Below are 55641 nucleotides of genomic sequence, written 5' to 3' on the forward strand. Positions count from 1 at the left end.
TGGATCGGCAACGGGTCGATCGCCGACCTCGTGCTCATCTGGGCCCGCGACGAGGGCGGGGACGTCGGCGGGTACGTCGTCGAGAAGGGGACGCCGGGGTTCTCGGCGCGGGTGATGACCGGCAAGACGGCGCTGCGCGCGGTGTGGCAGGCCGAGATCACGCTGGACGGCGTCCGGGTGCCGGCGGAGAACAGGCTGGCGGGCTGCCGGTCGTTCAAGGACGTCTCCCGCGTGCTCGACCGCACCCGCTACACCGTCGCCTGGCGGGCGCTGGGACTGGCGACGGCCTCCTACGAGCTGGCGCTGGCGCACGCGCTGCGCCGGGAGCAGTTCGGGCAGCCGATCGCCGGCTACCAGCTGGTGCAGGACAAGCTGGCCCGGATGCTCGCCGAGATCACGGCGATGCAGCTGATGTGCTGGCGGCTGTCGAAGCTGGCCGACGAGGGCCGGATGACCGCGGCCATGGCGTCGCTGGCGAAGATGAACCACGCCGCGAAGGCGCGGGCGATCGTCGCCGACGCCCGGGACATCCTCGGCGGGGACGGCATCCTGCTCGACTCGCACGTGGCGAGGCACCACGCCGACATGGAGGCGGTGTCCACCTTCGAGGGCACCGACTCGGTGCAGGCCCTCATCGTCGGCCGGGAGATCACCGGCCTGTCGGCGATCAGCGGACGGCGCCCCGCCCGCTGACCGCCGGACGGTCAGCCGGTGGGGGTCAGCGGCCGGCTGGCCGCGGTGACGCGGGCGCACTCCTCGCACGCCGTGCGCCCGGCGCCCACGCGCTCCCACTTCTGCGAGCCCCACACCTGCACGATGGCCCCGCAGACGGCGAGCTCCACCTCCCCGTCCAGCTCGGCGGGCGGCCGGTGGGCCTCCACGGCGTGCCAGGGGCGGGCTGCTTCCGCCGGTCTCCCCCGGGACCAGCGGTCGGGTCGGGCGAAGCCGACGGCGTAGGTCTCCACGATCATGCGTGTGCCCCGCGCCGAGAACGGTCAACCGCCCTCGACCAGGGGATCCGGACGACGCCGGGCCGTGGGCGGGGGGTCCGGAGGCGGGTGTGCCCGGCGCCCGCCCGGGGAAGGCAGGGGGCGCACCGGCCCGCCCCCTCCAGGAGTCGCCATGACCGACACCGTGCAGCGCGACGTCGTCGACCTGCTCACCGCCGACCACCGCGAGTTCGACCGGATCTTCACCCAGCTCGAGGCGCTCCTGGGGCGGACCGGCGCGGACGACCTGCGGCGCAAGCGGGAACTGGTCGACGAGGTGACCATCGGCCTGGTCAAGCACTCCGTCGCCGAGGAGACCCAGGTGTACCCGGCGGTGGAGGCGCAGATCGACGGCGACGAGGCCGAGCACAGCAAGCACGAGCACGCCGAGGCCGAGGAGACCATGAAGCGGCTCGAGCGGATGGACCCCGAGGACCCGCGGTTCGACACCGAGGTGCAGACGCTGATCCGCGAGATCCGGCACCACGTCGAGCACGAGGAGAGCCGGATGTTCGCCGAGCTGCGCAACACGTTCAGCCAGGCCGAGCTGATCCAGATGGCGGGGCGCGTCGAGGACGTCAAGAAGATGGCGCCCACCCGCCCGCACCCGATGACGCCGAACGACAGCGCCGTGCGCACCGTGGCCGGACCGGTCGCCGGCCTGCTCGACCACCTCCGCGATGCGGTGAGCGGCCGGGGGAGGACGACCGGCTGACCGCCCCCGCCGCGCGCTACCGTCGAAGGGCGACGCGACGGGAGGAGCACCGGTGGACCCGATCAGCCTGGTGGTGGGTGGCGCCCTGCTGGCGGTGGGCTTCGTCGCCGGCCGGCTGCGGCGGCGGCCGGCTCCCCCGCCCAAGCCCGTGACGCCGCTGTGCGGCTGCGGCCACCCGCTCAGCCAGCACGACCGCGAGACCTCCACCTGCTACGCCGAGCTGCGCCGGGAGACCTACGACAAGCGCGGCCGGTTCACCGGCCACACCTGGGTCCCGTGCACCTGCCGGCAGTACATCGGCCCGCGGCCGATCGACGAGGTGTTCCAGCCCCGCCTGCTGCCGCCGATCGCCGAGTGACCTCCGCGGGACGACGGCGCCGCGTCCTCGCCGCCAGCGAACCCGCCCGGGCCGCGGTCAGCGCCGGCGCCCTGGCCGCGACGCTGCCGCTGCTGGCGCTGGCCCCGCGCGGCGACGGCCACCCGGTGCTGGTGCTGCCGGGGCTCGGCGCCTCCGACCGGTCCACCGCCACGCTGCGCCGCTGGCTGCGCACGCTCGGCCACCCCGTCGTCGGCTGGGCGCTCGGGCGCAACCGGGGACCGACCCAGGAGGTCGTCGACGAGCTCCCGCGGCTGCTGGCGCGGCTGCACGCCCGGCACGGGTCGCCGGTCAGCATCGTCGGGCAGAGCCTCGGCGGCATCTTCGCCCGGCGGCTGGCGCTGCGGGCGCCGGAGCAGGTGCGCCAGGTGACCACCCTCGGCTCCCCGTTCGCGCTGGTCGGGCCCGGGGGCGACGGCAGCGCCGGCGCCCGCGCCTACGAGCGGTTCCGGCACCTGCACGCCACCGAGCGCCTCTCCTCGTCGCGCGCCGGGCTGCGCCGGCCGCTGCCGGTACCGAGCACGTCGGTGTACTCGCGGTGGGACGGCGTCGTCGACTGGCGGGCGTGCCTGCAGGACGAGGGGCCGACGAGCGAGAACGTCGCCGTCCGCGCCGCCCATCTCGGGATGGGCCTGGACCCGGCCGTGCTCTGGGTGGTCGCCGACCGGCTCGCCCAGCCCGCCGACGCCTGGCAGCCGTTCCGCCGGCCCACCCGCCTCGGCCTGGCCGCGCTCTTCCCGCCGGAGCCCTGACCCGGCGCCGTCCCCTTGACGGCGGGTGGGTGCCGCAGGAGGGTCGGCCTCCTCCCCTCGTCCGGGGAAGGGGGTGCGTCCTCGTGCACCGACGGACCACCGGCCGCCGGACCGCGGCCGTCGTCGCCCTCGGCGCGTTCGTGTGGTGCCTCGCCGTGGCGGTGACCGCCGCCGTCGACGACTTCCCCCGGGGCGTGCTGTTCCTGGGTTGCGCCCTGGTGGCCGCCGCCGGCACGTGGGAGGCCGTGCTGCGGCGCGGCTGGGGCCGGGTCGCCGCGGTGGTGGTCGCCGTCGCCGCCCTGGGCGGGCTGTGCGCGGCGCTGGCCGACGACGGCTTCCTGCGGCTGCTGCTGCTCCTCGCCCTGGGGCTGCTGGTCTGGCACGTCGCGGCCCGGATCGCCTTCGACACCCGCGTCGTGCTGCCCCCGGCCGACCCGCCGCGGCGCCCCGTCCTGTTCGTCAACCCCCGCTCCGGCGACGGCAGGGCGGCCCGGGTCGGGCTGCTCGACGCGGCCCGCGCCCGGGGCATCGAGACCGTGGAGCTGCGGCCCGGCGAGGACCTCGCCGCGCTGGCGCGCACCGCCGTGGCCCAGGGTGCCGACGCGCTGGCCATGGCCGGTGGCGACGGCTCGCAGGCGGTCGTGGCCGCGGTGGCATCCGAGCGCGGGCTGCCCTACGCGTGCATCCCGTCGGGCACCCGCAACCACTTCGCCCTCGACCTCGGCGTCGACCGCGACGACCCGGTGGGCGCGCTCGACGCCCTGGTGGACGGCGGCGAGCGGGTGGTCGACCTGGGGCAGGTCAACGACCGGGTGTTCGTGAACAACGTGTCGCTGGGCGTGTACGCCGAGGCGGTCCAGCACGGCGGCTACCGGGGCGCGAAGGTCCGCACGCTGCTGGCGACCGTGCCGGAGGTCGTCGGCCCGGGGCGCGACCGGCCCGCGCTGCGCTGGACGACGCCCGGCGGCCGCCCCCGCCAGGGGCCCGCCGTCGTGCTGGTCGCCAACAACCAGTACCGGCTCGGCGGGGCCGCCGGCGCCGGCACCCGGCCGGCGCTGGACGACGGCGTCCTCGGCATCACCGTGGTCGACCCGCGCAGCTCGGTCTCCCCGGGACCGGGCGGGCAGCTGCCGTGGCGGCAGTTCACCGCCCGGGAGTTCGTCGTCGACTCCGACGGCCCGGTGCCGGCCGGCCTCGACGGGGAGGCGGCGGTGCTCGACCCGCCGGTGCGCTTCACCTGCCGGCCGGGCGCCCTGCGGGTGCGCGTCGCGGCGGCGCACCCGGGCGCCTCGCCGTCGGCGATCGAGCCGGTGGGCGCGCTGGCCGCGTTCCGCGCGCTCGCCGTCATCGCCGCCGGTGGCGACCCGCGGGCCGGGCGGCGGCGGACGGCCGCCCCGGTCGGCGTGGCCTGAGCGCCCCGCGCCTCAGGTGCGCTCCACGCGGACGGGGAGGCGGTCCCCGGCGCGCAGCGTGTTGTCGTGGTGCCGCCGGGTCGGGCCGGCGAGCTCGATCGACCGCACCCGGCGCGCCGGCGCGGTGAGCACCGCCTCGGCCTCGGGCCAGCAGGCCGTGGCCGGTGAGCTCGGCGGTCAGCCGCGAGGCGGTGGCGACGTGCAGCCGCGCGCCCGGCGGGCGATCTCGGTGACCGGCAGCGCCGGCTCCTCCGGCGAGAACACCTCGAGGATGCGCACGGCGCGGGTGAGCACCGACTCCCCACTGCTCCCCCGGGCCACGCGGCGGAGTCCGGCACGGGCGGCGGGATGACACGGACGGGTGACACCAGGCATGGCCCGGCGCCGACGGGACACAGACCGTTGCGCCCACGGGGTCGACGACGCATGCGCTCAAAGGAGGGCGAACGTGATCATCCTCGGACTCATCCTGCTCCTGCTCGGCCTGCTGCTGGACGTCTCCGTCCTGTGGACCATCGGCATCATCGTGGTCGTGGTCGGGCTGGTCCTGCTGCTGCTCGGCTCCACCGGCCGGGCGGTCGGCGGGAGGAGGCACTGGTTCTGACGGTCCGGGCACGCCAGCGGCCCCCGGTCCCGCGGCCGGGGGCCGCTCGCGCGTTCAGTCCCGCGCCGCCTCCGGCAGCGGGCGCAGCGCCGAGGCGATCAGGGCCGACAGCCCGAGCAGGACGGCGACGACGGTCAGCGCGCGCAGCACGGTGACGCTCTCGCCGAGGAAGCCGATGAGCGGCGGACCGCCGAGGAAGGCGCAGTAGCCGATCGAGGCAACGACGCTGACCCGGGCCGCGGCGCGCACCGGGTCGTCGGCGGCCGCGCTCATCCCCACGGGGAACCCGAGCGACGTGCCGATCCCCCACAGCAGCGCGCCGACCAAGGCCAGCGGCACCGCCGGGGCGAACACGAACAGCAGCAGCCCGACCGTCGCCACGGCGGCGGTCGACCGGACGACGGGCACCCGGCCGTACCGGTCGAGCAGCGCGGGTCCGAACCAGCGGGCGACGGTCATCGCGGAGAGGAAGACGGCGAAGCCCAGCGCGCCGGTGGCCTCGTGGGTGTCGTACCCGTCGATGAGCGCGACGCTGATCCAGTCGTTGGCCGCGCCCTCCGCGAACGCGAACGCCAGCACGCACAGCCCCACCAGCAGGGTGCGCCCCTCGCGCCAGGCGGCCAGCGCCGAGCGCGCGCCCCCCGCCGGCCGCTCCTCGTCGTGGTGCCCGGTGTCGGGCAGGAAGCGCCGGGCCGCCAGCGGGACGGCGACGCCGACCACCGCCGCGACGACGACGAGGTGCACCGCCACCGGCAGGTCGAGCACCACCGCCCCGGCCCCGGTGAGCGCGCCCGCGACGGTGCCGAGGCTCCAGCCGGCGTGGAAGCGGGACATGATCGAGCGGCCCAGCTCCTGCTCCACGCGGGCGCCCTGGACGTTCATCGCGACGTCCCAGGCGCCGTTGCCGAGCCCGAACAGGAACAGCCCGACCACCAGCGGCACGACCCCGGCCTGGTGGCCGACCGCGGCGAGCGCGAGCGCGGCGGCGAGCAGCACGGCCATGGCCGCCGTCGTGCGGCCCGCGCCGAACCGGGTCACCAGGGGCCCGGCGAGCGGGAGGGCCACCACCGAGCCGGCCGCGATGGCCAGCAGCACCAGCCCCAGCGCCGACGGGCTCAGCTCGAGCGCGTCGCGGACCTGCGGGATGCGCGCCGCCCAGTTGGCGAAGGCGAAGCCGGACCCGATGAACGCCGCGTACGTGGCGCGGGTGGCCGTCCGGACCGGGAGGGGTGGTGCGTCCGCCGTGACCTCGCTCAGTGTCCCGATCCTCTCCTCGTGGGCCCGTACGGACCCTAGACTCCGGCCGGTCGGATCCCCGGAGGCAGGCGATGCGCGTCCACGTCCGGCTGCTGGGCGGGTTCGGCGTCGAGGTCGACGGCCGGCCGGTGCCCGAGCAGGCCTGGCAGCGGCGCTCGGCCTCGGCGCTGGTCAAGCTGCTGGCGCTGCAGCCCGCGCGCCGGATGCCGCGCGACCGGGTCGTCGACGCGCTCTGGCCCGACCTGCTCCTCGACGAGGCCGCGCCGCGGCTGCACACCGCCGCGCACTACGCCCGCGCCGCGCTCGGCAGCCGCGACGGCATCGTGCTGGCCGCCGGCGCGGTCGCGCTCTTCCCCGCCGCCGAGGTCACGGTCGACGCGGTCGAGTTCGAGCGCGCGGGCGATCCGGACGCCTACGCCGGCGACCTGCTGCCCGACGACCTGTACGAGCCGTGGACCGAGCAGCCGCGGGAACGCCTGCGGCTGCGCCGCCTGGAGCTGCTGCGGGCGGCCGGGCGGTTCGCCGAGCTGGTCGAGGCGGACCCGCTGGACGAGGAGGCGCAGCTCGCGCTCGCGCGCGAGCACCTGCGCGCCGGCCGGCGGACGGCCGCACTGCGCAGCCTCGACCGCATGGCCGAGGCATTCCGCGCGGAGCTGGGCACCGGGCCGGGGCCGGCGGCGGCCGCCCTGCGGCGCGCCGCCGAGGCGGCCCCGCCCGAGCGCGCCGGGGCCCGGACCCGCCTGCCGCCCGCCCGGACCCGGCTGATCGGCCGCGACGACGACCTCGCCGAGGTCGAGGCGCGGCTGCGCACCGCCCGCGTCGTGACGCTCTGCGGGCCCGGCGGCGCCGGCAAGTCGTCCCTGGCGCTGGCCGTCGCCCGCCGGGTCGCCGCGTCCGCCGACCCCGCGCCCGACGTCGTCCTCGCCGAGCTGGCGCCGGTCCGCGACCGGGTCGGGCTGGTCCGGGCGGTGGCCGAGGCGGCCGGCGTCCAGGGCGCCGGGGCGGTCGAGCCGGGACGCCTCGCGGCGCTGCTCGGCGCCCGGCCCGCGCTGCTCCTCCTCGACAACTGCGAGCACCTGCTCGACCCGTGCGCCGAGCTCGTCGACGCCGTCCTCGACGCGGGACCGCGGGTGCGCGTCCTGGCCACCAGCCGGGAGGCGCTCCGAGTCGACGGCGAGGCCGTGCACCGGCTCGGGCCGCTCGGCGCCGAGGCCGCCGAGCTGTTCGCCGAGCGGGCCGCGGCCGCGGCCGGCCCCGGCGCTGCCGACGCCGCCGACCCGCGCGTCGCCGAGCTGTGCCGGCGGCTGGACGGGCTGCCGCTTGCCATCGAGCTGGCCGCCGCGCAGCTGACCTCGCTGGGGATCGACGAGCTGCTCGACCGGCTCGACGACCGGCTCACCCTGCTCGCCGGCGCGCGACCGCGTGCCGGCGACCGGCACTCGGCGCTGGCGGCCACCGTCGAGTGGAGCCACCAGCTGCTGGCGCCCGAGGCGCGGAACCTGTTCGCGCGGCTCGGCGTGTTCCCCGCCGACTTCCCGCTGGCCGCGGTGCCGGCGGTCGCCGGCGACGTCGCCCCCGCCACGGCCACCCGGCTGCTGGCCGACCTGGTGGCCAAGAGCCTCGTCGTCCACGACCCCGCCACGCGGCGGTACCGGCTGCTGGAGACCCTCCGGCTGTTCGCCGCCCGCGAGCTGGACGCCGCCGGGCTGCGGCCGGAGGTCACCGAGCGGCTGCGCGCCTTCGTCGTGGCGCGGGCGCGGGAGCTGCCGCGGCCGCGGCGCTGGCTGTCGGCGGCGTCGGCCGCGCGCGGCCGGGACGACCGGGAGACCGTGCGGCTGGCGTTCGAGGCCAGCCTCGCGGCCGGTGACACCGCGGCGGCGGTCGACCTCGCCCTGGGCCTGGCCACGCTGTGGCGCAACGCCGTGTCCTACGCGGAGGGCCGCCGGTGGGTGGAGGCGCTGCTGGAGCGCGACCTGGCACCGGCGGACCGGCTCTGGGCGCTGGTGCTGCGGGCCGACGTGGCCGTCGGGGCCGGGGAACCCCGGCGCCTGGCCGACGCGGCGGCCGAGGCGGCCGCCGCCGCCGGGGAGGCCGACGACCCGGCCGGGGCGGCGGTGGCGGCGCACTACGCCGCGATCGTGCAGTCGGCCCGGCCGGCGGTGGCGCTGGCCCGGCTGGCCGACGCGCGCGCCCGGGCGGAGGCGGTCGGCGAGCCGCAGCTGGTGCGGGTGGACGACGCCTACCGGGTGGTGACCCGGTTGCTGCTCGGCGACACCGAGGGGCTGGCGGCCGACGCCGCGGCGCTGGTGCGGGAGGGCGGCACCGACTACGACACCTACATCGCGGTCTGGGCCGCCTGGCTGGTGGCCCTGGCCGACCGGGACGCCGGTCGGATGCGCCGGCTGATGGACGCGCAGCACGCGCAGCTGCAGGACAGCGGCCTGGACGAGAACTGGCTGACCACGTACTCCGAGGCGCTGACGCTGATCGCCGCCGGCGAGCCGCACCTGCCCCAGCTGCGGCGGGCCCGGCAGCGCGCCGAGCAGGAGGGCCGGCGGGCCGACGCCGACGTCGTGCTGGCGCTCGGGTACGCCGCCGCCTGCCGCGACGACTGGACGGCGGCCGCGGAGCTGGTCAGCGCCGCCGGCGGCTCGCTGTTCTCCGACACGGCCGGCTTCTTCCACCACGTGGTGCTGCGGGACCGGCTGGTGCGGCCGCGGCTGACCGCCCAGGACTTCGCCGCGGCGAGCGCCCGCGGGGCGGGGCTCGACCTGGCCGACGTGCTGGCGGCGCACGAGGTCTGAGCCGGCCGGCAGCGCCCGTCCAGGGAACCCACAGGATCGCGCCCCACACTGGGCGCGTGACCGGGACCCAGCCGCTGCTGCTCGCCGCGGTGGCCGGGCTGGCCCTGGACGCCGCCGCCGGCTCGGTCGCCGGTCCGCGCCCGGACAACCAGGACGCCGGCCTGGCCGCGCCCCGCCTGGTGGCGGTGGCCGACGGCGTGGGCGGCTCCGTCGGCGGGGCGACCGCCGCCGCGCTCGTCGTCGACCGGCTGCGCCGCGGCGCCGAGTTCGCCGGCCGGGCCGCGCCCGACCTGGTGGGCGCGGTCGACGCGGCCAACGCCGACCTCGCCGCCGCCGTCGTCCGCGACCCCGCGCTCGCCGGCATGGCGACCACGCTCACCGCCGTGGCGCTGACGCCGGAGGGGCGGCTGGTGGTGGCGCACGTCGGCGACGGCCGCGCCCTCCTGCTGCGCCGCGGCGAGCTGACCCGGCTGACCAGCGACCAGACGCTGGTGCAGAGCCTGCTCGACGGCGGCGTCCTCACCGAGGAGCAGGCGCGGCGGCACCCGCTGCGCAGCGTCGTCCTCTCCGTGCTGCACGGCCGCCCGGACGACCCCGCCGCCGTGGTGCTCAGCGCGCTGCCGGCCGAGCCCGGCGACCGCCTGCTGCTGTGCACCGACGGGCTCTCGGGCGCGGTGCCGCCGGAGGTCCTGGCCGCCGTGCTGGCCGACGAACCGTCCCCGGACGGCGCCGTCCGGCGGCTGCTGGAGGCCGCGCTCGCCGCCGGCACGCCGGACAACGTGACCGCGGTCGTGGCCGACGTCCGGATCGCCGACCCCGCCGCGCTGCACCCCCCCGCGCTGGTCGGCGCGGTCCGGGAGCTGCCCCGCCTGCCCTGATCGCCCGATCGCGGGAGCCCCTTCCCAGGAACGGGCCGTTCGTGGTCGACTGCGCCTCGTCGCACTGTGGTCGGCCTCACACCCCGCTGGGAGGCGTCGATGGCGCTGGAGCAGGACCCGGATCCGGATCGGCCGGCGGTCGCCGACGACCGCCGCGCGCCATGACCACCACCGCGCCCCGCGGGACGCGACCCACGACCCGGGACGGCGGCCGTCGCCGGCTGGGCCCGTGGCTCGCGGCGGCGTCGGTCGCCGGGCTGGCCGGGCTGCTGGGCCGCCGGCGCGGCAACGGCGCCGCGCCGCCGCGGGCACCGCTGCCCGTCCCCCGCCGCGGCAGGGCCCGCCGGCCCATCTGGTCGGCGGCCACCGCCCGCGCCGCCATCCCCGGGCGGACGCTGCGCACGGACCGCTGGTGGGTCCAGCCGGCGGTCACCGCCGCCGTCCTGCTGGCGTTCGTCGCCTACGCGACGTTCCGGGCGTTCCAGAACGCCCACTACTTCGCCGAGCCCTACATCTCGCCGTTCTACTCGCCGTGCCTGACCACCCGGTGCGAGGGCGACACCTTCCCGGAGCTGTTCACCGGGCCCACCTGGATCTCGCCGGCGATCTACATCCTGATCTTCCCGCTGGGCATCCGGCTGACCTGCTACTACTACCGCAAGGCCTACTACCGGTCCTTCTGGCTGTCGCCCCCGGCCTGCGCGGTGGCCGAGCCGCACGGGAAGTACACCGGCGAGACCCGCTTCCCGCTGGTGTTCCAGAACGTGCACCGGTACTTCCTCTACGCGGCGCTGGTCATCAACGTCATCCTCTTCTACGACGCCGTGCTCGCCTTCCGCGACGAGACCGGCGAGTGGGGGCACATGGGCCTCGGCACGCTGGTGCTGCTGGTCAACGCGGTGCTGCTGTTCCTGTACTCGCTGTCCTGCCACTCCTGCCGGCACATCGTCGGCGGGCGGCTCACCCACTTCTCGAGGCACCCGGTGCGCTACCGGTTCTGGACGGTCGTGTCGAAGCTCAACGCCCGGCACATGCAGTACGCCTGGGCCTCGCTGGTCAGCGTCGCGCTCGCCGACCTCTACGTGTTCCTGCTGGCCGCCGACGTGATCTCGGACGTGAGGTTCTTCTGATGGTCGATCTCGAGGAGCACGCGTACGACGTGGTCGTGGTCGGCGCCGGCGGCGCCGGGTTGCGGGCGGCGATCGCGGCGCACGAGGCCGGAGCCCGCACCGCCGTCGTCTGCAAGTCGTTGCTGGGCAAGGCGCACACGGTCATGGCCGAGGGCGGCATCGCCGCGGCGATGGGCAACCTGTGGCCCGACGACAACTGGCGGGTGCACTTCCGCGACACCATGCGCGGCGGGAAGATGCTCAACCACTGGCGCATGGCCCAGCTGCACGCGCAGGAGGCGCCCGACCGGGTCCGCGAGCTCGAGGACTGGGGTGCGCTGTTCGACCGCACCGACGACGGGCTGATCAGCCAGCGCGACTTCGGCGGCCACCGCTACGCCCGGCTGGCGCACGTCGGCGACCGCACCGGCCTGGAGCTGATCCGCACGCTGCAGCAGCGCACCGTGGCCCTCGGCATCGACGTCTTCATGGAGTGCACGGTCACCCGGCTGCTGCGCGACGAGGACGGCATCACCGGCGCCTTCGGCTACTGGCGCGAGTCGGGACGGTTCATCGCCTGGCAGGCGCCGTCGGTGGTGCTCGCCACCGGCGGCATCGGCAAGGCCTACAAGGTCACCTCGAACTCGTGGGAGTACACCGGCGACGGCCACTCGCTGGCGCTGCGCGCGGGCGCGGGGCTGGTGAACATGGAGTTCGTCCAGTTCCACCCGACCGGCATGGTCTGGCCGCCGTCGGTGCGCGGGATCCTGGTCACCGAGAGCGTCCGCGGCGACGGCGGCGTGCTGCGCAACTCGGCCGGCAACCGGTTCATGTTCGACTACATCCCGGACTTCTTCCGCAAGGAGACGGCGGAGACCGAGGAGGAGGCCGACCGCTGGTACACGGACAAGAAGAACAACCGGCGGCCCCCGGAGCTGCTGCCGCGTGACGAGGTGGCCCGCGCCATCAACAGCGAGGTCAAGGCCGGCCGCGGCTCCCCGCACGGCGGCGTCTTCCTCGACATCGCCTCCCGCCGGTCGGCCGACTACGTGCGCAAGCGGCTGCCGTCGATGTACCACCAGTTCAAGGAGCTGGCCGACGTCGACATCACCAAGGAGCCGATGGAGGTCGGGCCCACCTGCCACTACGTGATGGGCGGGGTGGAGGTCGACCCCGACACCGCCGAGTCGCGGGTGCCGGGGCTGTTCGCCGCCGGGGAGGTGGCCGGCGGCATGCACGGCTCCAACCGGCTCGGCGGCAACTCCCTGTCGGACCTGCTGGTGTTCGGCCGCCGGGCGGGGGTCGCGGCGGCCGAGCAGGCCCGGGCGCGCGGGGCGCGGGCGCTGCGCGACGAGGCGCTGGCCGACGCCGCGCGGGCCGCGCTGGCGCCGTTCGAGCGGGAGGGCGGCGAGAACCCGTACGCCGTCCAGCACGACCTGCAGCAGACGATGCACGACCTGGTCGGGATCATCCGCACCGAGCCGGAGATGAAGGAGGCGCTGGAGCGGATCCGCTCGCTGGAGGAGCGGATCGCGGCGCTCTCCGTCGAGGGGCACCGGCAGTACAACCCCGGCTGGCACCTCGCCCTGGACCTCCCGCACATGCTCGTGGTCAGCGAGTGCGTCGCGAAGGCGGCGCTCGAGCGGCAGGAGAGCCGCGGCGGGCACACCCGCGACGACTTCCCCGCGGCCGACGCCGGGTGGGCGAGGACCAACCTGGTCTGCACCCTCGCCCCCGGCGGCGGCGTCACCGTGACGCGGCAGCCGCTGCCGCAGATGCCGCCCGAGCTGGCCGAGATCTTCGAGGAGTGAGGTCGTGGCGTACGACGCGACGTTCCGGGTGTGGCGCGGCGACGCCAGCGGCGGCGAGCTGCGCGACTACACCGTGCAGGTGAACGAGGGCGAGGTCGTCCTCGACATCATCCACCGGCTGCAGGCCACCCAGGCCGGCGACCTCGCCGTCCGCTGGAACTGCAAGGCCGGCAAGTGCGGCTCGTGCAGCGCCGAGATCAACGGCCGCCCGCGGCTGATGTGCCTGACCCGGATGAGCACCTTCCGCGAGGACGAGACGATCACCGTCACTCCGCTGCGCACCTTCCCGGTGATCCGCGACCTGGTCACCGACGTCTCCTACAACTACGCCAAGGCCGCGCAGATCCCGCCGTTCGCGCCCCAGCCGCGCGACCCCGACGGCAACCACCGGATGGCGCAGGTCGACGTCGAGCGCTCGCAGGAGTTCCGCAAGTGCATCGAGTGCTGGCTCTGCCAGAACACCTGCCACGTCGTGCGCGACCACGAGGAGAACAAGCAGGCCTTCGCCGGGCCGCGCTTCCTCATCCGGCTGGCCGAGCTCGACATGCACCCGCTCGACACCGAGGACCGCCGCGACGCCGCCCAGGAGGACTTCGGCCTGGGCATGTGCAACATCACCAAGTGCTGCACCGAGGTCTGCCCCGAGGGCATCCACCTCACCGACAACGGGATCATCCCGATGAAGGAGCGGGTGGTGGACCGCAAGTTCGACCCGCTCACCTGGCTGGGGTCGAGGATCGGCCGCCGCCGCCCCGACTGAGGCGGTCCGCGGCGACGGCGGTCACCCGCGCCGCGTGGTCGCGCCCCGCGCCGTGCGCCGCGTGGGTGACGACCGAGGGTCGGCGCCGGGACGACGATGATCAGGTGACCTGATCGCAGCAGGTCCTCCCCTCCGGTGCAGCAGGAGGGAGGAGCTGCTGCGGTGAGGGAGGACGGCGGTCACCCGCGCTGCGTGGTCGCGCCCCGCGCCGTGCGCCGCGTGGGTGACGACCGAGGGTCGGCGCCGGGACGACGCTCAGCCGGCGGCGCGGCGCAGCAGGTCGTGGGCGTCCTCGGCGGCCGCCCGGGCCCCGGCGGCGAAGAAGGACTGCTGCAGCACCTCGTCCAACCGCGCGCGCGACATCATGTCGTCGCCCATGGCCGCCTGCTCGGGCTGACCGGGCGTGAACACGACGGTCTGCACGCCGGCGCGCTCCAGGGCGCGCACCTCCCGCCGGAGCAGCCGGGCGGAGTACCGCCGGGTGGCCGCGTACAGGTCCGGGCGCAGCCCCGGCGGCCCGCTCATCGGCGACACCACGATCGCCAGGTCGAGCCCGCACCCGCGCAGCAGCGCCGCGTTGGTCGGCGAGTGCACCCCGCCGTCGACGTACGCGTGCCCGCCGATCGGCACCGGCGCGAAGTACCCCGGTACCGCGCACGAGGCGGCCACGGCCAGGTGCAGCGGCGCCGTCGGCGAGCCCGGCCGGCCGAAGACCACCCGGCGGCCGTCCCGCCGGCGCACCGCGGTGATCCACAGCGCGTCGGGCCAGGAGCCGTCCTCCAGCTCGCGCAGCGCGGCCAGCTGCTCCACGATGTCGTGCCGTCCCGGGGCGAGCAGCGCCAGCCCCGCGGCCAGCGGGCGGAACCGCCACGGCCGGGTCACCGCCCGGTGGACCATCTCCCACCGGGGCAGCTGGGCCGGCCGCCGGATCAGCTCGAGCGGCCGGAACGGCGCCAGCTCGGGGGGCTCGCTCCCGGCCAGCTGCTCGAGGACGTCGGCGTCGCTGGACAGCGGCGCCTTCACCGTCCACGCGGCGAGGTCCTCCGGCGAGACCCCGAGCCGCAGCAGGGTGCCGGTGATCGAGCCGGCGGAGGTGCCGACGATGACGTCCGCCCGGCGGGCGTCGAACCCGAAGTCGTGCTGGAGGACGGCGAGGACGCCGGAGTGGTAGGCCTGGCCGACCACCCCGCCCCCGCCGAGGACGAGGCCGACCCTCATCCCTGCTCGGCCTCGCGACGCTCGGCCCCCGTCTCCCCCGCGTACCCGACGTCCTGACCGGCGGTCCGGCCGACGAACTCCCCGGAGTCGCCGGTGCCGGTGGTGGCGCCGGCGTCCGGCTCGTCGCTCGGCCCCCCGCCCGTGGCGCGCGACAGCGCCTGCTCGTCATCGCGGGCGACGTCGTCCTCGCCCGGTCGCGGATCGTGCTGCATGCGACGGGGACTACCCCGCCCGGCGGGCGTCCTCACCGGTGTCGGTGGTCACGACCCGCTGCAGCAGCCCGCGCAGCGTCTCCTGCTCCGCGGGCGACAGGCCGCCCAGCTGCTCCTGCCGCCCGGCCGCGGCCCGCTGGTCGGCCCGCCGCCGCAGCCGGACCCCCTGGGCCGTGGCCGCGACCAGCCGCTGCCGGCGGTCGGTCGGCGACGGGCGGCGCTCGACCAGTCCGGCGGCCGCCAGCTCGTCGACCAGCGCCACGACCTGGCTGGGGTCGAGGCCGAGCACCTCGGCGAGGTCGCGCTGCGAGATCCCGGCCTCGGCGTCGTCGGCCAGCACCAGCACCGAGTACTGCCGGACCCGCAGGCCGACGTCGGCCAGCGCGGCGTTGGTGGCGCGGACGACGAGCCCGCTGGCCCGCGTCAGCAGGAAGCCGACGTCGTCGGTCAGCGCCGTCATATCGGTGAACTCCTCAATCGTTGACAACCTCCACGATATCGGCCTAGCGTCCGGGACGGCAACGATGCCCGCCCGGGCATCCCCTGTGGTTCCCCCGAGGAGTTCCCGTGGACCTGACCGGCAAGGTCGCCGTCGTCACCGGCAGCGGACGGGGCCTCGGCCTCGCCTACGCCACCGAGCTGTCCCGCGCCGGCGCCGCCGTGGTCGTCAACGACGTCGACGAGGCGGTCGCGGAGGCGGCGGTCAAGTCGATCGCCGACGCCGGCGGCACCGCCGTCGCCGAGGTCGCCGCCGTCGGCACCAGCGAGGCCGCGCAGGCGCTCGTCGACCGCGCGGTGACGGAGTTCGGCCGGCTCGACGTGCTGGTCAACAACGCCGGCATCCTGCGCGACACGACGCTGTGGAAGATGACCGACGAGCAGTTCGACGCCGTCGTCACCACGCACCTGCGCGGCACCTTCACCTGCACCCGCGCCGCGGCGATCCGCATGCGCGAGCAGGGCGAGGGCGGCCGGATCATCTGCGTCGGCTCCCCCACCGGCCAGGTCGGCAACTTCGGCCAGACCAACTACGCCGCGGCGAAGGCCGGCATCGTCGGCATGGTCCGCACCTGGGCGATGGAGCTGGCCCGCGCCGGCATCACCGTCAACGCCGTCGTCCCCGTCGCCGCCACCGCGATGACCGAGACGGTGCCCTTCCTCAAGCCGTACATCGACGCCCTGCAGGCCGGCGAGCCGCTGCCGCCCTTCGCCCGCCGGGAGCTCGGCTTCGGCACCCCGGAGGACGCCGCCGGGCTGGTCGCCTTCCTCGCCTCCGACGCCGCCGCCGGCATCACCGGCCAGGCGATCGGCATCGGCGGCGACCGGCTGGCGCTGTGGAGCCACCCCGCAGAGGTCGTGGTCGAGTTCGCCGACGGCACCGGCTGGTCGGCCGACGCCATCGCCGGCGTCTGGCCGGACAAGTTCGCCGGTTCGCAGCAGACCGTCGGCCAGCAGCTGCCGGAGCCCCCGAAGTGACGATCGACCTCGACGCGGTCACCGCGATCGACGTGCACGTGCACGTCGAGCAGGACCAGCACGGCCACCTGTCCCTGGACGACGAGCTGCTGGCCGCCGCCTCCAAGTACTTCAAGGGCGACCCGTACCACCCGACGGTGCCGCAGATCGCCGAGGACTACCGGTCGCAGAACATGGCGGCGGTGATCTTCACCGTCGACAGCGAGCTGGCCATCGGGCACCCGACCCTGTCGAACGAGGAGATCGCCGAGGCGGCGGCGCAGCACCCCGACGTGCTCATCCCGTTCGGCTCGATCGACCCCGCGCGCGGCGCCTCGGGCGTGCGCGCGGCCCGGCGGCTGGTCGAGCAGCACGGCGTCCGCGGGTTCAAGTTCCACCCGTCGATCCAGGCGTTCGAGCCCAACGACCGGCGGCACTACCCGCTCTACGAGGAGTTGCAGAGCCTGGGCGTGCCGGCGCTGTTCCACACCGGCCAGACCGGCATCGGCTCCGGCCTGCCCGGCGGGCGCGGCATCAAGCTGCGCTACTCCGACCCGATGCTGCTCGACGACGTCGCCGCAGACTTCCCCGGCCTGACGATCATCATGGCCCACCCCTCGGTGCCGTGGCAGGACGCCGCGATCGCCGTCGCCCAGCACAAGGCGAACGTCTACATCGACCTGTCGGGCTGGTCGCCGAAGTACTTCCCGCCGCAGCTGGTGCGGGCGGCCAACACCATGCTCAAGACCAAGGTGCTCTTCGGCAGCGACTACCCGCTGCTGCGGCCCGAGCGGTGGATCAAGGACTTCGAGGCGCTCGAGATCCGCGACGAGGTCAAGCCGCTGATCATGAAGGAGAACGCCATCCGAGCCCTCGGGCTGCGCGGTGCGTAACGCGGGCCTGGGCTCCTGGCCGGAGCGCCGGCTGCGCATCTCGCCCGAGCGCGACGCCATCTGGTTCGAGGGCCGGACGACGTCGCACGCGCAGTTCGCCGAGCGGGTCCGGCGCACCGCCGGCGCCCTGGCCGGTCTCGGCGTGCGCCGCGGCGATCGCGTCGCCTGGACCGGTGGCAACCACCCCTCGGCGCTGGAGACCCTCTACGCCTGCGGCCAGCTCGGCGCGATCTGGGTGCCGGTCAACGCGCGGCTCACCGCGCCCGAGGCCCGCTACGTCCTCGAGCACTCCGGGGCGGGCGTCGTCGTCCACGGCCGTGACCACGGGTGGCTGGCCGACGCGCTGCGCGACGTCGTCCCCACGTGGGTCGCGTCCGAGCCGCCGGCCGACGGCGGGACGGCGTCGCTGCCCTACGAGGAGCTGCTCGCCGCCGCTGCCCCCGAGCCGCGCGACGAGCCGGTCTCGCTCGACGACCCCTGCCTGGTCATGTACACGTCGGGCACGACGGGCAGGCCGAAGGGCGCGGTGCTCACCCACGGCAACATGACGTGGAACGCCACCAACCAGCTGCTCGGCTTCGACTTCACGCAGACCGAGCGCACCCTCGCCCTCGCGCCGCTGTTCCACATCGGCGGGCTCAACGGCACGGTCAACCCGACCCTGCTGCGCGGCGGCTGCGCGGTGGTCGTGCGCCGGTTCGACCCGGCCGAGACGCTGCGGGTGATCGAGGAGCAGCGGGTCAACTCGTTCTTCGCCGTCCCGACGATGCTCGACGCGATGGCGCGGCTGCCGGAGTTCCGCACCCGCGACCTCTCGGCGCTGCGCACCATCGGCGCCGCCGGCGCCCCGCTCCCCCTGCCCACGCTGCGCACCTGGCTCGACCGCGGGGTGACGATGCAGCAGGCCTACGGGATGACCGAGGCGGCGCCGGGCTGCACGGTGCTCGACTCGGCCGACGCCGAGCGCAAGGTCGGCTCGGCCGGCAAGCCGGTGTTCTTCACCGACGTCCGGGTGGTCCGGCCCGACGGCACCGACGTCGACGTCGACGAGGTCGGCGAGGTGGTCGTGCAGGGCCCGAACGTCATGGCCGGCTACTGGCAGGAGCCGGAGAGGACCGCCGAGGTGTTCGTCGACGGCTGGTACCGCACCGGCGACGCCGGCTCGTTCGACGACGAGGGCTTCCTCTACATCCGCGACCGCTACAAGGACATGATCATCTCGGGCGGCGAGAACATCTACCCGGCCGAGGTGGAGTCGGCGCTGCTGGAGCTGCCCGGGGTCGTCGAGGCCGCGGTGATCGGCGTCCCCGACGAGAAGTGGGGCGAGGTCGGCCTCGCCGTCCTCGTCGTCACCCCCGACCACGAGCGCGACCCCGAGGCGGTCCGGACGGCGCTGCGCGAGCGGCTCGCCGGCTTCAAGGTGCCCCGGCTGGTCGAGTTCGCCGACGAGCTGCCCAAGACCGCCACCGGCAAGATCCGCAAACCCGACCTGCGCTCGCAGTACCTGGAGGAGACCCCCGCATGACGACGACCACGACCACCCTCGCCGAGCTGCCCTCGTACAAGGGGCTGGAGGTCGGCACGAGCGACTGGTTCGAGGTGACCCAGGAGTCGGTGAACCTCTTCGCCGACGCCACGAGCGACCACCAGTGGATCCACGTCGACGTCGAGCGGGCGAACCGCGAGAGCCCCTTCGGCGGGCCGATCGCGCACGGCTACCTGACGCTGTCGCTGCTCATCCCGATGTGGTCGCAGGTGCTCACCGTGACCGACACGAAGATGGCCGTGAACTACGGCCTCAACAAGGTGCGCTTCCCCGCCCCCGTGCCGGTGGGGTCGAAGGTGCGGCTGACCGCGACGCTCACCGACGTCGAGGAGATCAAGGGCGGCTACCAGCTCACCGTCGCCGCGGTGATCGAGCGCGAGGGCGGCGACAAGCCGGTCTGCATCGCCGAGCCGGTGTTCCGCTTCCTCGGCTGAGCCGCCCGCGCGGAGGGCTCCGGCGGGACGTGCCCGTCGGGCCCCTCCGCGGCGAGCACGTCCGCGGTCGGTCACACCCGGTCGCGCGCGACCTCGGACGTCTGCGCGTGCCCGGCGGTCGCCGCCCAGCTGGCCAGGAGCTTGAGGGCGTCCTCCGACGGTGTGCCGGGTTCGGCGGTGTAGATGGTCAGAGCCAGCCTCCCGTGGTCCGGGGTGGGCAGGTCCAGGGTGTGGTACACCAGCTCGAGGTCGCCGACGGCGGGGTGGCGGAACTGCTTGGCGCCGGCGTGGTGGATGCGCACGTCGTGCGCGGCCCAGCGGGTGCGGAACTCCTCGCTCACCGTCGACAGCTCCCCGACCAGCTCGCGCAGGTCCTTGTCGTGGGGATCGCGGCCGGCCTCGGTGCGCAGCAGCGCCACGGTGATGCCGGCCGCGCTCTCCCAGTCCTGGTAGTAGTCGCGCGCTCGGGGGTCGAGGAACTGGAAGCGCGCGAAGTTCGCCGGCCGTCGCGGGTCGTCGAACACCGGTGAGTGCAGCGCCCACCCCAGGGTGTTGGTCGCGAGGATGTCCAGGCGGCCGTTGGCGACGAACGCGGCGGACCCGGTCATCGAGTCCAGCATCCACTGCACGCGCGGCTGGATCCGCGCCTTGCCGCGCCGCTGCGGCGCGCGGGTCGGCCGGGCAGCTCGAGCCAGGTTGAACAGGTGGAGCCGCTCGGCCTCGTCCAGCTGGAGCGCCCGGGCGACGGCCTCCAGGACGTCTTCGGAGACGCCGGCGATGTGGCCCTTCTCCAGGCGCGTGTACCAGTCGGTGCTCACCCCGGCCAGGACGGCGACCTCCTCGCGCCGCAGGCCCGGCACCCGCCGCCGTCCGCCCCCGGGCAGCAGCCCGGCCTGCTCCGGCGTGATCCGGGCGCGGCGGCTGGCGAGGAAGTCGCGGATGTCGGAGCGGTTGTCCACCGCACCGACGCTACGTCGCCGCGCGGGTCGAGGGGGGTCGCGTCTCCACCCCCCACAAACCCGACCCCCCGCGCCCGCGTCGGACGGGGTTTCGTGGAGGCGTCACCACGAGCCCACCGAAGGAGCACCGTCTTGCGAGTAGCCGTCCTCCACGCCCCCGGCGACGTCCGCGTCGAGGAGCGCCCGCGACCGCAGGTCGAGAAGCGCACCGACGCCGTGATCAGCCTGGTCGCCGCCTGCGTGTGCGGCTCGGACCTGTGGCCCTACCGCGGCATCGAGCCGGTCGACGAGCCGCGCCCGATGGGCCACGAGTACGTCGGCGTCGTCGAGGAGGTCGGTGACGAGGTCACCGGCGTGCGGCCCGGCCAGTTCGTCGTCGGCTCGTTCTTCGCCTCCGACAACACGTGCGAGTTCTGCCGGGCCGGCTACCAGACCCACTGCGTCCACCGCGAGTTCGCCACCCCCACCGGCGCCCAGGCCGAGTACGCGCGCATCCCGCTGGCCGACGGCACCCTCGTCGCCACCCCGGGCATGCCGTCCGACGACCTGGTCCCGTCGCTGCTGGCCGCCTCCGACGTGCTCGGCACCGGCTGGTTCGCCGCGGTCGCGGCCGAGGCCGGGCCCGGCAAGACCGTCGCCGTCGTCGGCGACGGCGCGGTCGGCCTGCTCGGCGTCCTGGCCGCGAAGCAGCTCGGCGCGGAGCGGATCATCGCGATGAGCCGCCACGGGTCCCGCCAGGAGCTGGCGCTGGAGTTCGGCGCGACCGACATCGTGACCGAACGCGGGGACGAGGGCGTGGCCCGGATCAAGGAGCTCACCGGCGGGCTCGGCGCGCACTCGACCGTCGAGGCAGTCGGCACCCAGGAGTCGATGCTGCAGGCCGTCCGCGCCACCCGCGCCGGGGGGCACGTGGGCTACGTCGGCGTCACCCACGACGTCTCGCTGCCCGGAGAGGAGCTGTTCTTCTCCGGCGTCCACCTGCACGGCGGGCCTGCGCCGGTGCGCCGGTTCCTGCCGGAGCTGATCGACCTCATCTGGAACCGCACCATCGACCCCGGCAAGGTCTTCGATCTCGAGCTGCCGCTCGAGCAGGCCCCCGAGGCCTACCGCGCGATGGACGAGCGCCGCGCGATCAAGGCCCTGCTGCGTCCCTGACCGAGGAGCCCCCGTGCAGATCACCCGCAGCTCGATCGACACCGCCGAGGGGCCGGCCGACCGGTCGGTCACCGACGAGGAGTAGGCGGCCGCCCCGGCCGTCCACTGACACCCACCTGCACCACCGGACGAGGAGCACGACCCCTTTGCGCGTCAACGCCTACGCCGCCCCTGCCGCCGGCCGGCCGCTGGCCCCCACCACCATCGACCGCCGGGACGTCGGCCCGGACGACGTCCTCGTCGAGATCGAGTACGCCGGCATCTGCCACTCAGACATCCACACCGTCAACGGCGACTGGGGCCCGCAGCCGTTCCCCGTCGTCCCCGGCCACGAGATCGTCGGCGTCGTCACCGAGGTCGGGTCGGCGGTCACCCGGCACCGGGTCGGCGACCGGGTCGGCGTCGGCTGCATGGTGAACTCCTGCCGGGAGTGCGCCAACTGCCGGGGCGGCGACGAGCAGTACTGCCTGCAGGGCATGGTCGCGACCTACGCCGGCACCGACCGCGACGGCACCACCACCCAGGGCGGCTACTCCACCCACGTGGTCGTGGACGCCGACTTCGCGCTCCGGGTGCCGGAGGGCATCGAGCCCGCGGCCGCCGCGCCGCTGCTCTGCGCCGGTATCACCACCTACAGCCCGCTGCGCCGCTGGGGCGCCGGGCCGGGCGAGCGGGTCGCCGTCGTCGGCCTCGGCGGGCTGGGGCACATGGCCGTCAAGCTCGCGCACGCCATGGGCGCCGAGGTCACCGTGCTCTCGCAGTCGCTGAAGAAGCAGGAGGACGGCGTGCGGCTCGGTGCCGGCCACTACTTCGCGACCAGCGACCGGGACACGTTCGCGCAGCTGGCCGGCCGCTTCGACCTGGTCGTCAACACCGTCAGCGCGTCGATCGACGTCGACGCGCACCTGTCGCTGCTGGCCGTGGACGGCGCGCTGGTCAACGTGGGCGCACCGGCCGACCCGTTGAGCGTCAACGCGATGTCGCTGGTCGGCGGTCGCCGCGCCTTCGCCGGCTCGATGATCGGCGGCATCGCCGAGACCCAGGAGATGCTCGACTTCTGCGCCGCGCACGGCATCGGCGCGGAGGTCGAGGTCATCCCCGCCGACCGGGTCAACGAGGCCTACGAGCGCGTGCTGGCCTCCGACGTCCGCTACCGGTTCGTCATCGACGCCGCCACCCTGCGGTGACCTCGGACCAGCTGACCCGGCCGACCGGGTCGGCGGGGGCGTCCGCCGGTCCGGCCGGGCGGCTGCCGTTCGGCGTGCACGTGCTGCCGGTCGGCACGTCCCTCGTGCTCACCACCGAGTTCGTCGTCGGGGGCCTGCTGCCCCTCGGGGCTCGACCGGGGAGCCGGGTGGGAGGTGGGACGTGGCACGCGTGCTGATCACGGGTTCCGCGGGCGGGCTCGGCCGGCTGGCGGCGGAGACGCTGCTGGACGGGGGCACGACGTGGTCGTCCACGCGCGCGACCACGACCGGGTGACCACCGCGCGGGACCTGGTCGCCCGCGGGGCGGCGGCCGTCGTCGGGGACCTGGCGGGCCTGGACCAGACGCGCGACGTCGCCCGGCAGGTGGCACAGCTGGGTCCGGTCGACGCGGTGATCCACAACGCCGGGGTCTACGCCGGGCCGGACGTGCTCGCCGTCAACGTCGTCGCCCCCTACCTGCTCACCGCCCTGATCCCGCGGCCCGAGCGTCTGGTCTACCTCAGCAGCGGCATGCACCGGGGCGGTCGGGCACGGCCGGCGGGGCTGGACCGGACGGGGCGGGACGGGTCGGCGATGTACTCGGACAGCAAGCTCCTGGTCACGGTGCTCGCCTTCGCGGTCGCCCGCCGCTGGCCGGAGGTGTTCAGCAACGCGGTCGATCCGGGATGGGTGCCCACGCGGATGGGCGGCCGTGGGGCACCCGACGACCTGACGCTCGGGCACCGCACCCAGGAATGGCTGGCGGTCAGCGACGATCCGGGAGCGCGCACCACGAGCGGCTACTGGTACCACCAGGAGCGGCGGGAACCGCATCCTGCGTGCCGCGACACGGGGGTGCAGGACGACCTGCTCGCCGAGCTGGCGCGCCACACCGGCACGCCGCTGGCCTGAGCCGACCGCCGGCTACGCCTCCGTACCGGTGCCCTCCGACGCCGGGATCGTGTCGAGGACCTCGGCCGCAGCGGCGCGGGCCCGGACCTCGATCTCGGCGTGCAGCCGGTGGAACAGCTCCTGGGCGCGCTCGGCCGGCCACGGCTGGGGCAGCAGCTCGACCGGCAGCTGCGGCTCCTGGCGCAGCGCCAGCCGCCACTCCTCCTGCAGCGCCAGCTGGCGGCCGAGCGGATCGGTGTGGGTCCGGTCGGCGGCGCCGCCGTCCCAGCGCTCGAGGAAGCGCTCGTACCGGTGGGCCAGTGCCGGGATGTCCCAGACGTCGGTGAGCATGGCGGCGGCGTCGACGCCGGCGTGCGGCTGCGCCACGAAGGCGCGCACGTGCTCGGCGGCCTCCAGCCCCGCGAGGATCCGGTCCAGGTCGGGCACGGACGGCGCGATCCACAGCCCGCCCTGCAGCGGCCCGAACCCGGCCCAGAGCAGCCGGGTGCGCAGCTCGTGCCGCTGCCGCTGCCAGGACTCGGGCAGCTTGAAGCTCAGCAGCGTCCACCGGCCGTCCCAGTGCCGGTTGACCGCGCCGGTGCGCCAGATGCGCACGTAGCCGTCGTTGAGCACCTCGACCGACCGCGGCGTGAGGCCGTAGTAGACCTGCCGGCCGCTCCGCCGGCTCACCAGCCGCCCCCGCGTGACCATCCGCGCGATCGCCGAGCGGGTGGCGTGCGGCGAGACGCCCACCCGCTCCATCACCTCGATGAGGCTCGGCGTGGCCACCATCACCGGCCGGCCGAGGACGTGCGCGCCGTAGAAGGTGAGCAGCAGGCTCTCGGGCCGGAGGACGACGTCGTCCGCCGGCTGCTGCTCGTCGCCCCCCGTCCCCATCCGGCTCATCTTCACCCACCCGCGACGCCTGCGGGGGCGCCGCCCGTGGCGACGCCCCCGCAGGGGTGATCAGGGCTGCCCGGGGCACTCCTCCCCCGCGTTGCACGGCCGCAGCAGCCGCGCCGGCGCAGCGTCCACGAACCGCGCCGGGCCCGCGACACCGCTGCTCTCCGCGACCCGGTTCATCGCGTGCGGTGTCGCCGCACCGCCCCAGCGGCCGGTGTCGAGCCGGTGCTCCATCGTGCGCAGGGCCGAGAGGTGCTCGGCCGGGGTGAAGGTGCAGTGTCCGGGGCCGTCCACGTAGGTGGTGCGCAGCAGCTGCGCGTTCCCGGCCCGGCGGACGACGTCCTCGTAGGTGCGGCTGTGCGCCGGCAGCGCCGAGGCGTCACCGGTCGTGTTCATCGTCAGCACGGGAACGGAGATCTCGCCACTGGGCGCCATGTTCTCCTTCGCGTAGGCGACCGCACCCGGGTCGGCCGCGATCCGCGGCGCCGCGGCCAGCCGGTCGAGGTCGGCCTGCAGGTCCAGGCCGGCCGCGCGGTAGACCTCCTCGACGAGGTGCCGGTGCCCCGACCGCTGCAGCTGCTCCCGGTAGTCGACGCCGACGTTCCACGAGAAGTTGCCCCCGGCGCGGAACTCCAGCTCCTGCCGCGGGACGCCCATGCCCAGGCGGACGGCGTTGCGCAGGGCGTCGTACATCTGCGCCTGCTGCGCGGCTGCGTCGTGCCGGTCCGGCCGCGGGTCGGCGGGGTCCACCCACAGCGGCGAGTTGTTCATCGCCGCGGCGAGCGCGATGCGGGCCTTGCCCTCCGGGGTGCCCTGCGCCTGCTCCAGCAGCTGGGTAGCCGCCGCCGCGTCCGCAGGTGCCGGACCGGGGAACGCGGGGAGGTCGACCAGGGCGAGCTGCCGGTCGGTGGCGATCAGCTGGTCGACGACGAAGGTGGCGTCGAGCAGCTGGTTCCACTGCGCCACCGTCCCGCCCAGACCGTGGCAGAGCGGGATGGCGCCGTCGATGCGGTCGGGGAAGCGCTCGACGATCGCACCGGTGATGACGCCGCCGAGCGAGCCGCCCCAGGCGATCGTGCGCTCGGGCCCACCCACCTCGGCCTCGAACACGTCGAGCGCCGCCATCTGGTCGGCGGGGCCCTCCTCCACGGCCCACCCGAAGTGCGAGTAGGTCGACGCGAGGAGCGCGTACCCCTGGTCGAGCAGGGTCTCGCGGAGGTTCTCCGGACCCGGCATCGGCGGCTCCTGCACCGGACCGCCGCGGCTCCAGATGAGCAGCGTGCCGTTCCAGTCGGCCGGCACCTCGTACCGGAACGGGGCCTGGGCACCGTCGTCGCCCGTCGTCGCACCGGTGCAGACGGACGTCCCGTCGGGACCGGTCTGGCAGGTGACGTCGGCGGCAGCGGCCGACGGCGCCAGGGCGATCCCCCCGGCGGCGGTGAGCGTGACGGTGGCCAGCAGGCTTCGTCGTCGGAGCATGCAGCATCCCTCGTTCGGACCCCGGAGGGTCGGTGGAGCCCGCCGGCAGGCACCGGCGGGCGGCCGCCCCGACCGACGTCGGCGGCGGACGCATGGGGAACCGGCGTGCCGCCGGGAGGAACCGGTGGGTGCGCCGGCGCGGAGCCGGCGCAGCCACCGTCGATCAGGGCGCGCCGAGCAGCTGGGCGATCTCCGCGGCCTCGGCCTCGGGGACCGGGGTCGGACGGACGAAGTCCTGCGCGTCCTCGCCGAACGGCGAGATCGCGTCGGACACCTCGTTGAAGTAGGTGTTGCCCTCCTCCGAGAGCAGGTAGTTGGCGAAGAGCTTCCCGGCGTTCGGGCAGGGGCTCTCGGCGGCGAGGCCCAGGCCGATCTCCGGGCCGGTGGTCGGGGTCAGCACCGCCGACTCCACCGGGGCGTTGGTCTCCTGCAGGCCCGCCACGATCGCGGCGACGCCGGGGAAGCCGAGCGCGCCCTCACCCGCCGCGACGCCCTGGGTGGCGGGAACGGCGGAGTTGTACCAGCGCGGCTCGTTGGCGGCGACGGCCTCGAGGAAGTCGTCGCCGTACTCCTCGCGCATCAGCGCCCAGAAGGACAGGTTGGCCGGCGAGGAGGCGGGCTCGGCGAAGAGCAGCTCGCCCTTGTTGGCGGGGTCGGCGTAGAACTCCCACGAGTCCGGCGCCTCGCTCACCAGGTCCGTGTTGTAGACCATCGTCGTCGGCACCAGCTGCACGATGGGCGTCGCGCCGTCGTCGGCCGTGTACTCCTCGGGGAACTCGCCGGGGAACGCCGGCAGCCCGGCCTCGTTCACGGGCTGCAGCCAGCCGTTGCCCAGCGCCTCGCCGTAGAACGGCGACGAGGTCAGCAGGATCGCGTCGGCGACGGTCGCGCCGGCCTGCGCCTCGGTGGAGAAGCGCTGGCTGAGGTCGGCCGACACCAGCCGGACGAACGACACGGGGATGTCGTACTGCTCGGTGAACGCATCGGTGACCGACTGCAGGATCGTCTCGTCGACGGTCCCGTAGACGGTGAGGCAGTTCTCCTCCTGCGCGGCGGAGATGAGCTCCTCCAGCTCCGCCGAGTTCTCCAGCGTCGGCGCGGCGACCTCCTCGGTGCCGCCGCCGTCGTCGTCCCCTCCCCCGCAGGCGGTGAGGGCCATGGTGAGGGCGAGCCCTGCACCGAGAGCTCCGATGCTCTTCAGCCTGGTGCGCATTGACCTGTGTCCTTTCTGCTCCCGCGTCGGCGCGGGGTGTGGCGAGGGGTGGTGGTGCGGGTCGTCATCGGGCGCGGACGTCGGCCTGCAGGGGCGACCTCCCTCCGGGGTCGGCGAGCCGGCGCTCGATGAAGTCGCCGACCGCCGCGTCGACGCGCTCGGGGCCACCGGTGCGCGGGTCGGCGTTGCTGGCGTGGATCTCGAGGACCGGGATGCCGGCGTCCTCGAGGGCCTTCGTGGTGAACCAGCTGCCCGGGACGTCGTCGGCGACCAGGTGGACGACGCCGGCGACGCCGTGCGCCTGCGCCTCCTTCACGTACCAGTCGGTGCTCCACGGCGGGGTGTAGAGCTGGTCGGTCAACCCGGCGAACCGGGCGGCCAGCGCGCGCACCGGGTCGGGGCCGTAGCGCAGGTAGCCGTCGGCGGCGATCCCCAGGTACATCGACCAGACGAAGACCGCGCCGTAGCGCTCCTCGAAGCGGCGGTAGAGGCCGAGGTCGTACCAGAGACCGCGGCCCAACCACATGAGCCGCAACCGCTCGTCGGGCACCACCGCGGTGCCGGCGTCGACGAGCCCGGCCACCTCCTCGTACAGGCGGCGCGCGGCGTCGCGGCCCCACGCGGTGCCGCGGTGCCACTGCGGCACCATGACGGCCGGGATCGTGTCGCCGACGCGCACCGGCGTCGGGCGGGCGGCGGCGATCAGGTCGCGGGTGCGGCGGTTCCACTCGGCCTGCTCGTTCACCAGGTCCATCACCGCCCCCAGCCGGTCGGGGTCGAGCACCCGGCCGGTGCGCTCGGTCAGCCAGGTGGCGAGGTCGGTGATCTCCCCGGCCAGCAGGTCGATTCGCTCGGTCCCGAACGCCTCCTCCCACCGGTGCGGCACCAGCTCCCACCACCGCGGCGGCGCCTCGACGGCCGAGGAGCGCTCCAGCGGGTAGAAGTCGGTGCCGGGCAGCTCGGCCCACAGGTCGAAGACCTTGCGCGCCGCGTCGCCGCTGTTCTCGGCGATGACGACGGCGGGTTGCGGCAGCCCGCCCCAGGGCGGGTCGTGGAGGAACGACGAACCGAGGGAGATCGCGTCGTACTGGCGGCTGTAGTCGGGGTAGCCGCGGTCGCGCAGCACCTGCAGGGCGTCGTCGGCCCGCTGCTTGGCCGCCACCACCGACGCCCACCACTGGTTGACCACGTACGGGATGTCCATCGCCCGCAGCAGCTCCTGCGGGGCGTCGGCGTTGACCAGGGCGAGCGGCTCGCCGGCGGCGACCCGCGCCCGGATCCCGGCGAACCACTCCTTCTGGTACGCCGTGGCGGCCGCCGCCGCGCCGAGCCGGGTCACGACGCGCTCCCGGCGGGCACGGCGACGGCGGCCCGCAGCGCGTCGGCGTCCACCCGGTACGGCTGCCGGGCGAGCAGCACGGCGGGGACGTCGACCGCCGCGGCCTGGGCCGGGAAGTCCCAGGCGGGCGCCTCGTCGTGCTCCCGGACGACGGCGAGCAGCAGGTCGGCGCGGGCGGTGCGGACCCGCTCGGCGGTCGCCGCGGCCCGTGCGGGGATCGACGCCGTCGGCGCGGCCGGTCCGCGGTCGCGGTAGGCGAGGGCGAGGGCCGCGAGGTCCGGAGCCGCCGGGGCGGCGGGCAGGGCGGCGACGCCCCAGTCGTGGTCCTCCCCCACCACCAGGCAGCCGAGCTCCTCCTCCAGGGCCCGGTACAGCTCGTCGGTGTCCTGGCCGCTGCCGGTGAGGAAGACCCGGCGCGCGGCCGGGGCCTCCGCCGGCTCGGTGAGCACCTGCTCGAGCAGCGGGGCGACGTCGGCGGCCGGCAGCGCGGCGGCGGCGCCGACGGCGTGCAGCGCCGTCGTGCCGGTCGCACGGGGCCGCAGGTCGCGCAGCAGGCCGCGGACGCGCGCTGCGGCGGGGACGGCGGCGGCCAGCCGCTCCGCCGTCGGGGCGGTTCCCGTCCAGCCGGCCAGCGTGCCGGCCAGCTGCCGCAGCCGCGCCTCGTCGTAGCGGGCGGTGTGCGGCGTGGGCAGGTGCAGCAGGTCGAGCAGCACGACCGGCGGGAGCCGCCGGGCCGGCTCCAGCCGGCGCAGCTCGCGCAGCGCGTAGAACAGCTGCAGCGACGACTGCGAGTCGCGGGAGACCACCAGCCCGGTGAGGAACGCCAGCGAGCCGTCGAGCAGGCGGGTGAGCAACGAGTGCGCGACCGGGTCCTGGGCCCCGCCGAGGATCGCCCGCGCCTCCTCGGACAGCACGTCCGGCGAGCCGTGCAGCCGGTAGGCGACCGCCCCGGCGGCCTCGACCAGCTCGGCCGGCACGTCGGCGCCGACGACGCCGATCACCGGGCGGCCGTCGGCGGCCAGGGCCCGCACGTGGTCCGGCCGGGCGGCGTAGAGCTCGGCGAGGCGCTCGACCGCGGCCACCTCAGAGCACCCCCGCCGCGACCAGGGCGTCGATGCGCTCCTCGGCGTAGCCGCACAGCTCGCGCAGCACCGGCCGGGTGTGCTCGCCCAGCTGCGGCGCCGGCCCGTCGAGGGTCGTCGGGGTGCCGGAGAAGACGATCGGGACGCCGGCGCCGTACAGGTCGGCGCCACCCTCCAGCCGGACCACCTCGCCGCGCGCCAGCACGAGGGGGTCGCGGACCGCGGCGCTGGGGTCGCGCACCTCGGCGGCCGGGGCGCCGTGCGCGTCGAGGACGGCGACCGCCTCGGCCACCGGGCGCCCGGCCGCCCACTCGGAGATCAGCGCGTGCAGCTCGTCGGCGTGCGCCACCCGGCCGTCGCGGCCGGCGAACCGCTCGTCGTCCACCAGGTCGGGTCGGCCGATCGCGCGCAGCACGCCGTGCGCGAACGGGTCGACCGGCGCGCACAGCGCGAACCAGCCGTCCGCCGCCTGGAACGTGCCGAAGGGCGCGAGCCGCGGCACGGTGGCGCCGGTGCGCAGCGGCAGGCCGATCTGCTCGAAGGCGTCGAACGGCTCGCAGGCGACCAGCGAGGTCAGGGCGCCGAGCATCGAGACGTCGACGTGCTGCCCCGCGCCGGTGCGCTGCGCCTGCAGCACGGCCGAGACCGTGCCGATCACCGCGTACAGCGGCGCCAGCAGGTCGGCGATGGGCAGGCCGAGGCGGACGGGCGGCTCCCCCGGTGCGCCCGACGTCATCATCACGCCCGACAGCGCCTGGACGATCGTGTCCATCGCCTTGCCGGTGCCGGGGCCGCCCTCGGCGCCGAAGCCGCTGATCGACGTGTAGACCAGCCGCGGGTTGAGCGCGTGCGCCCAGGCGGCGTCGATGCCGAGCCGCGCGGTGACCCCGGCGCTGTAGTTCTCGACCAGGATGTCGGCCCGGCGCACGAGGTCGGCGAGCACCTCGCGGCCGCGCGGGTCGCGCAGGTCGAGCGTGATGCTCTCCTTGCCGCGGCCGCGCACCAGCATCGAGACCGACATGTCCTCCGCCGCGCCGCGGCGGACGGCGAGCCCCTCGCCGGTGACGTAGGGCGAGTTGTTCCGCGCCGGGTCGCCGCCGCGGTGCGGGTTCTCCACCTTGACCACCCGCGCGCCGAGCCCGGCGAGCAGGAGCGTGGCGTACGGGCCGGCCAGGGCGTTGGTCAGGTCGACCACGACCATGCCGGCCAGCGGCCGCTCGCCGGTCACGCCGCCGTCCCCGTGAGCCGCAGGGGCACCGACACGTAGCCGATCTCGGGCATCCGGGCACCCTCCAGGGGTCCGTCGACCTCGAAGCCGGCGGTGGCCGCCAGCAGCTCCTGCAGGGCGATCAGCACCATCAGCCGGGCCAGCGGCATGCCGGCGCAGCGGTGCCGGCCGCGGCCGAAGGCGAGGTGGGTGGCGATGTTGGGCCGGTCGAGCACGAACGCGTCCGGGTCGGGGAACTGCTCGGCGTCCCGGTTGGCCGAGGCGTAGACCAGGGTCACCGGCTCGGCCGGGCGGATCCGCCGGCCGTGCAGCTCGACGTCGTGCGCGACGGTGCGGGCGAAGCCGCGGTACGGGGTGTAGAGGCGCAGGAACTCCTCGACCGCGGCCGGCAGCAGCTCCGGGTGCGCGCGCAGCCGGTCCTGCAGCTCCCGGTCGCGCGAGAGGTGCACGCAGATCGACCCGAGCAGGATCGGCGGCGCCACCATGCCGACGACCAGGCTCTGCCGCAGGGCGCCGACCAGGTGCTCCTCGTCGAGGGGCTCGCCGTCGATCCGCTCGGCGAGCAGGGAGCTGGCCGGGTCGTCCTCCACCGGCAGCGGCGACTCCCGCCGGGCGCGGACCAGGTCGCGGGCGATGCCGTACATCCGCTCGCTCATCTCGTTGACGACCGGGCCGTCCATCCGCCGCCAGGCGCGCACCCACGCGGTCGCCGTGCCGGCCAGCTGCGGCGCGGTCTCCTCGGGCAGGTTCAGCCACTCGGTGGTCACCCACGCCGGGAAGCGCGCCCCGAACTCCTGGGCGACGTCGCCGGAGCCCCGCGCGACCAGGGGCGCCAGCTCGCGGGCGGCGTGCGCGCGGAGCCGCGGCTCGAGCTTCGCGATGCGCGCCCGCTGCAGGGTGCGGTCCAGCGCCTTGCGGTAGGGGGTGTGCGCGGGGGCGTCGAAGTTCAGCGGCGGACGGCGCAGGCCCCGGGGGTCGCTCGGGACGACGGCGCGCACGCTCGAGATGAAGGTGCGCGAGTCCGACGCGGCGGCGGCGACGTCGGCGTAGCGGGTGAGCGCCCAGAAGCCGCCGTAGGCGTCGGTGTGCGCCACCGGGCACTCCGCCCGCAGCCGCGCGTAGGTGCCCAGGGCGTCGTCGGGCGCGTCGGACGCCAGCGGGTCGAAGTCGCTCATCGGGCCGGCACCGGGATGGTGTGCAGCAGCGCGGACGCGGTCGCCCGGGCCTGCACCTCGACCGCGGCGTGCAGCCGGTGGAACAGCTCCTGCGCCCGCTCGGCCGGCCACGGGGCGGGGAGCAGCTCCACCGGCAGCCGGGGGTCGGTCCGGATCGCGCGCAGCCACTCGGCCTGCAGCGCGAGCTGGCGGGCGAGCGGGTCGGTGTGCGTGCGGTCGGCGGGGCCGCCGTCCCACCGCTCGATGAACGTCTCGTAGCGCTCGGCCAGCTGGGGCAGGTCCCAGGCGTCGGCGACCATCGCCGCCACGTCGGTGCCGGTGGCCGGGGAGGCGAGGAAGGCCCGCACGTGCCGGGCCGCCTCGAGCCCGTCGAGCAGGCGCTCGACGTCGACCGTGGCCGGCGCGACCCACAGGCCGCCCTGCAGGGGGCCGAACCCGGCCCACAGCAGCCGCGAGCGCAGGTCGTGCCGCTGCCGCTGCCACGACTCGGGCAGCGAGAAGCTCAGCAGCGTCCACCGGCCGTCCCAGTGCCGGTTGACCGCGCCGCTGCGCCAGATGCGCACGGCGCCGTCGTTGAGCACCTCCGCCGACCGCGGGGTCAGCCCGAAGTAGACGGGGCGGCCCTGCCGCTCGCTGACCAGCAGGCCCTTCTTCACCATCCGGGCGAGCGCCGAGCGGGTGGCGTGCGGCGAGACGCCGACGCGGTCCATGACGTCCAGGACGCTCGCCGAGGCGACCATCAGCGGCCGGCCCAGCACGTGCGCGCCGAAGAAGGTGAGCAGGAGGCTCTCCGGCCGCAGGCCGGGATCGGCGGCGAGGAGGTCGGCCTCGTCGGCCAGCGCCGGGCCGGCCATCACACCCCTCCGACGCGGGCGCTGACGCCCAGCTTGGACTTGCGCCGGGTGTAGGCCAGGACGACGACGAGCACGGTGGCCGTGATGAGGACCAGCACCGTCGACAGCGAGGCGAGCAGGGCGAACGAGCCGCTGGTGAACACCTCGAGGATGCGGAACCCGACCACCGGGTTGGCGGTGCCGGCCAGGATCGCCGAGGCGGTGAGGTCGCCGACGATGCGGATGAACAGCAGCGCCCACCCGGCGACCAGGCCCGGGATCATCAGCGGCACGTACACCTTGCGGAAGGTGCGGAATGGCCGCGCCCCCGAGATGGCGGAGGCCTCCGGCAGCTCCTTGCCGACGCCGCTGACCGCGGCGTCCGCGGCGATCGAGGCCTGCGGCAGGTAGAGGGCGAGGTAGCCGATCAGCAGGATCGCGAGCGTGCCGGTGAGGTGGAACGGCGCGCCGGCGAGCAGCAGCAGGATGCCGACGGCGATGACCATGTTGGAGATCGCGGCCGGCAGCTTGACCGCCACGTCGATGCCCTTGGCCAGCGCGGTGCGCTTGCGGGAGACGTAGAGGGCGATCATCGCCGCGCCGACCATGCCGATCAGGCCGCCGACCAGCCCCAGCCCGAGGCTGTTGCCCAGCGCCTTGAGCGTGGTGGCGTCCTCGAACACCGCCTCGGAGACGGCGGCGAAGCTGAGGTTGTCCCACGCGATGTTCGGGGTCCAGAAGCCGTTGAGCGAGACCAGCACCAGCGCGACGATCGGCAGGATCGTCGAGACGAGGACGTAGCCGAGCACCAGCAGCCGGGCCGGCCACTTCCAGGCACCGAGGTCGATCGTCTTCGCGCGGGCGCCCTTGCCGGCCACGGTGGCGTACCGGCCGCGCCGCAGGATGCGCAGCTGCAGCCAGTAGGCCAGGCCGACGAAGAGGACGACGAACCCGGACAGGCCGATCGCGACGTCGGTCTGCGGCGGGAAGGTGAAGGTCAGCAGCTCGACGATGCGCACGGAGATGACGTCGATGTCGGCCGGCGTGCCGATGATCGCCGGGATCGAGAACATGCCGACGCCGAACCAGATCGCCAGCAGGAAGCCGGCGCCGAGGCTCGGCGCGACCGCCGGCAGGGTCACCTTGCGCAGGGTCCGGAAGGTGCTCGCGCCGGACAGCCGCGAGGCCTCCTCCAGCGCGGGGTCGAGGTTGCGCAGCCCGGCCGAGGCGTTCATGAAGACGAACGGGACGGCGTAGAACGCCATCACCATGATCAGCCCGTACCAGGAGTTGATGTCCAGCGGGCCCTCGCGCATGTCCACGCCGAAGATCGCGAGGAAGTCGCGGATCCAGCTGTTGAGCAGCCCGGCCCGGGGCGAGAGCAGCATCGTCCAGCCCACCGCGCCGGCCACCGGCGGCAGCAGGAACGGCAGCAGCGGCAGCGCGTCGGTGAGCAGCCCCATGCGGGCGTTGGTGCGCTCGTTGAGCCAGGCCAGGGCCACGCCGATCACGAAGGCGAGCAGCGCGCTGGCGAGGACCAGGATCAGCGTGTCGAGCAGCAGCTTGCCGAGGTCGGGGACGGCCAGGGTGCGGCGGATCGGGTCGAGGGTGAGCGAGCCGTCGACCCAGAACATGCGGATCAGCACCCGGCCCAGCGGGACGACCACGATGCCGATCAGCACGGCGGCGATGAGCAGGGTGACGGCGTCGAACGGGCCCGGCAGCCGGCGGGCGCGACGGGCGCGGGCGGGCGCGGGGCTCTCCGGACGGGGACGGTCGAGGAGCGCGGTGCTCACGACGCCGGCACCATCGCGGGGGCGGACGGCGCCGACGCGGTCGCGGGAGCCGGCGGGGCGGGCTCGTCGTCGACCGGGAGCACCAGGACGTCGTCGGCGTCCACCGACACCCACGCCGCCGACCCGGCCGCGACCAGGTCCGACCGCGGGCTCCACAGGCGGACGTCGGTCCCGGACTTGCCGACGCTGACCACGTACTCGGTGTGCGACCCCACGAACAGCGGCGCCTTGACCGTGCCGGGCCACCTGTTCACGGTCTGCGGTTCCTCACGGGTCAGCAGCCCCCGCTCGGGCCGCCACATGGCGGCCACCCGGTCGCCGGTGGAGAACCGCCGGTCGGGCGCCCTCCCCACGAACCGCCCGTAGGGCGAGTCGACGACCACGGCGTCGCCGTCGACGGCGGCGACCGTGCCGACGACCTCGTTGATCGCGCCGATGAACTTGGCGACGTAGCGGGTGGCCGGGCGGTGGTAGATCTCCTGCGGCGTGCCGAACTGGGCGATGCGGCCGGAGTCGAGCACCGCGATCCGGTGCGCCAGCTCCATGGCCTCGGTCTGGTCGTGCGTGACGAACAGGGCGGAGAAGCCGAGCTCGCGCTGCATCGACACCAGCTCGAAGCGCAGCTGCTCGCGCACCTTGGCGTCGACGTTGGACAGCGGCTCGTCGAACAGCACCAGCTCGTCGTTGCTGACCAGCGCGCGGGCGAGGGCGATCCGCTGCTGCTGGCCGCCGCTCATCTGCCCGGGGTACTGCCGCTCCAGGTCGCCGACCCCGACCAGCTCCAGCGCGTGCCGCACCCGGCGGGCGATCTCGTCCTTGGCCGGCTTGCGGCCGCGCCGGCTCTGCAGCGGGTAGGCGACGTTCTTGAACGCCGTCATGTGCGGCCACAGCGCGTAGGACTGGAAGATCATGCTGATGTCGCGGCGCTCCGGCGGCACGTCCACCCGCTCGGCCGACGAGTAGACCGCCCGCCCGCCGATGCGGACGGCGCCGGCGTCGGGCGTCTCGAGACCGGCGATCGCCCGCAGCAGCGTCGTCTTGCCGCAGCCGCTGGGGCCCAGCAGGACCACGAAGTCACCCGCCGCGACCTCGAAGGAGACGTCGTCGATGGCGTTCACCACCGCCCCGCTCTCGCGGCGGAAGCGCTTGACGAGATTGGTCACCTCCACGACCGGCGTCGGGGAAGCGGTGGGCGTGTCGGGCGTCATCGCGTCGACCTGTCTCTCTGTGCGCGCCGTGCGAGCTGGACGTTGCTGCGGGGTTCGATCAGCCGGCGTTCCGCATCGGTGACGGCGGTCACCTCCCCGGACTGCGCCACATGTTTGCCGAATCGCTGACTGCCGTCAACAGGCTGGCGAAATTGTCGGGGATCCGGTTCACTGCTCGGCATGACCGCGGACGACGCCCGCCGGGCGGCCCACGACTTCGACCCGGTTCGCCCGGGCGAGACGTTCACCAGCGCCCACGAGGAGTTCGCCGAGCTGCGCCCCCGCTGCCCGGTCGCCCGCAGCCAGGAGTACGGCGGCTTCTGGGCGGCCCTCGGCTACGACGAGGTGCTGGAGGTCATCACCGACATCGAGCACTTCACGACGTCGAAGCAGAACGCGATCCCCAAGTTCGCCTTCACCGGCGTCCGCCCGCCGCTGCACCTCGACCCGCCCGAGCACATGGCCTACCGGCGGGTCATCAACTCGTTCTTCACCCCGCCGAAGATGCGGGCGATGGAGCCGAAGGTCCGCGCGGTCGCCGTCGACCTGCTCGAGCCGCTCATCGACGCCCGCTGGGTCGACGTCTGCAAGCAGTACGCGCACAAGTTCCCCGCGCACGTCTTCGCGCACTTCTTCAACCTCTCGGTCGAGACGTCCGAGGAGATCAAGAAGGTCAGCGGCACCTACGTCGACGCGATCCAGGTGCTCGACCACGAGGTGGTGAAGAAGCTCAGCCGGCGGCTGTACGAGATCGCGCAGGACATCATCGACGAGCGCAGGGGCGGCGGCTACGACCCGGCCGACGACCTCACCGCGGCCCTGCTCGCCGCGGAGTACGAGGGTGCGCCGCTGCCGGCCGACATGGTGCTCGGCTGCGTCCGCCAGCTGATCGTCACCGGCATGGTGGCGCCGAGCGTGTTCACCGGGAACATGTTCGTCCACCTCTCCCGCGACCCGCGGCTGCAGGACCGGCTGCGCGAGGACCCGCACCTGATCCCCGCCGCGGTCGAGGAGTTCCTCCGCCTCTACTCGCCCTACCGCGGCATGGCCCGCACGGCCCGGGAGGACGTCGTCCTCTCCGGCCAGCTCATCCGCAAGGACGACCCGATCGCGCTGGTCTACACCTCGGCGAACCGCGACGAGCGCGTGTTCCCCGACGGGGACACGTTCGTGCTCAACCGGCCCAACATCGCCCAGCACATCTCCTTCGGCCGGGGCACGCACAGCTGCCCCGGCGCCCCGCTGGCCCGCATGATGATGACGATCACGCTGGAGGAGGCGCTGGCCCGCAGCGCGAGCTTCCGCCTGGCCGGCGAGCCGGAGATGGCGATCTGGGCCGAGTGGGGCACGAGGTCGGTGCCGCTGGACTTCGTGCGGGCCTGACGTCCCGGGCACCATGTGCCCCCATGAGCCGCACGTTCAGCTACACCGCGCTGCCCATGCGGGTGCGCTTCGGCGCCGGCTGCCTGGCCGCCCTGCCCGACGAGGTCGCCGAGCTCGGCCTGACCCGGGTGCTGGTGCTGTGCTCGCCGGAGCAGGAGGCCACCGGGCAGCAGGTCGCCGAGGTGCTCGGCGACCGTGCCGCCGGGGTGCTCGCCGAGGCGCGCATGCACGTCCCGGTCGAGGTGGCGCACCGCGCCCGCGACCTGGCCGCGTCGCTCGGGGCCGACGGCTGCGTCGCCGTCGGGGGCGGCTCGGCGATCGGGCTGGGCAAGGCGATCGCGCTGGAGCACGGCCTGCCGGTGGTCGCCGTCCCGACCACGTACGCCGGGTCGGAGATGACGCCGATCTGGGGGCTGACCGAGGGCGGGGCCAAGCGCACCGGCCGCGACCGGCGGGTGCTGCCGGTCAGCGTGCTCTACGACCCCGAGCTGACCCTCACCCTGCCGGCGCAGCTGTCGGCCACCAGCGGCATCAACGCGATCGCGCACGCCGTCGAGGGGCTCTACGCCCCCGACGCCTCGCCGATCGTCTCGCTCATGGCCGAGGAGGGCACCCGGGCGCTGGCCGCGGCGCTGCCGGTGGTGGTGGCCGACGGCGCCGACCTCGACGCCCGGGCCGAGGCGCAGTACGGCGCCTGGCTCTGCGGCGCCGTCCTCGGCGCGACCACCATGTCGCTGCACCACAAGCTGTGCCACACCCTCGGCGGCACGCTCGACCTGCCGCACGCGCAGACCCACACCGTCGTGCTGCCGCACGCCCTGGCGTACAACGCGCCGGCGGCACCGCCGGCGGTGGCCGCGCTCTCCCGCGCGCTCGGGGGCGCGGCGGACCCGGCCCGCGAGCTGTGGGAGCTGGCCGGCCGGCTCGGGGCGCCGCGGTCGCTGCGCGAGCTCGGCATGGCCGAGGCCGACGTCGACCGCATCGCCGACCTGGCCGTCGCCGGGGGGGCCGGGTCGAGCTACCGCAACCCGCGCCCGGTCACCCGGGACGGCGTCGAGCGGCTCCTGCGCGCCGCGTGGGCGGGCGCGCCGCCGTCCGCGGACCTGGCTCTCTAGATTCGCCCCGTGCCCGACGCCCCCCGCCTGACCCACACCCTGCACCTGGAGGTCGAGGTGGCCGCGCCGCTGGAGGTGGGACCGACGCCGGCCGGCCTGCGGCGGGTCGTCCCGATCACCGGCGGCACGGTCTCGGGCCTGTTCACCGGCCGGGTGCTGCCCGGCGGCGCCGACTTCCAGCTGATCCGCACCGAGACCGAGACGGAGGTCGAGGCCCGCTACCTGCTGGAGAGCGACGAGGGCGAGCTGGTCGCCGTCGACAACCGCGGGCTGCGCACCGGCTCGGCCGAGGACATCGCGCGGCTGCGGCGCGACGAGCCGGTCGACCCGGCCCGGATCTACTTCCGCAGCACGCCGCGGTTCGAGACGGCCTCCCCCCGGCTGGCCCGGCTGACCACCCGGGTGTTCGTCGGCGTCGGCACGCGGCAGCCGCGGTCGGTCACCTTCGACTTCTTCGAGGTGGGGTAGGCCGGTTCAGGCCCGGACGGAGACCTCGTCCCACGCTCGGCGACGCGCGGCGGCGGGGTCGTGGCGGACGCGCGTCACGGCGTCGAACAGCGCCGTGCACCGGTCGGCGAGGTCGTAGGGCGCCCAGCCGGCCAGCACCCCGGTCGCCGGGGTGCCACCGGCGACGGTGGCCAGCACCGAGGCGTGCAGCGCGTCGGTGACGGCGAGGTCGGCCGGCGTCATGCCGCTCCCCGGGCGGCGCAGCAGCGGCCGCTCGACGGACCCCGGCGGGTGCGCCCACAGGCAGGCGTTGTCCGCCCCGTGCGAGGGGCCGAGGACGTCGAACGGCGGCAGGCTCGGCGCGTGGTCGAACCGGCTCAGCCAGGCCCGCCCGCCCGCGGTGGCCTGGGCCTCGGCCAGCGAGACCGCCGGGCGGACCCACATCTCGTCGGTGAGCAGGGCCTGCAGCGGGTCCTCCCCGGCGCCGGCCGTCCCCGTGTACACCGCCAGCAGCCGGTCGAAGGCCGCGCCGCCCACCCGCCGGCGGGCCACGGCCGTCGCGGGCCCGGCGCCGCCGGCGAGGAAGCCGGCCATCTCGTCGCGGCACGAGCCCAGCCACAGCACGGTGTCCCGGCGGGCACCGGAGGCGACGACGTCGAGGGGGTGTGCCCGGACGAGCCCGCCGTCCAGGACGGGGGCGAAGACCGCGCCGCCGAGCGCGTCGGAGGCCCGGGACACCCGGCGGGTGGCACCCAGGACGGCGTCGGCCGGCACGTCGGCGAGGGCGGACCGCGGCACGCCGAGCTCGGCGAGCACCCGGCCGGACACGTCGGCGCTCTCCGCCGGCTCGACCGGCCACCCGCCGATCGAGAAGGCGATCGCCGCCCGGGCCCGGCTCCCGGCGTCGGTGGCCAGCAGCGCGCACACCAGGCTGGCGCCGGCCGACTGGCCCACCAGGGTGAGGCGGTCGGGATCGCCGCCGAAGCCGGCGATCTCCCGCCGCACCCAGTCCAGCGCGGCCACCAGGTCGGTCACCGCCGGGCTCGGTGCGGGCTCGTCGGCGGTGCCGAGCTGCAGGAAGCCGAACGCCCCCAGGCGGTAGGAGACGGCGACGACGACCGCCGGCCCGCGTGCGGCGAGCACCGAGCCGTCGTAGTCGGCCGCGGCGCCGGTGAGGAAGGCGCCGCCGTGCACCCAGAACAGCACCGGCAGCGGGCCGTCGGCGTGCTCGGGCGCGTACACGTCGAGGGTCAGGCAGCGCTCGGTGCCGGTGGTCGTGCCGTCGGGCAGGTCCTGCACGCCGACCGGGCCGGGCTGCGTCGCGTCGAGCGGCGCCGTCCACGGCCGGGCGGGGCGGGCCGGGCCGAAACGCTCCGCTCCGGCGTACGGCACGCCCCGCCAGCTGCGGACGCCGTCCGCCACGCGGCCGGTGACCGGCCCGGCCGACGTGACGACGACGGGCATCAGGCGCCGACCAGCTCGCGGTCGGTGCGGGCCGCGTCCTTGCGGCCGAGCTGCTCCAGCGGGGTGTGCGCCGTCTCCCGGGCGGTGAGGGCGCACAGGCCCGCGATCGCCGCGGCACCGGCGGTGAGGAAGGCGACCGGCAGCCAGCCGCCGGGGCCGTCGCCGACGATCCCGGCCGCGATGGCCGGTGAGAAGCCGCCCAGGGCGAACCCGATCTGGGTGCCGATCGCCATGCCGGAGTAGCGGACCCGGGTGTCGAACATCTCGCCGTAGAAGGAGGGCCAGATGCCGTTGGCCGCCGAGTAGACGACGCCGGAGAGCAGGATGCCGAACACGAAGACCAGCACCTCGTCGCCCTGCTGCAGCGCCCACAGGAACGGGAAGGCGGAGGCGGCCGAGCCGAGGGCGCCGAAGACGAACACCGGACGGCGGCCGATGCGGTCGGACAGCTTCGCCCACAGCGGGAGGGCGATGAGGGCCACCGCGTTGGAGGCGATGACCATCCACAGCAGCGTCGTCCGCTCCATGCCGATCGCGTCGCTGGTGCCCTGCGCGAGCGACCAGGTGCCGACGATCGTGCTCACCACCGAGACCAGCGCGCAGAGGACCACGCGCAGGACCGAGGCCCAGTGGTCGCGGAAGAGCACGGCCACCGGCAGCTTGGCGACCTTCTCCTCCTGCTCGGCGCGCTCGAACTCCGGCGTCTCGGGCAGCGAGCGGCGCACCCAGTAGCCGACGGCGACGACGAGCGCGGACAGGAAGAACGGGATCCGCCAGCCCCAGCTCAGCAGCTGGTCCTCCGGCAGCAGCGCGACGAGCAGGAAGACGAGGTTGGCCAGGATCAGGCCGGCCTGCGTGCCCTCGAGGGTGAAGCTGGTGAAGAAGCCGCGCCGGCCCTCGGGGGCGTGCTCGAGCGTCATGGAGTTGGCGCCGCTCTGCTCGCCCGCGGCCGAGAGGCCCTGCAGCAGGCGGAGCACGACGAGCAGCACCGGGGCGGCGACGCCGATCGCGTCGTACGACGGCAGGGCGCCGATGAGGAACGTCGAGACGCCCATGAGCAGCAGGGTGAGCACCAGCATCTTCTTGCGGCCGACCTTGTCGCCGAAGTGGCCGATGATCACCGCGCCGACCGGGCGGGCCACGTAGGCGACGCCGAAGGTGGCCAGCGAGAGCAGCGTGCCGGTGGCCGGGTCCGAGTCGGGGAAGAACACCTCGGGGAAGACCAGGCCGGCGGCGGCCCCGTAGATGAAGAAGTCGTAGTACTCGAGCGCGCTGCCGACGAAGCTGGCCAGGGCGGCCTTCTTCGGCATGCGCTCGGCGGTGGGGCCACCGGGTGCGGTGGTCGCGCTCATGACGGTCTCCAGGGAGTGGGCGGCCGGGCCGTGCCCGGTGCGGCCAGCGGGTGCCTCGTTGCGGGGTGCTGCGCGCGGGAGCCGGGGTCTCCGGCCCCCCGCTCGCCCTGCCCTCGTCGGGCCGGAGCGGTGTCGCCAGCCGCTTATGTACCAACTGGTTACGTACCAGATGGTTACGTGATCGCGGTCACCGTGTCAAATCGGCGCGCGAAGACGCTGGTGAGGGGGGCCGGGCGCGGCGGGCACCTCGGGCGACCGGGCTTTCGGTACCGGAAGCCCGGGTGCGGCGGGGCTTCCGGTACCGAAAGCCCGGGGGGCGGCGGGGCCTTCGGTACCGAAAGCCCGGGGGGCGGCGGGGCCTTCGGTACCGAAAGCACGGGGTGCGGCGGGGCCTTCAGTGCAGGAAGCCCGAGGGGTGGGGCTTTCGGTGCAGGGGGCCCGGTGGGTCAGCGGGTGGTGAGCCAGTCGACGACGAGGTCGCCGAGCAGCCGCCGCTGGTGCTCGCGGCGCGTGGGGTCGAGCATGTCGCGGCCGAAGATCGCGCCGAACGTGTGCCGGTTCGCCGTCCGGAAGACGCAGTAGGCGCTGATCACCTGGTGGACGTCGAGGGCGTCGACGTCCTCGCGGAAGGCGCCGGCGGCCCACCCCCGCTGCAGGATCGCGCCGAGGACGTCGAGGGCGGGGTTGGCCAGCCCGGACAGGACGGCGGAGCGGGTGATGTGCTCGGCGTGGTGGATGTTCTCGATGCTGACCAGCCGGATGAAGTCCGGGTGCGACTCGTGGTGGTCGAAGGTGAGCCCGCACAGCTCGCGGATCGCCTCGACCGGGTCGAGGTGCTCGACGTCGAGCTGCTGCTCCAGCCCCCGGATGCGGCTGTAGGCCTGCTCCAGGACGGCGATGTAGAGCCCCTCCTTGCCGCCGAAGTAGTAGTAGATCATCCGCTTGGTGGTGCTCGTCTTGTCGGCGATCTCGTTGATCCGCGCACCGGCGTAGCCCCGGTCGGCGAACTCGGCGGTGGCGACGGCGAGGATGTCCGCCTTCGTCCGCTCGGCGTCGCGGCTCCGCTCGGGCGCCCCCGCGGCCTCGGTCCCGGACGGCAGTGCGGTCACCTGGTCCTCCACCTCCCGCGGGCCGGTCCCGATGGCCCGTCGAGTGCGGAGCCTACGGCGGACGACCGGGATCCGGATCACACCCAGGGCTGGCGCCGGGGGCCCGGATGTGGTCCCCTCGGAGGTAACTCACCAAGCGGTACATAACGGAGGCCCGCTCGTGTCGTCTCGCTCCCGCGGTTTCCTGGTCGGCCTGATCGGCACGGGCATCGGCCCGTCGCTCTCCCCCGCGCTGCACGAGCGCGAGGCCGACGAGCTCGGCATCCGCTACCTGTACCGCCGCTTCGACCTCGACCGGCTGGGCCTGCCGCCGGAGGCCGTCGGGGACCTGCTCGCCGCCGCCCGGCTGGCCGGCTTCGACGGGCTCAACGTGACCCACCCGTGCAAGCAGCTGGTGCTGCCGCACCTCGACGAGCTCTCCGCCGACGCCGAGGCCCTCGGCGCGGTGAACACGGTGGTGTTCCGCGACGGCCGCGCCGTCGGGCACAACACCGACTGGTCGGGCTTCGCCCGCTCGTTCGACCGGGGGCTGGCCGACGCCGCGCTCGGCCGGGTGGTGCTGCTCGGGGCCGGCGGGGCGGGGGCCGCCGTCGCCCACGCGCTGCTCACCCTCGGGGCGGGGCACCTGACCGTCGCCGACGTCGACGCCGACCGGGCCCGCTCGCTCGCCGCCGCGCTGGGCGGCCGGTTCGGCGCCGGCCGGGCGACCGGGACCGACCTCGCCGGCGTTCCCGCGGCGCTGGCCACCGCGGACGGGCTGGCGCACGCCACGCCGACCGGCATGGCGGCCCACCCCGGCCTGCCCGCGGACGCCGACCTGCTGCGGCCGGAGCTCTGGGTGGCCGACATCGTCTACCGGCCGCTGGAGACCGAGCTGGTGCGCACCGCGCGCGCCCGCGGCTGCCGCGTGCTCGACGGCGGCGGCATGGCGGTCTTCCAGGCGGTCGACGCCTTCCGGCTGTTCACCGGCGTCGAGCCCGACGCCGAGCGGATGCTGGCCCACTTCGGTGAGCTGGTCGGGAGCGCCGCCCGTGTCGGCTGAGCGGCCGCGCCGGGCGATCGCCACGGTGTGCCTGTCGGGCACGCTGGAGGACAAGCTCGGCGCCGCCGCGGCGGCCGGGTTCGACGGCATCGAGGTCTTCGAGCCCGACCTGATCGCCTCCCCGTGGTCGCCGCGCGAGCTGGCGGCGCGCTGCGCCGACCTGGGGCTGTCGATCGACCTCTACCAGCCGTTCCGCGACCTCGACTCCACCGACGACGGCCGCTTCGCCCGCAACCTGCGCCGGGCCGAGCGCAAGTTCGACGTCATGGCCGAGCTCGGGGTGGGCACGGTGCTGGTCTGCTCGTCGGTCGCGGACGACGCGGTCGCGGAGACCGACCGCCTGGCCGGGCAGCTGGCCCGGGCCGCCGACCGGGCCGCCGCGCGCGGCCTGCGGATCGCCTACGAGGCCCTCGCCTGGGGGCGGCACGTGTCGACCTGGGACCGGTCGTGGGACGCCGTCCGCGCCGCCGACCACCCGGCGCTGGGGCTGTGCCTGGACAGCTTCCACGTGCTCTCCCGCGGCGGGGACCCGGCCGGGTTCGCCGCCGTCCCCGGGGAGAAGCTGTTCTTCCTGCAGCTGGCCGACGCGCCGCAGCTGCGCATGGACGTGCTGCAGTGGAGCCGCCACCACCGCCTCTTCCCCGGCCAGGGCGCGTTCGACCTGCCCGGCTTCCTCGGCGCCGTGCTGGCCGCCGGCTACACCGGCCCGCTGTCGCTGGAGGTCTTCAACGACGTCTACCGGCAGTCCGACCCGGCCCGGACGGCGGTCGACGCGATGCGCTCGCTGCTGTGGCTGGAGGAGGCGCTCGGCCTCACCTCTCCCCCGGCCGCCGCCCTGTCGGGCTGGTCCTTCGTCGAGCTCGGCGTCGACGGGATCTCCGGGCCGCCGCTGGCCGCCGTCCTCGCCGCGCTCGGGTTCACGCACACCGGCCAGCACCGCTCCAAGCCGGTGCAGCTGTGGGAGCAGGGTGGCGCCCGCGTGCTGCTCAACGCCGCCGTCGTCCGCCCGCAGGCCACGGGGGTGGCCACGGTGGCCGCGCTGGGGCTGGAGAGCGCGGACCCGGGCCGGTCCGCGGCCCGGGCCGAGGCGCTCGCGGCGCCGGTGCTGCCGCGCACCCGCGGCCGGGCCGAGGCCGACCTGGCCACCATCGCCGCGCCCGACGGCACGCAGATCCTCTTCACCCGCACCGGCCCCGACGGCTGGCCGGCCGACTTCCTGGCCACCGGCGAGCCCACCGCACCGGGGGCGGGGCTGACCGGGATCGACCACGTCGGGCTCACCCAGCCGTTCGACTCCTTCGACGAGGCCGGGCTGTTCTACCGCGCCGTGCTCGGACTGGAACCGCAGGACCTCGCCGAGGTGGCCGCCCCCTTCGGGCTGGTGCGCACCCGCGCGGTCAGCGACCCCGACCGCGCGGTGCGGCTGGCGCTCAGCGTCGCGGCCCTCCGGCGCGGGTCGTGGGCCCCCGGGGTGCCGGAGCCGCAGTACGTCGCCTTCCGCACCGACGACCTGGTGGCGACGGCGCGCGCGCTGCGGGAGGCGGGCGCTCCCCTGCTGGAGCTGCCGACCAACTACGCCGACGACCTCGACGCCCGCTTCGACCTGGCGCCGGAGGTGCTGGCCGCCGTCCGCGAGCACGGGCTGATGTACGAGGAGGACGCGCGCGGGCGCTACCTCCACCTGGCCACCGAGGTGCTCGGCGACCGGCTGTTCCTCGAGTTCGTCCAGCGGCTCGACGGCTACGACGGCTACGGCACCGCCGACTCCCCGGTGCGGATGGCCGCCCAGCGCCGCGCCCGCGCCCGCCTGCCCGTGGCCCGGGCGTAGGCGGCGTCCGCCCCGGCAGCACCGCGAGCGCGGCACCACCTGGGTCGAACTCGTCCTCCCGGAGCCCGGCAGCACCCCCGGAGCACGAGGTGGACCCCGGGAGCGGGCCCCCGGCGCCTACGCGTAACGGGCGACGAAGTTCTTCAGCAGCCGCCCCGGCTCGGTGACGACGCCCAGCGAGAGGCGGGCGACGAGGTCCTCGAGCTCGTCGGGCGGGAAGTAGCCGTAGTGCTGGTAGACCCGCGCCCGCCTGCAGATGCCCGGGGCGTCCAGCTCGGGGTGGAACTGGGTGGCGTAGACGTTCCGGCCGACCCGGAACATCTGCACCGGGCAGGCGGCCGAGGTGGCCAGCAGCACGGCCGACGGCGGCAGCACCGAGCACGCCTCCTTGTGCCCGACGAAGGCCTCGAACCGGGCCGGTACCCCGGCCAGGAGCGGGTCGGCCTGGCCCTCGGCGGTCAGCTCGATCGTCACGCAGGACAGCGGCTCGGTGTAGGTGCGGTCGACCACGCCGCCCTGGTGCGCGCCGATCGTGCCCACGCCGTAGCAGGCCCCGAAGAACGGGACGTCGCGCGCGACGACCTCGTCGAGCAGCCCCCGCAGCTCCGCCTCCACCCGCCGCTGCACCGGCGACTTCCGCTCCACCGGGTCGGTGGTGTTGAACGGGCTGCCGCCCAGCATGATGCCGGCGTAGCGGTCGAGGTCGAGGTCGGGCAGCGGCGCGGCCTCCAGGCGGACGCGGTGCAGCTGCTCGGGCGGCAGGCCGGAGAACCGCAGGAACGCCGCGTACTCGTCGTCGGCGGCCTCGTCCTCGGCACGCGTCGCGAGCAGCAGGAACGGGCGCACGCCGGGCATGGTAGGCCGCCGGGCGGCGGGCGCGGGGTCACGCGGTCGTGACGACGACCTTGCCGGCCACCCGCCCGTCCAGCAGCCGGCGCACCGCCGCCGCCGTCTCGGCGAGCGGGTAGCTGCGGTCGAGCGCCGGGGCCACGGCGCCGGACTCCACGAGGTCGCGCAGCGCGTCGAGGTCGGCGGTGTTCTCCGAGGCGACGAAGGTGCCCAGCCGCTGGCCGACGAACGGGCTGAGCGCCTGCGCCCGCAGCTGCCGGCGGACGCCGAGCCACCGGCCGGCGTCCTCCCCGCCCACGACGACCAACCGCCCGCCCGGGGTGAGCAGCCGCCGCAGCTCGGCCAGCCGGCGGTTGCCACCGGTGTCGAGGACGACGTCGTACGGGCCGCCGGCGAGGTCCTCGCGCGCGTGGTCGACGACGTGCGCGGCGCCGAGGGAGCGCACCAGGCCGACCTTGGCCGTGCTCGCCGTCCCGGTCACCTCCGCGCCGCAGGCGGCGGCGATCTGGACGGCGAAGCTGCCCACGCCCCCCGAGGCGCCGATGACCAGCACCCGGTCCCCCGCCCGCACGCGGCCGTGGTCGCGCACCGCCTGCAGCGCCGTCTGGCCCGACACCGGGACGGCGGCGGCCGCCTCGAACGACAGGTTCGCCGGCTTCCGCGCGATCCTCCCGGGGCGGGCGAGCGCGTGCTCGGCGAAGGTCGCCGTGCCGGTGCCGTACACGTCGTCGCCGGGCCGGAGGCCGGTCACCCCTGCGCCGACGGCCGCGACCGTCCCGGCCAGGTTGCGGCCGGGGTTGGCGTGCTTCGGCCGGCGCAGCCCGAACCCGGCGAGCCGGATCGCGTACGGTTCGCCGGCCATCACGTGCCACGTGCCGCGGTCGACGCTCGAGGCGTGCACCCGCACCAGCACCTCGCCGTCCCCGGGCGCCGGGACGGCGACCTCGCCGACACCCAGCACGTCCTCCGGCCCCGCCCCGTACCGGGTCTGGACGACCGAGGTCATCGTCGCGCTGCGCGTGCCGGTCATGGCGTTCTCCCGTCGTCGAGTGACTTACGGCGTAAGTGTGTACTTACGGCGTAAGGTTGTCAACGTGCCGCTGAACCGGGACACCGTGCTGCGCGCCGCCGTCGCGCTCGCCGACGAGAGCGGGCTGGAGTCGCTGTCCATGCGCAAGCTGGGCCAGGCGCTCGGCGTGGAGGCGATGTCGCTGTACAACCACGTGCGCAACAAGGAGGACCTGCTCGACGGCATGGTCGACGTCGTCTTCGGCGAGGTCGAGCTGCCCACCGGCGTGGACTGGCGGACGGCGATGCGGCAGCGGGCGTTCTCGGTGCGGGCGGCGCTCACCCGGCACCGGTGGGCGAACGGGCTGATGGAGTCGCGGGTGAACCCGGGGGCGGCGACCCTGCGGGCGCACGACTCGGTGCTGGGCGTCCTGCGGCGCGCCGGCTTCTCCGTCGCCCTCGCCGGGCACGCCTTCTCGGCGATCGACAGCTACGTCTACGGCTTCTGCCTGCAGGAGAAGCAGCTGCCGTTCGACACGCCGCAGCAGACCGCCGAGCTCGCCCGCGCGATGCTCGCGCAGTTCCCGGTCGACGAGTTCCCGCACCTGCACGAGTTCACCGTCGAGCACGTGATGACGCCCGGCTACGACTACGCCGAGGAGTTCGCCTTCGGGCTCGACCTGGTCCTCGACGGCCTGGAGCGGCTCGTCGGCACGTGACCCCGGGCCCGCTCAGCGGCCGGCGAACGCGGCGGCGATGGCGGCGCGCGACCGCAGCCGCCGCTTGCGCAGGATGCTCGTCAGGTGGTGCTCGACGGTCTTCGGGCTGAGGAAGAGCGCCGCGGCGATGTCCTTGTTGGTCAGCCCCTGGGCCACCAGCAGCGCGACCCGCGTCTCCTGCGAGGTCAGCTCGTCGCCGGCCGCCCCGCCCCGCCGCGCCCGCGCGCCCGTGGCCGCCAGCTCGTCGCGCGCCCGCCGCGCCCAGCCGTCGACGCCCATCCGGTCGAACGCCTCGGCGGCGCGCTCGAGCTGGCGGCGGGCCTCGACGCGGCGGCCGGCGCGCCGCAACCGGCCGCCGTGCAGCAGGCGGGTGCGCGCCGCCTCGAAGGGCTCGAAGCCGGCGGCGTGCTCCTCGTGCGCCCGCTCGAACGCGGCGTCGGCCCGCGCCTCGTCGTCGGCCAGCAGACCGGTCAGCCGCTCGACGTGGGCGCGGACGTCGGCCATCGGCGAGTCCCGGTTCACCGCCGCGTGCCGCGCGGCGAGCGCGACGGCGTCGGCCCGGCGGCCGAGCCCGAGGTAGGCCTCGACCAGGTCCGGCGCCACCGACAGCTCGTAGTCGCCCCGCGGCAGCCGGCCGCCGTCGGCGGCGATCCGGCGCTCCAGGACGTCGACGACGTGCCGCAGGTCCCCGCGGCACAGCGCGGCGAACGCGTCCACCAGGTGGACGTGCACCGACGCGGCGGCGACGCCGGCCCGCACCCCGAGGTCGCGGGCCGCCGCGAGCGCGCGCGACGCCTCCGCGTGCCGGCCGCGGGCGGCCTCCTCCCACGCCAGCAGCTCGTGCGCGGTGGCCACGTCGGCCACGTAGCCCAGCTCGGCGCCGAGCTCCACCGCCTCGCCGGCGGCGGCGTACGCCAGCCGGTGGTCGCCGGTGGCCTGGACGCCGGCGGCCACCAGGCTCAGGACCGGCGGCAGGACGCCGAGCGCCCCGGCCGCCCGGGCCGCGGTCAGCCGGCGGCCGAGGGCCGCCTCCGCCGCCGCGATCTCGTTGGCCCACCCCGCGGCGAGGAGGGTGACGATCAGGTAGCGCGGCTCGTCGCGCAGCGACGGTTCGCCCTCCAGGACGTCGAACGCCCGCAGGGCGAGGGGCCGGGCCGCCGCCCAGTCGCCGGCGAGGGCCAGCGCGTGCGCCCGGGCGTAGTCGGCGAGCGCCGCCTGCTCGGGGTCGGCCCGGTCGGCGGTGGCCGCGATCTCGTCCGCCACCTCGGCGACCGTGGCCGGGGAGGCGAGGCGGTACCCCGCGACGCCGAGCTCGGTCAGGGCGCGCAGGCGGACGGCGCCCGAGGTGCACGCGGCGGCCTCGCGGAGGAGGGCCGGCGCCGCGGGCACCGAGCCGGCGTAGTGCTCGAGCGTGCCCAGGCAGAGCAGGACGCGCCCCCGGGCCTCGGCCGGACCGGCGCCGGCCAGCACCTGCGCGGCGAGCGACCGGACCCGTGCGGGGTCCCCGGCCAGGAACGCGTCCTCGACCGCCAGCGCGAGCGCGCCCGCGGCGGCAGCCGCCGAGCCGTGCAGCCGCGCCGCCTGCTCCTGCAGCTGCGACGCCGCGGCGAACCCGCGCCGCACCCGCTCCCGGGCGGCCAGCCCCTCCAGCCGGTCGGCGACGGCCCCGTCGGCCCCGACGACGGCCTGCGCCCGGTGCCGGAGCGCGCGGTCGGGGTCGTCGGCCAGCGCGGCGGCCAGGGCGGCGTGGCCGGCCCGGCGGGCGCCGGGCGGGGCGGCGCGGAGCACCGCCGACCGCAGCAGGGGGTGCGCGAAGGCGACCGTGCCCGGGCCGAGGACCAGCACCCCGCCGCGCTCGGCCTCCGCCAGCGAGGCGTCGGCGTCCTCACCGGCGGCGCGCAACGCCGTCACGACCGGGCCCGCCTCCGACCCGGCGGACAGCGCGGCCAGCGTGACCGCCCGGCGCGCTCCCGGCCCGAGCGCCGCCACGAGGCGGTCGGCGGCGGCGGCGAGCCGGTCTCCCAGCGGCAGCACGTCGGGGAGCGGGGCGGACCCGCGTCGCTGCTCGGCGGTGAGCGCCCGCGTGGCCTCGACCAGCGCCAGCGGGTTGCCCGCGGTCGCCGCGACGAGCGGCTCGACCAGCGCGGGCGCCACCGCCGGCCCGAGCAGCTCGGCGGCCGCCGCCGGCGCCAGACCGGCCAGCCGGCACCGGGGCAGGTCGGCGAGCTCGTCGGCGTCCGGGTCCTGCGGCGGCCGGCGGGCGAGCACGAGGGCCACCCGGTCGTGCCGCAGCCGCCGCGCGGCGAAGGCCACCGCGCGGACGGACTCGAGGTCCACCCACTGGACGTCGTCGACGACGACGGCGACCGGCGCGTCCTCCGCCGCCCGGGCGAGCAGGCCCATCGTCGCCGCCGAGACGAGGAACCGCTCCCCGGCCGCCGGCCCGTCCGCCCAGCCCAGGGCGGCGGTCAGGGCGCGCTGCTGCGGCGGGGGCAGCGCGGGCAGCAGGTCGCGCAGCGGCGCGAGGAGGTCGAGCAGGCCGGCGTGCCCCAGGCCCAGCTCGGCCTCGACGCCGGTGGTCCGCAGGCAGCGGAAGCCCTCCGCACCCACCGCGGCCGCGTCGAGCAGGGTGGTCTTGCCGACCCCGGCCTCCCCCTCGAGCACGAGGGAGCGGCACCGGCCGGCGCGGGCGTCGTCCAGCGTCGCGGCGATCGCCGCGAGCTCGGCCGCGCGTCCCACGAGCACGGCCCCGGACGCTATGCCCGTTCCGCCCGGATGGGGGGTTTCCCCGACGCGACGCCCCGCCCTCCCCCGCGACGCTCGCCGCATGCGAGATCAGGACACCCTCCCCCGCCGGCTGCTCACCTCGGTCGGCACCGGCCTCGGCCTCGTCGCGATGGCCTTCGGCGCACCGGTCCACCTGCGGGACCTGACCGGGGCCCGATCCTCCGGGCACCGGCGGTGAGCGCCCTCGCCGGCTTTTCCCACGTCGGCCTCAGCGTCGCCGACCTCGACGCCGCCGTCGCGTTCTGGACCGGTCCGATGGGCCTCGAGCTCGTCCACCGGGAGGAGGCGGTCGCGTTCCTGCTGCACCGGACGGCGCTGGTCGCGGTGGGGCTGACCGACCACGGCGGCGCGGTCACCGGCCCGTTCGACGAGCGCCGCGCCGGCCTCGACCACCTCGCCCTCGCCGTGCCCGACGAGGCCGCGCTGCACGCGTGGGTGCGGCGGCTCGACGAGCACGGCGTCGCGCACTCCGGCGTCGTCGGGACCGACGCGGGCGCCCACCTGAACCTGCGCGGGCCCGACCGGTTGCCGGTCGAGCTGTTCGTGCTCTCCCCCGCCGGCGCCGCCTGGCTGGGCGTCGAGCAGGACGCCGTCGCCCGGTGAGCTGCTGGACCGGCTCCGCAGCGAGGTCCGCTCAGAAGTTGCCGCGGCGGGCCTGCTCGCGCTCGATCGCCTCGAAGAGGGCCTTGAAGTTGCCCTTGCCGAAGCCGAGCGAGCCGTGGCGCTCGATGAGCTCGAAGAAGACCGTCGGCCGGTCGCCGGTCGGCTTGGTGAAGATCTGCAGCAGGTAGCCGTCCTCGTCGCGGTCGACCAGGATGCCCCGCTGCTGCAGCTCCTCGATCGGCACGCGCACGGTGCCGATGCGTGCCCGCAGCTGCGGGTCCTCGTAGTAGGAGTCCGGGGTGGTCAGGAACTCGATGCCCTCGGCGACCATCGCGTCGACGGTGCCGAGGATGTCGTTGGTCGCCAGCGCCACGTGCTGCGCGCCCGGCCCGCCGTAGAACTCCAGGTACTCGTCGATCTGCGACTTCTTCCTGCCCAGCGCCGGCTCGTTGAGCGGGAACTTCACCCGGTGGTTGCCGTTGGCCACGACCTTGCTCATCAGCGCGGAGTAGTCGGTGGCGATGTCCTCGCCGATGAACTCGGCCATGTTGGTGAAGCCCATGACCCGGTTGTAGAAGTCGACCCACTGGTCCATCGCGCCGAGCTCGACGTTGCCGACGACGTGGTCGACGGCCTGGAACAGCCGCTTCGGCGCACCGGGGCGCTTGACGAACGTCGAGCGCCGCTCGACGAAGCCGGGCAGGTACGGGCCGGCGTAGCGGGAGCGGTCGACCAGCGAGTGGCGGGTGTCGCCGTAGGCGGCGATGGCCGCGCGGCGCACGGTGCCGTGCTCGTCGGTGACGTCGTGCGGCTCCTCCAGCACGGTCGCCCCCTGCGCGCGGGCGTGGGCGATGCAGCGGTCGACGTCGGGCACGGTCAGCGCGATGTCGACGATGCCGTCGCCGTGCCGGCGGTGGTGGTCGGCCAGCGGGCTGGCCGGGTCGTAGGCGCCCTGGACGACGAAGCGCGCCGCCCCGGAGGTGAGCACGTAGGCGTGGGAGTCGCGGTTGCCGGTCTCGGGGCCGGAGTAGGCGACCAGCTCCATGCCGAACGCGGACTGGAAGAAGTGGGCGGTCTGCACGGCGTTGCCGACCGTCCAGACCAGCGCGTCCCACCCGGAGACCGGGAACGGGTCGGTGGAGTCGTCGTGCTCGACCAGGCCGACGAGCTGCTCGAGCTGCCGCAGGTTCAGGCCGGCCAGGCGCTCCTCGTCGTTCAGCACCGAATCCAGGCTCATGATTCCTCCTCGTGCACGCGGGTCGTGACCGAGCGCACACCCGCGGCCGCCGCTGCGCAAGCGGTACGCCCGATGCTATCGCCGGTGACCGTCCGGTCTAGCGTTCGCGCCCCGCTGCTGTGCAGACTGCTCAGCCGTGGACAGCCTCGACGTCGCCCTGCTCACCGCCCTGCGCGAGCACCCGAGAGCCGGCGACCTGGAGCTCTCGCGCCTGCTCGGCGTCGCCCGCGGGACGGTCACCGCGCGGCTGCAGCGGCTGGAGCGCGCCGGCGTCGTCACCGGCCACGGCCCGGACGTCGACGTCGCCGCGGCGGGGTTCGGCGTCCAGGCGTTCGTCACCCTCGAGATCGCGCAGGGTGCGCTCGACGCCGTCCGGCACGACCTCGAGGCGATCCCCGGGGTGCTGGAGGCGCACGCGACCACGGGCAGCGGTGACGTGCTGTGCCGGGTCGCCGCGCGCTCCCACGAGGCGCTGCAGCAGGTGCTCGTCGACCTCGGGCGCGCGCCGGACGTGGTGCGCTCGACCAGCGTGATCGCGCTGTCGGTGCTGGTGCCGTGGCGGACCCTGCCGCTGCTCGCCGCGGAGGCCGCGCCGGGCGCCGGCCGGTCGTCGGCGAAGATGGACCCGTGACCGGCGTCGGGACGAACTGGGCGGGCAACCACACCTACGCGGCGGAGCGGCTGCACGAGCCGGCGACGCTGGAGCAGCTGCAGGAGCTGGTGGCGGCGGCGCCGCGGATCCGGGTGCTCGGCTCGCGGCACTCGTTCAACGACATCGCCGACTCCGCCGAGCTGCTCTCGCTGGACGGGCTGCCGGCCGACGTCGTCGTCGACCGCGAGGCGGGGACGGTCTCGCTGCCCGGCGGCATGCGCTACGGCGAGCTGACCGAGGTGCTGCGCCGCGAGGGGGTGGCGCTGCACAACCTGGCGTCGCTGCCGCACATCTCCGTCGCGGGCGCGGTCGCGACCGCGACCCACGGCTCGGGCGTCGGCAACGGCAACCTGGCGACGGCGGTCGCCGCGCTGGAGGTCGTCACCTCGTCGGGCGAGGTGGTCCGCGCGGCGCGGGGCGACGACGACTTCGACGGCATGGTGGTCGGGCTCGGCGCCCTCGGGGCGGTCACCCGGATCACGCTCGACGTCGAGCCGGCGTACGAGGTCAGCCAGCGGGTGTTCGAGGGGCTGCCGTGGGACGCGCTGGCCGCGCACTTCGGCGACGTCATGGCGCGCGGGTACAGCGTCAGCGTCTTCACGCGGTGGGGCGAGGACGTCGACCAGGTGTGGGTCAAGGACCGCGGCGACCAGCCGGACGGCGGCCTGTTCGGCGCCGTCCCGGCGACCGTGGACCGGCACCCGATCCTCGGGCAGGACGCCACCTTCTGCACGCCGCAGCTGGGCCGGCCCGGGCTGTGGTCGGACCGGTTGCCGCACTTCCGCATGGGCTTCACCCCCAGCGCCGGCGACGAGGTGCAGTCGGAGTACCTCCTCCCGCGCGCCGACGCCGTCGCCGCGATCGCCGCGGTGCGCAAGCTGGCCGACCGCGTCCGGCCCCTGCTGCAGGTCTGCGAGATCCGGACCGTCGCGGCCGACCCGCTGTGGATGAGCACCGCGTTCGACCGCGACAGCGTCGCCATCCACTTCACGTGGCAGCCGCGGCAGGCCGAGGTCGAGGCCCTGCTGCCCGACCTCGAGCGCGCGCTCGCCCCGTTCGGCGCGCGGCCGCACTGGGGCAAGCTCTTCGCCGCCGGCGCCGCGCAGGTCGCGCCGCTCTACGAGCGGCACGCCGACTTCGTCTCGCTCGTCGAGCGCCTCGACCCGCGCGGGGCCTTCCGCAACGACTGGCTGGAGAAGCGCGTCCTGCTCGGCTGACCCGCCCCGGGGGACGGGCCTGCCGCCGGGGCGGGCCGGTCAGGAGCGGTCGACCCGCATCTCCCCCAGCTCCGACCAGTCGTCCTGCGGTACCGAGAAGTTCACGATCCGCGGTGTCTCCGCCAGGTGCGGCGGCAGGTCCCGCTGGGCCGCCTTGAAGTGGTCGGACTGCACGTGCGCCGCGCCCGCCTCGTCGTCGCGGAAGGCCTCGACCAGCACGTACTGGTCCGGGTCGTCCAGGCTGCGCGACCAGTCGAACCACAGGCAGCCCGGCTCGGCGCGGGTGGCCTCGGTGAACGCCTTGCTGATCTCCGGCCAGGCGTCGGCGTCTTCGGGGCGGATGCGGAACTTGGCGGTGATGAAGATCATCGGGTCTCCCTCGGCTCGAGGCAGCGGACGGCGGCCGCCGCCCAGACTGTCAGCGCGCGAGGGCCCGCACCAGCCGCCGGCCGCCCCGGACGGCGACGACCGCGCCGAGGACCCACGGCCCGGCGACGAGGACCGGGTCCAGCACCTGGTGCCGGACGTCGGTGCGTCCCCGGCCGACCCGCGAGGCCAGGCCGTGGTGCGAGAACTCCGCCTTCACGCCGGTCTGCGTGACCGGGTTGTCCGGCCGCAGGGTGGCGAACGAGCGCAGGTGCTCCTCCCACGCGTCGACCCGGTCGGCGGCGATCAGCAGCAGCCAGTGGGCCGCCCGCCCCTCGCTGAACCGGCCGTAGGCGTACTTCCGGATCGCCCCCGACAGGCCCTTCGGGGGCTGCACCGTGCCGAAGACCGGGGTGACGAACGCGTGCTCGATCGAGCGCTCGCGCGGCCACTTCTCCGGCTGCCGCTCGGGGAAGTCCCAGTGCGCGCCGGACTCCTCGGGCGCGTAGCGCAGCTTGGGGTGCGACGGTCGGTCCGCCGGGTCGAGGTCGGCCCCCCATCCGGGGATGCGGGCGCGCAGCTCCTCGCGCGAGGGCGGAGGGGTGCGCCGCTCCCGGACGTAGGCGCTCGGGATGTCGTCGATGGGCACGCTCCGGTCCCCTCTCAGGCCGCGCTGGGCAGGATCAGCGGCTTGATGCAGCCGTCGAGCTTGGCGGAGAACACGTGGTAGGCCTCGGCGATGTGCTCGAGCGGGAACCGGTGGGTGACCATCGCCCGCGGCGTCAGGTGG

56 protein-coding genes (2 of these 56 only partly in view) are annotated in these 55641 nt (G+C 75.5%); 29 read left to right on the forward strand and 27 right to left on the reverse strand.

The genetic code is table 11. From position 1 onward, the window contains the following. Positions 1-693 carry the 3' portion of an acyl-CoA dehydrogenase family protein gene (locus tag ACI78S_RS14890; protein WP_456974593.1) on the forward strand. 492 nt of this gene lie to the left of the window's left edge, so the window shows 693 of its 1185 coding nt (coding positions 493-1185); its start codon lies off the left edge, out of view; it ends in the stop codon at positions 691-693. Positions 694-704: 11 nt separating this feature from the next. Here the strand turns inward: ACI78S_RS14890 and ACI78S_RS14895 are convergent, their stop codons facing one another. Beyond that, on the reverse strand, positions 705-971 hold the full coding sequence (locus ACI78S_RS14895; RefSeq protein ID WP_456974595.1) for a hypothetical protein: 267 nt from the start codon (positions 969-971) through the stop codon (positions 705-707). Between the two features lie 151 nt (positions 972-1122). Between ACI78S_RS14895 and ACI78S_RS14900 the strand changes: the two genes are divergently transcribed. From ACI78S_RS14900 to ACI78S_RS14915, 4 genes are all read left to right on the forward strand, one after another. Further along, on the forward strand, positions 1123-1704 hold the full coding sequence (locus ACI78S_RS14900; protein ID WP_456974597.1) for a hemerythrin domain-containing protein: 582 nt from the start codon (positions 1123-1125) through the stop codon (positions 1702-1704). 52 nt (positions 1705-1756) lie between these two features. Continuing rightward, on the forward strand, positions 1757-2062 hold the full coding sequence (locus ACI78S_RS14905) for a hypothetical protein (RefSeq protein ID WP_456974599.1): 306 nt from the start codon (positions 1757-1759) through the stop codon (positions 2060-2062). Further along, positions 2059-2832 carry an esterase/lipase family protein gene (locus ACI78S_RS14910; protein ID WP_456974601.1) on the forward strand — a complete coding sequence of 258 codons (774 nt, stop codon included), beginning with the start codon at positions 2059-2061 and terminating at the stop codon, positions 2830-2832. The genes ACI78S_RS14905 and ACI78S_RS14910 overlap by 4 nt, the downstream gene beginning before the upstream one ends. 83 nt (positions 2833-2915) lie before the next feature. Beyond that, on the forward strand, positions 2916-4244 hold the full coding sequence (locus tag ACI78S_RS14915; protein WP_456974603.1) for a diacylglycerol/lipid kinase family protein: 1329 nt from the start codon (positions 2916-2918) through the stop codon (positions 4242-4244). Positions 4245-4421: 177 nt separating this feature from the next. Here ACI78S_RS14915 and ACI78S_RS14920 read toward each other — a convergent pair whose 3' ends face one another. Next, on the reverse strand, positions 4422-4538 hold the full coding sequence (locus tag ACI78S_RS14920) for a helix-turn-helix domain-containing protein (RefSeq protein ID WP_456974605.1): 117 nt from the start codon (positions 4536-4538) through the stop codon (positions 4422-4424). 154 nt (positions 4539-4692) lie between these two features. Between ACI78S_RS14920 and ACI78S_RS14925 the strand changes: the two genes are divergently transcribed. Further along, entirely contained in the window at positions 4693-4848 is a 156-nt protein-coding gene (locus ACI78S_RS14925; RefSeq protein WP_456974607.1) for a DUF6131 family protein, read from the forward strand. A 54-nt stretch (positions 4849-4902) separates the two neighbouring features. Here ACI78S_RS14925 and ACI78S_RS14930 read toward each other — a convergent pair whose 3' ends face one another. Next, entirely contained in the window at positions 4903-6114 is a 1212-nt protein-coding gene (locus ACI78S_RS14930; RefSeq protein ID WP_456974734.1) for an MFS transporter, read from the reverse strand. Between the two features lie 62 nt (positions 6115-6176). On the opposite strand from ACI78S_RS14930, the gene ACI78S_RS14935 reads away from it, so the two are divergent. From ACI78S_RS14935 to ACI78S_RS14955, 5 genes are all read left to right on the forward strand, one after another. Then, positions 6177-8909 (forward strand): ATP-binding protein, encoded by a 2733-nt coding sequence (locus ACI78S_RS14935; RefSeq protein ID WP_456974609.1) that lies wholly within the window; start codon positions 6177-6179, stop codon positions 8907-8909. 56 nt (positions 8910-8965) lie between these two features. Continuing rightward, positions 8966-9787, forward strand: a complete 822-nt coding sequence (locus ACI78S_RS14940; RefSeq protein WP_456974611.1) for a PP2C family protein-serine/threonine phosphatase — start codon at positions 8966-8968, stop codon at positions 9785-9787. A 161-nt stretch (positions 9788-9948) separates the two neighbouring features. Further along, positions 9949-10917, forward strand: a complete 969-nt coding sequence (locus ACI78S_RS14945) for a hypothetical protein (protein ID WP_456974613.1) — start codon at positions 9949-9951, stop codon at positions 10915-10917. Next, the gene (locus ACI78S_RS14950) at positions 10917-12707 is read left to right on the forward strand and encodes a fumarate reductase/succinate dehydrogenase flavoprotein subunit (RefSeq protein WP_456974615.1); all 1791 of its coding nucleotides are present in this window, start codon (positions 10917-10919) and stop codon (positions 12705-12707) included. The genes ACI78S_RS14945 and ACI78S_RS14950 overlap by 1 nt, the downstream gene beginning before the upstream one ends. A gap of 4 nt (positions 12708-12711) precedes the next feature. Next, the gene (locus tag ACI78S_RS14955; RefSeq protein ID WP_456974617.1) at positions 12712-13467 is read left to right on the forward strand and encodes a succinate dehydrogenase/fumarate reductase iron-sulfur subunit; all 756 of its coding nucleotides are present in this window, start codon (positions 12712-12714) and stop codon (positions 13465-13467) included. 255 nt (positions 13468-13722) lie between these two features. Here the strand turns inward: ACI78S_RS14955 and ACI78S_RS14960 are convergent, their stop codons facing one another. The 3 genes from ACI78S_RS14960 to ACI78S_RS14970 are packed head-to-tail and all read right to left on the reverse strand — an operon-like array spanning position 13723 to position 15357. Next, on the reverse strand, positions 13723-14685 hold the full coding sequence (locus ACI78S_RS14960) for a patatin-like phospholipase family protein (protein ID WP_456974619.1): 963 nt from the start codon (positions 14683-14685) through the stop codon (positions 13723-13725). After that, entirely contained in the window at positions 14682-14897 is a 216-nt protein-coding gene (locus tag ACI78S_RS14965) for a hypothetical protein (RefSeq protein ID WP_456974621.1), read from the reverse strand. Before ACI78S_RS14965 ends, ACI78S_RS14960 begins: the two co-directional genes overlap by 4 nt. A gap of 10 nt (positions 14898-14907) precedes the next feature. Further along, complete coding sequence (locus ACI78S_RS14970) at positions 14908-15357, reverse strand: MarR family winged helix-turn-helix transcriptional regulator (protein WP_456974623.1); 450 nt, start codon at positions 15355-15357, stop codon at positions 14908-14910. A 107-nt stretch (positions 15358-15464) separates the two neighbouring features. Between ACI78S_RS14970 and ACI78S_RS14975 the strand changes: the two genes are divergently transcribed. The 4 genes from ACI78S_RS14975 to ACI78S_RS14990 are packed head-to-tail and all read left to right on the forward strand — an operon-like array spanning position 15465 to position 19225. Continuing rightward, positions 15465-16373: an SDR family oxidoreductase gene (locus ACI78S_RS14975; RefSeq protein ID WP_456974625.1), complete on the forward strand. Its 909-nt coding sequence runs from the start codon at positions 15465-15467 to the stop codon at positions 16371-16373. A 2-nt stretch (positions 16374-16375) separates the two neighbouring features. After that, positions 16376-17245, forward strand: a complete 870-nt coding sequence (locus tag ACI78S_RS14980; protein ID WP_456974736.1) for an amidohydrolase family protein — start codon at positions 16376-16378, stop codon at positions 17243-17245. Further along, on the forward strand, positions 17238-18770 hold the full coding sequence (locus ACI78S_RS14985; RefSeq protein WP_456974627.1) for an acyl-CoA synthetase: 1533 nt from the start codon (positions 17238-17240) through the stop codon (positions 18768-18770). The genes ACI78S_RS14980 and ACI78S_RS14985 overlap by 8 nt, the downstream gene beginning before the upstream one ends. Then, entirely contained in the window at positions 18767-19225 is a 459-nt protein-coding gene (locus tag ACI78S_RS14990) for a MaoC family dehydratase (RefSeq protein WP_456974629.1), read from the forward strand. Before ACI78S_RS14985 ends, ACI78S_RS14990 begins: the two co-directional genes overlap by 4 nt. A gap of 71 nt (positions 19226-19296) precedes the next feature. Here the strand turns inward: ACI78S_RS14990 and ACI78S_RS14995 are convergent, their stop codons facing one another. Beyond that, entirely contained in the window at positions 19297-20184 is an 888-nt protein-coding gene (locus tag ACI78S_RS14995; protein ID WP_456974631.1) for a helix-turn-helix transcriptional regulator, read from the reverse strand. 132 nt (positions 20185-20316) lie between these two features. Between ACI78S_RS14995 and ACI78S_RS15000 the strand changes: the two genes are divergently transcribed. From ACI78S_RS15000 to ACI78S_RS15015, 4 genes are all read left to right on the forward strand, one after another. Then, entirely contained in the window at positions 20317-21339 is a 1023-nt protein-coding gene (locus ACI78S_RS15000) for a zinc-dependent alcohol dehydrogenase family protein (protein WP_456974633.1), read from the forward strand. Between the two features lie 146 nt (positions 21340-21485). Further along, the gene (locus ACI78S_RS15005; RefSeq protein ID WP_456974635.1) at positions 21486-22526 is read left to right on the forward strand and encodes an NAD(P)-dependent alcohol dehydrogenase; all 1041 of its coding nucleotides are present in this window, start codon (positions 21486-21488) and stop codon (positions 22524-22526) included. Beyond that, positions 22523-22723, forward strand: a complete 201-nt coding sequence (locus ACI78S_RS15010) for a hypothetical protein (protein ID WP_456974637.1) — start codon at positions 22523-22525, stop codon at positions 22721-22723. The genes ACI78S_RS15005 and ACI78S_RS15010 overlap by 4 nt, the downstream gene beginning before the upstream one ends. A 94-nt stretch (positions 22724-22817) precedes the next feature. After that, positions 22818-23438: a hypothetical protein gene (locus ACI78S_RS15015; protein WP_456974639.1), complete on the forward strand. Its 621-nt coding sequence runs from the start codon at positions 22818-22820 to the stop codon at positions 23436-23438. Positions 23439-23450: 12 nt separating this feature from the next. On the opposite strand, the gene ACI78S_RS15020 is transcribed toward ACI78S_RS15015, so the two are convergent. The 10 genes from ACI78S_RS15020 to ACI78S_RS15065 all read right to left on the reverse strand — a co-directional run bounded on the left by ACI78S_RS15020 (position 23451) and on the right by ACI78S_RS15065 (position 35673). Continuing rightward, positions 23451-24314 carry a PaaX family transcriptional regulator gene (locus ACI78S_RS15020; RefSeq protein ID WP_456974641.1) on the reverse strand — a complete coding sequence of 288 codons (864 nt, stop codon included), beginning with the start codon at positions 24312-24314 and terminating at the stop codon, positions 23451-23453. A 69-nt stretch (positions 24315-24383) separates the two neighbouring features. Further along, positions 24384-25799, reverse strand: a complete 1416-nt coding sequence (locus ACI78S_RS15025) for an alpha/beta hydrolase family protein (protein ID WP_456974643.1) — start codon at positions 25797-25799, stop codon at positions 24384-24386. Positions 25800-25962: 163 nt separating this feature from the next. Next, entirely contained in the window at positions 25963-27012 is a 1050-nt protein-coding gene (locus tag ACI78S_RS15030) for an ABC transporter substrate-binding protein (RefSeq protein ID WP_456974645.1), read from the reverse strand. A gap of 64 nt (positions 27013-27076) precedes the next feature. Beyond that, complete coding sequence (locus tag ACI78S_RS15035; RefSeq protein WP_456974647.1) at positions 27077-28351, reverse strand: 2-hydroxyacyl-CoA dehydratase; 1275 nt, start codon at positions 28349-28351, stop codon at positions 27077-27079. After that, complete coding sequence (locus ACI78S_RS15040; protein ID WP_456974649.1) at positions 28348-29433, reverse strand: 2-hydroxyacyl-CoA dehydratase; 1086 nt, start codon at positions 29431-29433, stop codon at positions 28348-28350. The genes ACI78S_RS15035 and ACI78S_RS15040 overlap by 4 nt, the downstream gene beginning before the upstream one ends. A 1-nt stretch (position 29434) precedes the next feature. Further along, on the reverse strand, positions 29435-30661 hold the full coding sequence (locus ACI78S_RS15045) for a CaiB/BaiF CoA transferase family protein (RefSeq protein WP_456974651.1): 1227 nt from the start codon (positions 30659-30661) through the stop codon (positions 29435-29437). Then, the gene (locus ACI78S_RS15050) at positions 30658-31836 is read right to left on the reverse strand and encodes a cytochrome P450 (protein WP_456974653.1); all 1179 of its coding nucleotides are present in this window, start codon (positions 31834-31836) and stop codon (positions 30658-30660) included. Before ACI78S_RS15050 ends, ACI78S_RS15045 begins: the two co-directional genes overlap by 4 nt. Further along, positions 31833-32690 carry a PaaX family transcriptional regulator gene (locus ACI78S_RS15055; RefSeq protein WP_456974655.1) on the reverse strand — a complete coding sequence of 286 codons (858 nt, stop codon included), beginning with the start codon at positions 32688-32690 and terminating at the stop codon, positions 31833-31835. The genes ACI78S_RS15050 and ACI78S_RS15055 overlap by 4 nt, the downstream gene beginning before the upstream one ends. Beyond that, positions 32690-34465 carry an ABC transporter permease gene (locus ACI78S_RS15060; RefSeq protein WP_456974657.1) on the reverse strand — a complete coding sequence of 592 codons (1776 nt, stop codon included), beginning with the start codon at positions 34463-34465 and terminating at the stop codon, positions 32690-32692. Before ACI78S_RS15060 ends, ACI78S_RS15055 begins: the two co-directional genes overlap by 1 nt. After that, a complete protein-coding gene (locus tag ACI78S_RS15065) occupies positions 34462-35673 on the reverse strand; it encodes an ABC transporter ATP-binding protein (protein ID WP_456974659.1) in 1212 nt (403 codons plus the stop codon). The genes ACI78S_RS15060 and ACI78S_RS15065 overlap by 4 nt, the downstream gene beginning before the upstream one ends. 180 nt (positions 35674-35853) lie before the next feature. On the opposite strand from ACI78S_RS15065, the gene ACI78S_RS15070 reads away from it, so the two are divergent. The 3 genes from ACI78S_RS15070 to ACI78S_RS15080 are packed head-to-tail and all read left to right on the forward strand — an operon-like array spanning position 35854 to position 38639. Beyond that, positions 35854-37056 carry a cytochrome P450 gene (locus ACI78S_RS15070; protein ID WP_456974661.1) on the forward strand — a complete coding sequence of 401 codons (1203 nt, stop codon included), beginning with the start codon at positions 35854-35856 and terminating at the stop codon, positions 37054-37056. A 23-nt stretch (positions 37057-37079) separates the two neighbouring features. Next, entirely contained in the window at positions 37080-38171 is a 1092-nt protein-coding gene (locus ACI78S_RS15075; RefSeq protein WP_456974663.1) for a maleylacetate reductase, read from the forward strand. A gap of 9 nt (positions 38172-38180) precedes the next feature. Beyond that, a complete protein-coding gene (locus tag ACI78S_RS15080) occupies positions 38181-38639 on the forward strand; it encodes a DUF3237 domain-containing protein (RefSeq protein ID WP_456974665.1) in 459 nt (152 codons plus the stop codon). A 6-nt stretch (positions 38640-38645) separates the two neighbouring features. Here the strand turns inward: ACI78S_RS15080 and ACI78S_RS15085 are convergent, their stop codons facing one another. The 3 genes from ACI78S_RS15085 to ACI78S_RS15095 all read right to left on the reverse strand — a co-directional run bounded on the left by ACI78S_RS15085 (position 38646) and on the right by ACI78S_RS15095 (position 42543). After that, complete coding sequence (locus tag ACI78S_RS15085) at positions 38646-40082, reverse strand: carboxylesterase family protein (RefSeq protein WP_456974667.1); 1437 nt, start codon at positions 40080-40082, stop codon at positions 38646-38648. Further along, positions 40082-41434 carry an MFS transporter gene (locus ACI78S_RS15090; RefSeq protein ID WP_456974669.1) on the reverse strand — a complete coding sequence of 451 codons (1353 nt, stop codon included), beginning with the start codon at positions 41432-41434 and terminating at the stop codon, positions 40082-40084. Before ACI78S_RS15090 ends, ACI78S_RS15085 begins: the two co-directional genes overlap by 1 nt. 446 nt (positions 41435-41880) lie before the next feature. Continuing rightward, complete coding sequence (locus ACI78S_RS15095) at positions 41881-42543, reverse strand: TetR/AcrR family transcriptional regulator (RefSeq protein WP_456974671.1); 663 nt, start codon at positions 42541-42543, stop codon at positions 41881-41883. A gap of 160 nt (positions 42544-42703) precedes the next feature. Here ACI78S_RS15095 and ACI78S_RS15100 point away from each other — a divergent pair, with 160 nt between their 5' ends. Then, on the forward strand, positions 42704-43585 hold the full coding sequence (locus ACI78S_RS15100) for a shikimate dehydrogenase (protein ID WP_456974673.1): 882 nt from the start codon (positions 42704-42706) through the stop codon (positions 43583-43585). Next, positions 43575-45413 (forward strand): TIM barrel protein, encoded by a 1839-nt coding sequence (locus ACI78S_RS15105; protein WP_456974675.1) that lies wholly within the window; start codon positions 43575-43577, stop codon positions 45411-45413. The genes ACI78S_RS15100 and ACI78S_RS15105 overlap by 11 nt, the downstream gene beginning before the upstream one ends. A gap of 117 nt (positions 45414-45530) precedes the next feature. Here the strand turns inward: ACI78S_RS15105 and ACI78S_RS15110 are convergent, their stop codons facing one another. After that, positions 45531-46259, reverse strand: a complete 729-nt coding sequence (locus tag ACI78S_RS15110; protein ID WP_456974677.1) for a glutamine amidotransferase — start codon at positions 46257-46259, stop codon at positions 45531-45533. A 37-nt stretch (positions 46260-46296) separates the two neighbouring features. Continuing rightward, complete coding sequence (locus ACI78S_RS15115) at positions 46297-47292, reverse strand: NAD(P)-dependent alcohol dehydrogenase (protein WP_456974679.1); 996 nt, start codon at positions 47290-47292, stop codon at positions 46297-46299. Positions 47293-47356: 64 nt separating this feature from the next. Between ACI78S_RS15115 and ACI78S_RS15120 the strand changes: the two genes are divergently transcribed. After that, complete coding sequence (locus ACI78S_RS15120; RefSeq protein ID WP_456974681.1) at positions 47357-47989, forward strand: TetR/AcrR family transcriptional regulator C-terminal domain-containing protein; 633 nt, start codon at positions 47357-47359, stop codon at positions 47987-47989. Positions 47990-48001: 12 nt separating this feature from the next. On the opposite strand, the gene ACI78S_RS15125 is transcribed toward ACI78S_RS15120, so the two are convergent. Continuing rightward, on the reverse strand, positions 48002-50734 hold the full coding sequence (locus tag ACI78S_RS15125) for an AAA family ATPase (RefSeq protein ID WP_456974683.1): 2733 nt from the start codon (positions 50732-50734) through the stop codon (positions 48002-48004). 82 nt (positions 50735-50816) lie between these two features. On the opposite strand from ACI78S_RS15125, the gene ACI78S_RS15130 reads away from it, so the two are divergent. Both ACI78S_RS15130 and ACI78S_RS15135 read left to right on the forward strand, forming a co-directional pair. Further along, the gene (locus tag ACI78S_RS15130) at positions 50817-50954 is read left to right on the forward strand and encodes a hypothetical protein (RefSeq protein ID WP_456974685.1); all 138 of its coding nucleotides are present in this window, start codon (positions 50817-50819) and stop codon (positions 50952-50954) included. After that, on the forward strand, positions 50951-51379 hold the full coding sequence (locus ACI78S_RS15135; protein ID WP_456974687.1) for a VOC family protein: 429 nt from the start codon (positions 50951-50953) through the stop codon (positions 51377-51379). The genes ACI78S_RS15130 and ACI78S_RS15135 overlap by 4 nt, the downstream gene beginning before the upstream one ends. Before the next feature lie 31 nt (positions 51380-51410). On the opposite strand, the gene hppD is transcribed toward ACI78S_RS15135, so the two are convergent. Beyond that, the gene (gene hppD / locus ACI78S_RS15140) at positions 51411-52616 is read right to left on the reverse strand and encodes a 4-hydroxyphenylpyruvate dioxygenase (RefSeq protein ID WP_456974689.1); all 1206 of its coding nucleotides are present in this window, start codon (positions 52614-52616) and stop codon (positions 51411-51413) included. Between the two features lie 136 nt (positions 52617-52752). Here hppD and ACI78S_RS15145 point away from each other — a divergent pair, with 136 nt between their 5' ends. Next, entirely contained in the window at positions 52753-53247 is a 495-nt protein-coding gene (locus ACI78S_RS15145; RefSeq protein ID WP_456974691.1) for an Lrp/AsnC family transcriptional regulator, read from the forward strand. Then, a complete protein-coding gene (locus ACI78S_RS15150; RefSeq protein WP_456974693.1) occupies positions 53244-54485 on the forward strand; it encodes a D-arabinono-1,4-lactone oxidase in 1242 nt (413 codons plus the stop codon). The genes ACI78S_RS15145 and ACI78S_RS15150 overlap by 4 nt, the downstream gene beginning before the upstream one ends. Positions 54486-54524: 39 nt before the next feature. Here the strand turns inward: ACI78S_RS15150 and ACI78S_RS15155 are convergent, their stop codons facing one another. The 3 genes in view from ACI78S_RS15155 to ACI78S_RS15165 are tightly spaced (at most 49 nt apart) and all read right to left on the reverse strand, a layout consistent with a single transcriptional unit that may run on beyond the window. Further along, a complete protein-coding gene (locus tag ACI78S_RS15155; RefSeq protein ID WP_456974695.1) occupies positions 54525-54854 on the reverse strand; it encodes a putative quinol monooxygenase in 330 nt (109 codons plus the stop codon). Positions 54855-54903: 49 nt separating this feature from the next. Continuing rightward, positions 54904-55500, reverse strand: a complete 597-nt coding sequence (locus ACI78S_RS15160) for a hypothetical protein (protein ID WP_456974697.1) — start codon at positions 55498-55500, stop codon at positions 54904-54906. 14 nt (positions 55501-55514) lie between these two features. Next, positions 55515-55641, reverse strand: partial view of a zinc-dependent alcohol dehydrogenase gene (locus ACI78S_RS15165; protein ID WP_456974699.1) — the end only. The gene runs 1013 nt beyond the window's last position; only the last 127 of its 1140 coding nucleotides appear in the window; the start codon falls outside the window, past its right edge; its stop codon occupies positions 55515-55517.

The organism is Geodermatophilus sp. SYSU D00815 (assembly GCF_054050035.1).

What these genes read in the sequence shown, in the direction of transcription:
- ACI78S_RS14895 (WP_456974595.1), bottom strand. Translation starts at nt 971, where the DNA reads ATGATCGTGGAGACCTACGCCGTCGGCTTCGCCCGACCCGACCGCTGG.
- ACI78S_RS14900 (WP_456974597.1), top strand. Translation starts at nt 1,123, where the DNA reads ATGACCGACACCGTGCAGCGCGACGTCGTCGACCTGCTCACCGCCGAC.
- ACI78S_RS14935 (WP_456974609.1), top strand. Translation starts at nt 6,177, where the DNA reads ATGCGCGTCCACGTCCGGCTGCTGGGCGGGTTCGGCGTCGAGGTCGAC.
- ACI78S_RS14945 (WP_456974613.1), top strand. Translation starts at nt 9,949, where the DNA reads ATGACCACCACCGCGCCCCGCGGGACGCGACCCACGACCCGGGACGGC.
- ACI78S_RS14950 (WP_456974615.1), top strand. Translation starts at nt 10,917, where the DNA reads ATGGTCGATCTCGAGGAGCACGCGTACGACGTGGTCGTGGTCGGCGCC.
- ACI78S_RS14960 (WP_456974619.1), bottom strand. Translation starts at nt 14,685, where the DNA reads ATGAGGGTCGGCCTCGTCCTCGGCGGGGGCGGGGTGGTCGGCCAGGCC.
- ACI78S_RS14965 (WP_456974621.1), bottom strand. Translation starts at nt 14,897, where the DNA reads ATGCAGCACGATCCGCGACCGGGCGAGGACGACGTCGCCCGCGATGAC.
- ACI78S_RS14970 (WP_456974623.1), bottom strand. Translation starts at nt 15,357, where the DNA reads ATGACGGCGCTGACCGACGACGTCGGCTTCCTGCTGACGCGGGCCAGC.
- ACI78S_RS14990 (WP_456974629.1), top strand. Translation starts at nt 18,767, where the DNA reads ATGACGACGACCACGACCACCCTCGCCGAGCTGCCCTCGTACAAGGGG.
- ACI78S_RS15020 (WP_456974641.1), bottom strand. Translation starts at nt 24,314, where the DNA reads ATGGGGACGGGGGGCGACGAGCAGCAGCCGGCGGACGACGTCGTCCTC.
- ACI78S_RS15025 (WP_456974643.1), bottom strand. Translation starts at nt 25,799, where the DNA reads ATGCTCCGACGACGAAGCCTGCTGGCCACCGTCACGCTCACCGCCGCC.
- ACI78S_RS15030 (WP_456974645.1), bottom strand. Translation starts at nt 27,012, where the DNA reads ATGCGCACCAGGCTGAAGAGCATCGGAGCTCTCGGTGCAGGGCTCGCC.
- ACI78S_RS15050 (WP_456974653.1), bottom strand. Translation starts at nt 31,836, where the DNA reads ATGAGCGACTTCGACCCGCTGGCGTCCGACGCGCCCGACGACGCCCTG.
- ACI78S_RS15055 (WP_456974655.1), bottom strand. Translation starts at nt 32,690, where the DNA reads ATGGCCGGCCCGGCGCTGGCCGACGAGGCCGACCTCCTCGCCGCCGAT.
- ACI78S_RS15065 (WP_456974659.1), bottom strand. Translation starts at nt 35,673, where the DNA reads ATGACGCCCGACACGCCCACCGCTTCCCCGACGCCGGTCGTGGAGGTG.
- ACI78S_RS15070 (WP_456974661.1), top strand. Translation starts at nt 35,854, where the DNA reads ATGACCGCGGACGACGCCCGCCGGGCGGCCCACGACTTCGACCCGGTT.
- ACI78S_RS15075 (WP_456974663.1), top strand. Translation starts at nt 37,080, where the DNA reads ATGAGCCGCACGTTCAGCTACACCGCGCTGCCCATGCGGGTGCGCTTC.
- ACI78S_RS15085 (WP_456974667.1), bottom strand. Translation starts at nt 40,082, where the DNA reads ATGCCCGTCGTCGTCACGTCGGCCGGGCCGGTCACCGGCCGCGTGGCG.
- ACI78S_RS15090 (WP_456974669.1), bottom strand. Translation starts at nt 41,434, where the DNA reads ATGAGCGCGACCACCGCACCCGGTGGCCCCACCGCCGAGCGCATGCCG.
- ACI78S_RS15115 (WP_456974679.1), bottom strand. Translation starts at nt 47,292, where the DNA reads ATGACCGGCACGCGCAGCGCGACGATGACCTCGGTCGTCCAGACCCGG.
- ACI78S_RS15130 (WP_456974685.1), top strand. Translation starts at nt 50,817, where the DNA reads ATGCGAGATCAGGACACCCTCCCCCGCCGGCTGCTCACCTCGGTCGGC.
- hppD (WP_456974689.1), bottom strand. Translation starts at nt 52,616, where the DNA reads ATGAGCCTGGATTCGGTGCTGAACGACGAGGAGCGCCTGGCCGGCCTG.
- ACI78S_RS15155 (WP_456974695.1), bottom strand. Translation starts at nt 54,854, where the DNA reads ATGATCTTCATCACCGCCAAGTTCCGCATCCGCCCCGAAGACGCCGAC.